The sequence below is a fragment of the Desulfocurvus thunnarius genome, from assembly GCF_055390965.1.
This window is the reverse complement of the sequence record NZ_AP042411.1, coordinates 2281591-2339261: the sequence shown is the minus strand read 5'-3', so window position 1 is coordinate 2339261 and position 57671 is coordinate 2281591. Positions and strand designations below refer to the sequence as shown.

The 57671-nt window shown below is 67.1% G+C and carries 48 protein-coding genes (2 of these 48 only partly in view); 25 read left to right on the top strand and 23 right to left on the bottom strand.

Annotated features, from left to right (window positions below; genetic code table 11):
• Positions 1-409, top strand: the end of a protein-coding gene (locus ACZ5KV_RS10195; RefSeq protein ID WP_464239194.1) for a GGDEF domain-containing protein. The gene continues 758 nt to the left of window position 1, outside the view; 409 of the gene's 1167 nt are visible here — the last part of the coding sequence; its start codon lies beyond the left edge, outside the window; the stop codon is at positions 407-409.
• A gap of 97 nt (positions 410-506) precedes the next feature.
• Here the strand turns inward: ACZ5KV_RS10195 and lepB are convergent, their stop codons facing one another.
• Both lepB and lepA read right to left on the bottom strand, forming a co-directional pair.
• Positions 507-1154, bottom strand: coding sequence for a signal peptidase I (lepB, locus tag ACZ5KV_RS10190; protein WP_464239193.1), 648 nt, complete (start codon positions 1152-1154; stop codon positions 507-509).
• Between the two features lie 85 nt (positions 1155-1239).
• Positions 1240-3045, bottom strand: a complete 1806-nt coding sequence (lepA, locus tag ACZ5KV_RS10185) for a translation elongation factor 4 (RefSeq protein ID WP_464239192.1) — start codon at positions 3043-3045, stop codon at positions 1240-1242.
• Positions 3046-3269: 224 nt separating this feature from the next.
• On the opposite strand from lepA, the gene ACZ5KV_RS10180 reads away from it, so the two are divergent.
• The 4 genes from ACZ5KV_RS10180 (at position 3270) to ACZ5KV_RS10165 (ending at position 9710) form a co-directional block, all read left to right on the top strand.
• Complete coding sequence (locus ACZ5KV_RS10180; protein WP_464239191.1) at positions 3270-4136, top strand: LytR/AlgR family response regulator transcription factor; 867 nt, start codon at positions 3270-3272, stop codon at positions 4134-4136.
• An 84-nt stretch (positions 4137-4220) separates the two neighbouring features.
• Positions 4221-6155: an acetate--CoA ligase gene (gene acs, locus ACZ5KV_RS10175; RefSeq protein WP_464239190.1), complete on the top strand. Its 1935-nt coding sequence runs from the start codon at positions 4221-4223 to the stop codon at positions 6153-6155.
• 106 nt (positions 6156-6261) lie between these two features.
• Positions 6262-7416, top strand: a complete 1155-nt coding sequence (locus ACZ5KV_RS10170; RefSeq protein ID WP_464239189.1) for an ABC transporter substrate-binding protein — start codon at positions 6262-6264, stop codon at positions 7414-7416.
• Positions 7413-9710, top strand: a complete 2298-nt coding sequence (locus ACZ5KV_RS10165; RefSeq protein WP_464239188.1) for a sensor histidine kinase — start codon at positions 7413-7415, stop codon at positions 9708-9710. Before ACZ5KV_RS10170 ends, ACZ5KV_RS10165 begins: the two co-directional genes overlap by 4 nt.
• Positions 9711-9742: 32 nt before the next feature.
• Here ACZ5KV_RS10165 and proC read toward each other — a convergent pair whose 3' ends face one another.
• From proC to ACZ5KV_RS10115, 10 genes are all read right to left on the bottom strand, one after another.
• Positions 9743-10534, bottom strand: coding sequence for a pyrroline-5-carboxylate reductase (proC, locus tag ACZ5KV_RS10160; protein WP_464239187.1), 792 nt, complete (start codon positions 10532-10534; stop codon positions 9743-9745).
• Between the two features lie 14 nt (positions 10535-10548).
• A complete protein-coding gene (gene lpxB / locus ACZ5KV_RS10155) occupies positions 10549-11655 on the bottom strand; it encodes a lipid-A-disaccharide synthase (protein ID WP_464239186.1) in 1107 nt (368 codons plus the stop codon).
• Positions 11656-11798: 143 nt separating this feature from the next.
• On the bottom strand, positions 11799-13139 hold the full coding sequence (locus ACZ5KV_RS10150; protein WP_464239185.1) for an MFS transporter: 1341 nt from the start codon (positions 13137-13139) through the stop codon (positions 11799-11801).
• Positions 13140-13202: 63 nt separating this feature from the next.
• Positions 13203-13580, bottom strand: a complete 378-nt coding sequence (locus ACZ5KV_RS10145) for a RidA family protein (RefSeq protein WP_464239184.1) — start codon at positions 13578-13580, stop codon at positions 13203-13205.
• Positions 13581-13675: 95 nt separating this feature from the next.
• A complete protein-coding gene (locus ACZ5KV_RS10140; protein ID WP_464239183.1) occupies positions 13676-15001 on the bottom strand; it encodes an NAD(P)/FAD-dependent oxidoreductase in 1326 nt (441 codons plus the stop codon).
• Positions 15002-15040: 39 nt separating this feature from the next.
• Positions 15041-17188: an acetate--CoA ligase family protein gene (locus tag ACZ5KV_RS10135; RefSeq protein WP_464239182.1), complete on the bottom strand. Its 2148-nt coding sequence runs from the start codon at positions 17186-17188 to the stop codon at positions 15041-15043.
• A 59-nt stretch (positions 17189-17247) separates the two neighbouring features.
• Positions 17248-17463: a 4Fe-4S binding protein gene (locus ACZ5KV_RS10130; RefSeq protein ID WP_464239181.1), complete on the bottom strand. Its 216-nt coding sequence runs from the start codon at positions 17461-17463 to the stop codon at positions 17248-17250.
• Positions 17456-17962, bottom strand: a complete 507-nt coding sequence (locus tag ACZ5KV_RS10125) for a 2-oxoacid:acceptor oxidoreductase family protein (protein WP_464239180.1) — start codon at positions 17960-17962, stop codon at positions 17456-17458. The genes ACZ5KV_RS10130 and ACZ5KV_RS10125 overlap by 8 nt, the downstream gene beginning before the upstream one ends.
• Before the next feature lie 40 nt (positions 17963-18002).
• On the bottom strand, positions 18003-18764 hold the full coding sequence (locus ACZ5KV_RS10120; RefSeq protein WP_464239179.1) for a thiamine pyrophosphate-dependent enzyme: 762 nt from the start codon (positions 18762-18764) through the stop codon (positions 18003-18005).
• Positions 18765-18767: 3 nt separating this feature from the next.
• On the bottom strand, positions 18768-19838 hold the full coding sequence (locus ACZ5KV_RS10115; RefSeq protein ID WP_464239178.1) for a pyruvate ferredoxin oxidoreductase: 1071 nt from the start codon (positions 19836-19838) through the stop codon (positions 18768-18770).
• A 494-nt stretch (positions 19839-20332) separates the two neighbouring features.
• Between ACZ5KV_RS10115 and ACZ5KV_RS10110 the strand changes: the two genes are divergently transcribed.
• Positions 20333-21898 carry a BCCT family transporter gene (locus ACZ5KV_RS10110; protein WP_464239177.1) on the top strand — a complete coding sequence of 522 codons (1566 nt, stop codon included), beginning with the start codon at positions 20333-20335 and terminating at the stop codon, positions 21896-21898.
• A gap of 87 nt (positions 21899-21985) precedes the next feature.
• On the top strand, positions 21986-22807 hold the full coding sequence (locus tag ACZ5KV_RS10105) for an IclR family transcriptional regulator (protein ID WP_464239176.1): 822 nt from the start codon (positions 21986-21988) through the stop codon (positions 22805-22807).
• 362 nt (positions 22808-23169) lie between these two features.
• Here ACZ5KV_RS10105 and ACZ5KV_RS10100 read toward each other — a convergent pair whose 3' ends face one another.
• Entirely contained in the window at positions 23170-24867 is a 1698-nt protein-coding gene (locus tag ACZ5KV_RS10100) for a glutamine--tRNA ligase/YqeY domain fusion protein (RefSeq protein WP_464239175.1), read from the bottom strand.
• 416 nt (positions 24868-25283) lie between these two features.
• On the opposite strand from ACZ5KV_RS10100, the gene ACZ5KV_RS10095 reads away from it, so the two are divergent.
• Entirely contained in the window at positions 25284-27893 is a 2610-nt protein-coding gene (locus ACZ5KV_RS10095) for a sensor domain-containing protein (RefSeq protein ID WP_464239174.1), read from the top strand.
• 184 nt (positions 27894-28077) lie between these two features.
• Positions 28078-29133, top strand: a complete 1056-nt coding sequence (gene mqnE, locus ACZ5KV_RS10090; RefSeq protein ID WP_464239173.1) for an aminofutalosine synthase MqnE — start codon at positions 28078-28080, stop codon at positions 29131-29133.
• 85 nt (positions 29134-29218) lie between these two features.
• Here the strand turns inward: mqnE and ACZ5KV_RS10085 are convergent, their stop codons facing one another.
• Complete coding sequence (locus ACZ5KV_RS10085; protein ID WP_464239172.1) at positions 29219-29902, bottom strand: hypothetical protein; 684 nt, start codon at positions 29900-29902, stop codon at positions 29219-29221.
• A gap of 146 nt (positions 29903-30048) precedes the next feature.
• Positions 30049-31248 (bottom strand): PhoH family protein, encoded by a 1200-nt coding sequence (locus tag ACZ5KV_RS10080; protein WP_464239171.1) that lies wholly within the window; start codon positions 31246-31248, stop codon positions 30049-30051.
• A gap of 493 nt (positions 31249-31741) precedes the next feature.
• On the opposite strand from ACZ5KV_RS10080, the gene ACZ5KV_RS10075 reads away from it, so the two are divergent.
• The 3 genes from ACZ5KV_RS10075 to pstA all read left to right on the top strand — a co-directional run bounded on the left by ACZ5KV_RS10075 (position 31742) and on the right by pstA (position 34574).
• A complete protein-coding gene (locus ACZ5KV_RS10075; RefSeq protein ID WP_464239170.1) occupies positions 31742-32554 on the top strand; it encodes a phosphate ABC transporter substrate-binding protein in 813 nt (270 codons plus the stop codon).
• Between the two features lie 167 nt (positions 32555-32721).
• The gene (pstC, locus tag ACZ5KV_RS10070; protein WP_464241832.1) at positions 32722-33609 is read left to right on the top strand and encodes a phosphate ABC transporter permease subunit PstC; all 888 of its coding nucleotides are present in this window, start codon (positions 32722-32724) and stop codon (positions 33607-33609) included.
• A 17-nt stretch (positions 33610-33626) separates the two neighbouring features.
• Positions 33627-34574, top strand: coding sequence for a phosphate ABC transporter permease PstA (gene pstA / locus ACZ5KV_RS10065; protein ID WP_464239169.1), 948 nt, complete (start codon positions 33627-33629; stop codon positions 34572-34574).
• A gap of 182 nt (positions 34575-34756) precedes the next feature.
• On the opposite strand, the gene ACZ5KV_RS10060 is transcribed toward pstA, so the two are convergent.
• From ACZ5KV_RS10060 to ACZ5KV_RS10050, 3 genes are all read right to left on the bottom strand, one after another.
• Positions 34757-35893, bottom strand: coding sequence for an NADH:flavin oxidoreductase (locus ACZ5KV_RS10060; protein ID WP_464239168.1), 1137 nt, complete (start codon positions 35891-35893; stop codon positions 34757-34759).
• Between the two features lie 190 nt (positions 35894-36083).
• Entirely contained in the window at positions 36084-36398 is a 315-nt protein-coding gene (locus tag ACZ5KV_RS10055; RefSeq protein ID WP_464239167.1) for a putative quinol monooxygenase, read from the bottom strand.
• Position 36399: 1 nt separating this feature from the next.
• Positions 36400-36918, bottom strand: coding sequence for a nitroreductase family protein (locus ACZ5KV_RS10050; RefSeq protein ID WP_464239166.1), 519 nt, complete (start codon positions 36916-36918; stop codon positions 36400-36402).
• Positions 36919-37157: 239 nt separating this feature from the next.
• On the opposite strand from ACZ5KV_RS10050, the gene ACZ5KV_RS10045 reads away from it, so the two are divergent.
• The 8 genes from ACZ5KV_RS10045 to ACZ5KV_RS10010 all read left to right on the top strand — a co-directional run bounded on the left by ACZ5KV_RS10045 (position 37158) and on the right by ACZ5KV_RS10010 (position 45886).
• Positions 37158-37970 carry a response regulator gene (locus tag ACZ5KV_RS10045; protein ID WP_464239165.1) on the top strand — a complete coding sequence of 271 codons (813 nt, stop codon included), beginning with the start codon at positions 37158-37160 and terminating at the stop codon, positions 37968-37970.
• A 329-nt stretch (positions 37971-38299) separates the two neighbouring features.
• Entirely contained in the window at positions 38300-39376 is a 1077-nt protein-coding gene (locus ACZ5KV_RS10040) for a threonine aldolase family protein (protein ID WP_464239164.1), read from the top strand.
• Positions 39377-39412: 36 nt separating this feature from the next.
• Positions 39413-40141 carry an amino acid ABC transporter ATP-binding protein gene (locus ACZ5KV_RS10035; RefSeq protein ID WP_464239163.1) on the top strand — a complete coding sequence of 243 codons (729 nt, stop codon included), beginning with the start codon at positions 39413-39415 and terminating at the stop codon, positions 40139-40141.
• A 57-nt stretch (positions 40142-40198) separates the two neighbouring features.
• Positions 40199-41026, top strand: coding sequence for a transporter substrate-binding domain-containing protein (locus ACZ5KV_RS10030; RefSeq protein ID WP_464239162.1), 828 nt, complete (start codon positions 40199-40201; stop codon positions 41024-41026).
• A 101-nt stretch (positions 41027-41127) separates the two neighbouring features.
• Complete coding sequence (locus tag ACZ5KV_RS10025) at positions 41128-42999, top strand: amino acid ABC transporter permease (protein WP_464239161.1); 1872 nt, start codon at positions 41128-41130, stop codon at positions 42997-42999.
• A 47-nt stretch (positions 43000-43046) separates the two neighbouring features.
• Positions 43047-43532 (top strand): asparaginase domain-containing protein, encoded by a 486-nt coding sequence (locus ACZ5KV_RS10020; protein WP_464239160.1) that lies wholly within the window; start codon positions 43047-43049, stop codon positions 43530-43532.
• 417 nt (positions 43533-43949) lie between these two features.
• Entirely contained in the window at positions 43950-45185 is a 1236-nt protein-coding gene (locus ACZ5KV_RS10015) for an inorganic phosphate transporter (RefSeq protein WP_464239159.1), read from the top strand.
• Positions 45186-45217: 32 nt separating this feature from the next.
• Entirely contained in the window at positions 45218-45886 is a 669-nt protein-coding gene (locus ACZ5KV_RS10010) for a DUF47 domain-containing protein (RefSeq protein ID WP_464239158.1), read from the top strand.
• Between the two features lie 150 nt (positions 45887-46036).
• On the opposite strand, the gene phoU is transcribed toward ACZ5KV_RS10010, so the two are convergent.
• From phoU to ACZ5KV_RS09985, 5 genes are all read right to left on the bottom strand, one after another.
• Positions 46037-46708 carry a phosphate signaling complex protein PhoU gene (phoU, locus tag ACZ5KV_RS10005; RefSeq protein ID WP_464239157.1) on the bottom strand — a complete coding sequence of 224 codons (672 nt, stop codon included), beginning with the start codon at positions 46706-46708 and terminating at the stop codon, positions 46037-46039.
• Positions 46709-46724: 16 nt separating this feature from the next.
• Entirely contained in the window at positions 46725-47486 is a 762-nt protein-coding gene (gene pstB / locus ACZ5KV_RS10000) for a phosphate ABC transporter ATP-binding protein PstB (protein ID WP_464239156.1), read from the bottom strand.
• Positions 47487-47534: 48 nt separating this feature from the next.
• A complete protein-coding gene (locus tag ACZ5KV_RS09995) occupies positions 47535-49370 on the bottom strand; it encodes a HAMP domain-containing sensor histidine kinase (RefSeq protein ID WP_464239155.1) in 1836 nt (611 codons plus the stop codon).
• 9 nt (positions 49371-49379) lie between these two features.
• Positions 49380-50063 (bottom strand): response regulator, encoded by a 684-nt coding sequence (locus ACZ5KV_RS09990; RefSeq protein ID WP_464239154.1) that lies wholly within the window; start codon positions 50061-50063, stop codon positions 49380-49382.
• Positions 50064-50292: 229 nt separating this feature from the next.
• Positions 50293-51897 carry a DNA repair protein RecN gene (locus ACZ5KV_RS09985; protein ID WP_464239153.1) on the bottom strand — a complete coding sequence of 535 codons (1605 nt, stop codon included), beginning with the start codon at positions 51895-51897 and terminating at the stop codon, positions 50293-50295.
• A gap of 172 nt (positions 51898-52069) precedes the next feature.
• On the opposite strand from ACZ5KV_RS09985, the gene htpG reads away from it, so the two are divergent.
• The 5 genes from htpG to ACZ5KV_RS09960 all read left to right on the top strand — a co-directional run.
• A complete protein-coding gene (htpG, locus tag ACZ5KV_RS09980; protein WP_464239152.1) occupies positions 52070-53974 on the top strand; it encodes a molecular chaperone HtpG in 1905 nt (634 codons plus the stop codon).
• A 340-nt stretch (positions 53975-54314) separates the two neighbouring features.
• Positions 54315-54965, top strand: coding sequence for a peroxiredoxin (locus ACZ5KV_RS09975; protein WP_464239151.1), 651 nt, complete (start codon positions 54315-54317; stop codon positions 54963-54965).
• Between the two features lie 250 nt (positions 54966-55215).
• Positions 55216-55917: a hypothetical protein gene (locus ACZ5KV_RS09970; RefSeq protein WP_464239150.1), complete on the top strand. Its 702-nt coding sequence runs from the start codon at positions 55216-55218 to the stop codon at positions 55915-55917.
• Between the two features lie 226 nt (positions 55918-56143).
• Positions 56144-57142: an ABC transporter permease gene (locus ACZ5KV_RS09965; protein ID WP_464239149.1), complete on the top strand. Its 999-nt coding sequence runs from the start codon at positions 56144-56146 to the stop codon at positions 57140-57142.
• 101 nt (positions 57143-57243) lie between these two features.
• Positions 57244-57671, top strand: the 5' portion of a protein-coding gene (locus tag ACZ5KV_RS09960) for an ABC transporter permease (protein WP_464241831.1). 367 nt of this gene lie beyond the right edge of the window; only the first 428 of its 795 coding nucleotides appear in the window; it begins with the start codon at positions 57244-57246; its stop codon lies beyond the right edge, outside the window.

The window sequence follows — 57671 nt, the reverse complement described above, 5'->3', positions numbered from 1 at the left end:
CTGGCTGTCCATCATCCTGTTCGACGTGGACGACTTCAAGGCCATCAACGACACCCACGGCCACAAGGCCGGGGACACCGTGCTCCAGGCCCTGGCCCGGGCCGTCGGCCAGGGCGTGCGCGGCCACGATGTCGTGGCCCGCTACGGCGGCGAGGAATTCCTGATCCTTTTGCCCGACACCTGCATCCTGCGGGCCATGGAACTGGCCGAACGCCTGCGCCGGGCCCTGCACGGCCTGAACGTGGCCGAGGACGGCCGGGCCATCCCCGTGACGGCCAGCTTCGGGGCCGCCAGCCTGGACGCGACCACCCGGAACTGGGACAGCCTGGTGGTCAACGCCGACCGGGCCCTGTACGCGGCCAAGCAGGCGGGCAAGGATCGGGTGGCCCGCGCCGGGCAGCCGGCCTGAGGCCACACCGCTCCGGCCCGCCGGGGCCATAACGCCGGACGGCCCGCCTCCCCTGGGGAGGCGGGCCGTCTGCGTTGGCCGCACGGGCGCCGCGCCGCTATTCCACGGCCCGGCCGATGCGCTCCAGGCGCACGGGCGGGAAGCTGCCCCAGTCGGTGACGTAGACCCCCGCGTGACGCGTGTCGGGTTTGGTCTTCCAGGACCAATAGATGCGCCAGGCCTTGCCGACCATGGCCTCCCGGTCCACGAAACCCCAGAAGCGCGAGTCCTGGGAGTTGTTGCGGTTGTCGCCGAGCATGAAGTACTTGCCCTCGGGCACGGTGACGGGCCCGAAGTCGCGGGCCATGTAGCCCCCCGAGCCGGGCAGGCCGGAGAGGTAGGGCTCGTCCACGGGCTGGCCGTTGCGGATCACGTGGTTGTCGCGCACCTCGATGGTGTCGCCGGGCAGCCCGATGCAGCGCTTGATGAAGTCCTTGCTGGGGTCCTTGGGGTACTCGAAGACGATCACGTCGCCGAATTCCGGGTCGGACAGGGGCAGCAGGGTCCAGTCGGTGAAGGGCACCCTGATGCCGTAGATGAACTTGTTCACCAGCAGGTGGTCGCCGATCTGAAGCGTCTGCAGCATGGACCCCGAAGGGATCTTGAAGGCCTGGACCACGAAGGAACGGATGAACAGGGCCAGGATCAGGGCAAAAAACAGGGCCTCGGCCCACTCACGCAGCACTTTCGTCCATTTGGGTTCCATCGATGCGTTTCTCCATGCCGGGCGGGCGCGGGCCCGCCCGGGAGCCCCCCCCGGCGGCCGCGACCGCCGGGCGGCGCCCGGGTTGCTAGTCTTCCCCGGCCCGCAGGGCCGCCAGGAAGGCCTCCTGGGGGATTTCCACGTTGCCCATGCGCTTCATGCGCTTCTTGCCTTCCTTCTGCTTTTCCAGAAGCTTGCGCTTTCTGGTGATGTCGCCGCCGTAGCACTTGGCGGTGACGTTCTTGCGCAGGGGCGGGTTGCGCTCGCGGGCGATGATGCGTTGGCCGATGGCGGCCTGCACGATGACCTCGAACAGTTGGCGCGGAATGGCGTGCTTGAGCTTGAGGGCCACGGCGCGACCGTAGCGCGTGGCCCGCTCGCGGTGTACGATGACCGACAGCGCGTCCACGGGGTCGCCGTTGATCATCATGTCCAGCTTCACCAGATCCGCCTCGCGGAAGTCCGTCACCTCGTAATCCAGGGACGCATAGCCCTTGGTGATGGACTTGAGCTTGTCGAAAAAGTCGAAGACCACCTCGGCGAAGGGCAGTTCGTAGGTGATCATGACCCGCGTGGCCGTCAGGTAGCGCATGTCCTTCTGGATGCCGCGCTTTTCCTCGCAGAGCTTGAGCACGCCGCCCACGTACTCGTTGGGCACGTGGACCTCCATGCGCGCGTAGGGCTCGGCCAGGGTGGCGATCTTCTGCGGGTCGGGCAGCTTGCTCGGGTTGTCGATGAGCAGCTCCTCGCCCGAGGTGGTGGTCACCTTGTAGGCCACCGAGGGCGCGGTGGTGATCAGCCGGGCCTCGAACTCGCGCTCCAGACGCTCCTGGATGATCTCCATGTGCAGCAGGCCCAGGAACCCGGCGCGGAAGCCGAAGCCCAGAGCCTGGGACGTTTCGGCCTCGTACCAGAAGGCCGCGTCGTTGAGCTGGAGCTTTTCCAGCGCGGCCTTGAGGGTTTCGTATTCGGCGGGCTCCACGGGATACAGCCCGCAGAAGACCATGGGCTTCACGCTCTTGAAGCCCGGGAAGCGCTCGGCGCAGGGGCGTCTGGCATCGGTGATCGTGTCGCCCACGGGCGCGTCGGACAGCTCCTTCATGCTGGCGCACAAAAAGCCGACCTCGCCGGGCCCCAGGCGGCGGACCTCCTTGGCGTCGGGCGAAAACACGCCGACGTTGGTGACCTCGAAGCGACGGCCCGTGGAAAAAATCTGGATCTTCTGGCCCACGGACACCTCGCCGTCGAGCACGCGGAAAAGCACCGTGACGCCGCGGTAGGTGTCGTACCACGAGTCGAAGATCAGCGCCTTGAGCGGCGCCTCGGGGTCGCCCTCGGGTGCGGGCAGGCGCGCGACGATGGCTTCGAGCACCTGATCCACGCCCATGCCCGTCTTGGCCGAAACGGCCAGGGCGTCCTTGCAGTCCAGGCCCACGATCTCCTCGATCTGGGCCTTGACGCCTTCGGGGTCCGCGCTGGGCAGGTCGATCTTGTTCAGGACCGGGACGATCTCCAGGTTGTGGTCCAGCGCCAGGTACACGTTGGCCAGGGTCTGGGCCTCCACGCCCTGGGTGGCGTCCACCACCAGCAGCGCCCCCTCGCAGGCCGCCAGGGACCGCGAGACCTCGTAGGAAAAGTCCACGTGCCCGGGGGTGTCGATGAGGTTCAGGATGTACTCGGTCCCGTCGGCGGCGCGGTAGGGGATGCGCACGGTCTGGGCCTTGATGGTGATGCCGCGCTCGCGCTCGAGCTCCATGCGGTCCAGGTACTGCTCGCGCCGCTCCCGCTCGGACACCAGGCCCGTCAGTTCCAGGATGCGGTCGGCCAGGGTGGACTTGCCGTGGTCGATATGCGCGATGATGCTGAAATTGCGTATGGTGGTCAGTTTGGTCATGCTTGATTTGCACCCGCAGGGGGATTCTTCGCCTCCGGGGGCCGGGCCGGGACGTGGGCACCTTGTAAGGCATTTGCAGCCGGAAGTCTAATGCTTCGCGGCGCCGCCCGCCGGACGGGAGGCGCCGCTCACCGAGGGCGGCCTTGCGCGGGGCGGCGTTTCACGGTAGTTCCATGGCAGGCTCCGCCAAGGGGCCGGGAACCCTTCAAAATCGCGGGCCGCCCATGCGCTACCTGAACACGCTGCTCCTGCACCCCGACCCCGCCGTGCGCGCCACCCTGCGCGAGCATCTGGCCGGGGTGGAGTTCGTGCGCGTGCTCGGCGAGGCCGTCACGGCCTTCGAGGCCCTGGAGCTGCTGGAACACGTGCCCTACGGCGTGTTCTTCCTGGGGCTGGACCTGCCCGGCGACGCCTCGGGCTTCGAGCTGGCCCAGATGCTTTCGGGGCGCAAGCACAAGCCCGCCCTGGTGTTCCTGGCCTCGGATGAATCCAAGGCCTTCGCGGCCTTCGAGCTGGGCGCCACGGACTACCTGCTCTGGCCGCCCTCGGCCGAGCGCTTCGCGCGCACGGTGACGCGGCTGGCCCAGTTCCGCGCCCATTTCAAGGAAATTCCGCCGCCCGCGCCCTGGGGCGGCGACGACGACCCCGACGAGGACGAACAGACCGTGCAACTGCCCCTGGGCGAGGAAGAGGAGGACCGCTTCATGAAGGCCCTCTCCCAGGCCTGGGAATACGGCACCACCCCACGCCCGGTGGAAATCGAGAAACTGCCCATCACCCTGGACGGGCGCACGGTGCTCATCCCCTACACCCAGATCATCTTCGTCGAGGCCTACGAGGACTATTCCTACGTGCACACCGCCGGGCAGAAGTTCCTGACCTCCTACCGGCTGAAGATTCTGGAAGACCGCCTGCGCCAGTACCGGTTCTTCCGTGTGCATCGCAAATACCTGGTGAACCTGGAGATGGTCACCGAGATCGCCTCGTTGCCCGGCAGCAACTTCATGCTGCGCACCCAGGGCAAGACGCGCATCGAACTGCCCATCAGCAGGCGACGCATCACCGAACTGAAACGGATTCTCGGATTGTAGCGGGCGTGCCACGCCCGCCGCGCCCCCCGGGGCGCACCGACGGCCCGCCGCCCCGCGCGCAGGCCAACAAGCAAGGAGCCGAGCATGGACCAGACAGGAGCCCTGGACGCCCTTTTGCAGGAGGAGCGGGTTTTCCGCCCCCTGCCCCAACTGGTGATCGAGGCCAACATCAATCCCCACCAGCTCGAACAGGCCCAGCGCCGCGCCGAGCAGGACCCCCTGGCCTACTGGGAGGACGCCGCCCACGAACTGGACTGGTTCAAGAAGTGGGACCGCGTGCTGGACGACTCCAACCCGCCGTTCTACCGCTGGTTCCCGGGCGCGCGCTGCAACATCGTCTACAACGCTCTGGACCGGCACATCGAGACGGCCAACAAGAACAAGCTGGCCCTCATCTGGGAGGGCGAGCCCGGCGACCAGCGCAAGTACACCTACTACGAACTCTACCGCGAGGTGAACCGCTTCGCCAACGCCCTGCGCACCCTGGGCGTGGCCAAGGGCGACCGCGTGGTGCTCTACATGCCCCTTTTGCCCGAAACGGCCATCGCCATGCTCGCCGTGGCCAAGCTCGGCGCCGTGCACAGCATGGTCTACGGCGGCTTTTCGGCCAAGGTGCTGCGCGAGCGCGTGGCCGACGCCCAGGCCAAGGTGGTCATCACCGCCGACGGCTTCTACCGCAACGGGCGGATCATCAACCTGAAGACCCTGGTGGACGAGGCCCTGGCCGGGGCCGGGGCCGAATGCGTGGAGACCTGCGTGGTCGTCCACCGCGTGAACGTGGACACCGAAATGCACGAGCCGCGCGACCTGTGGTACGACGACCTGGTGCGCCAGGAGCGGCCCGTGTGCGCCACGCAGGTCATGGAAGCCACGGACCCGCTGTTCCTGCTCTACTCCTCGGGCACCACGGGCAAGCCCAAGGGCATCGTCCACGCCCACGGCGGCTACATGGTCGGCCTGGCGCGGACCCTGGACTGGGTCTTCGACCTCAAGCCCACGGACATTTTCTGGTGTACCGCCGACACGGGCTGGATCACCGGGCACAGCTACGTGATCTACGGCCCGCTGGTGGCGGGCACGACCACGGTGATGTACGAGGGCCATCCCCTCTACCCCCAGGCCGACCGCCTGTGGGACGTGGTCGCCCGCTACGGCGTGACCATCCTGTACACCTCGCCGACCCTGGTGCGCATGCTCATGCGCTTCGGCGTGCAGTATCCGCGCAAGAAGGACCTCTCCACCCTGCGCCTTCTGGGCAGCGTGGGCGAGCCCATGAACCCCGAGGCCTGGGTCTGGCTCTACAAATACATCGGCCGCTCGGAGTGCCCGATCATGGACACCTGGTGGCAGACCGAAACGGGCATGTTCATGATCAGCCCGCTGCCCATCTCGCTGCTCAAGCCCGGCTCGGTGAACAAACCCCTGCCGGGCATCGAGGCCGACGTGGTCGACGGCCAGGGCAACCCCGTGCCCCCGGGCAAGGGCGGCTTCCTGGTGCTCAAGCGGCCCTGGCCGGCCATGATGACGACAATCTACAAAGACCCGGAGCGCTACAAAAAATCCTATTGGGAAAAGATTCCCGGCGTGTACTACGCGGGCGACGTGGCCCGGCGCGACGAGGACGGCTACTACTGGATCATGGGCCGCGCCGACGACGTGATGAACATCGCCGGGCACCGCATCGGCACCGCCGAGGTGGAAAGCGCCCTGGTGGCCCACCGCTGCGTGGCCGAAGCCGCCGTCATCGGCATCCCCGACAAGATCAAGGGCGAGGTGGCCAAGGCCTTCCTGGTGCTGCACGACGGCTGGCAAAAGGATTTCGAGACCACCGAGGAACTCATCGCCGCCCTGCGGGCCCACCTGCGCCGCGAGTTGGGGCCCGTGGCCGTGGTCAAGTCCTTCGAGCAGCGCGAAACCCTGCCGCGCACCAGAAGCGGCAAGATCATGCGCCGCCTGCTGCGTGCCGAGGAACTGGGGCAGGACCCCGGCGACACCTCCACCCTGGAGGATCTGGATTAGACACAAACCGGGGTGGCGGTTCGGCGTTTGCCTTCGTCGCCTCTTGTGGTACTCTGGAACAGACTCCCCTGATTCCAGGGGCGCCAACCGGAACCCGGAGGCCGCCATGCGCCATGGGCCACATGGGCCAGCCACCCGCAACGCCGCCAGGGCGCTGATCGCGGCAATGCTGTGCCTGGCGGCGGCGGCCTGCGGCGAGCCCGAGCCCCTGCGCGTGGGCTTCCTCGGCCCCCTGGAGGGCCGCTTCTCCGACCTGGGCGTCCAGGGCCGCAACGGGCTGACCATGGCCGTGGAGGAGATCAACGCCGGGGGCGGCGCCCTGCGCCGCCCGCTGCTGCTTCTGGCCCGCGACGGCGGCCAAACCCCCGAGGCCGCCCGGGCGGCCGTCCTCGACCTGGCGGGCGCGGGCGTGACGGCCATCGTCGGCCCGCTGACCAGCGCCCAGGCCATGGCCGCCCTGCCAGCCGCCGAACGAACCGGGGTCGCCCTGCTCTCGCCCACGGTGTCCTCGCCCCTGCTCTCGGGCAGGAAGGACGCCTTTTTCCGCGTCATCCCCGCCTCCAGCACCTGGGCCCGCGGCATGGCCCGCCACAGCCTGGAGCACGACGGCCTGCGCCGCGTGGCGCTGCTGACCGACCTGGACAACGCACCCTACGCCGTACCCTACACGGAAGCCTTCGCCGAGCGCTTCACCGCCGGAGGAGGCACCGTTGCCGCCGACATCAGGGTCCGCTCCTCCGAAGCCGGGCAATGGGAGGACGTGGCCCGGCGCCTGGGCGAACTGGGCGTGCCCGCCGTGCACGCCACCCTCTCGGCCCGCGACCTGGCCGCCCTGGTCCGCCAGTTGCGCCACCAGGATCACGCGCTTCGCGTCTACGGCACCATGTGGGCCTGCACGGCCGAACTGCTCCAGGCCGCGGGCAAGGCCGCCGAGGGCATCCAGTTCGCCGTCTGCCACAGCGCGGACAACCCCCGGGCCGAATTCCGCGATTTCGCCCGGCGCTACCGCTCCCGCTTCGGCTGGGAGCCCAACTTCGCGGCCGCCCTGGGCTACGAATGCGGGCTGGTGCTGGCCGAGGCCCTGCGCCGCGCCCGGGGCGACCCGGCCCGGCTGCCCGGCATCCTGGCGGGGCTGGACGGCGTGCCCGGCGTGATCGCGCCCCTGCGGCTCGACCCCTTCGGAGACGTGCAGCGCCCCTCGTTCATCGTGACCGTCTCCGCCCACGAATTCCGGACCATCGCCACCGTCACGGAACCATGAACGCGCCGCCCCTGACCGCCATCATCCGCCGCAAGCTGCTGGCCCTGGTCCTGGCCCCGAGCCTGGTCTTCACCCTGGTGCTCGGCTCGGTCATCGCCTACCGCCAGTATGCGGGGCTGACCGAGCACAACGCCATGCTCGCCCAGTCCCTGGCGCGCTACGTGGAAGCCTACATGACCGACGCGCGCCACGCCCTGCGCCACGCCGCCCTGGAAGGGCCCGCGGCCTCGGAACGCATCCTGACCACCGCCCTGGCCAACCTCTACGCCGCGTTCCCCCACTTCGAGCGCCTGCTCTGGATCGACGCCAACGGCGACATCGTCGCCGCCTACCCCTCGGGCATGGTGGGCATGGACTTCCCCTTCCTGCCCGCCCCGGCGCAGGACGGGCAGGAAGTCTCCCTCCCGGCCTACGCCCCGGGCGCAGGCGGCCTGAGCCTCTACGTCACCCACACCGCCTTGCGCGGCTGGCGGATCGTGGCCGAAATGGACCTGCAAACCCTGCGCGAGCATCTGGACGAATTCGCCCCGCCCGGGGCGACCACGCAACTGCTGCTCGCCGACGGCCACGGCAACCTCATCGTGCACCCCGACGAGACCCTGGTCCGCCAACAGGCCAACGTGGGCGGCTGGCCGCTGTTCGCCGACCTGGGCAGCCGGGAACGGCTGACCGCCACCTTCCGCCAGGATGGCGTGACCTACGCGGGGGCCGTGGTGGTCCTGCCCGAAATGGGCTGGCGCCTGGTCCTGTACACTCCGCTCCACGAGATTCTCGTGCCCGTGTGGCGCACGGTGGCCGCCCTGATCCTCTTCCTGCTGGCCTTTTTTTCCATCATCGCCGCCAGCTTCCGCTACGAGCTGCACCGCCGCGTGGTCGCGCCTCTGGCCGATTTCGCCGCGACCCTGCAACAGGCCGCGCGCGGCGACTACCGCAACGCCGCCGTCTCCGGGGCCGACAGCTTCGCCGAACTGGGCGTCATGGAGCATGAATTCACGGCCATGGCCGCCACCATCGCCGGGCGCGAACGCGACCTGCGCCACAGCCGCGCGCATCTCAAAAGCATCATCGACTCCCTGAACAGCGCCGTGCTGGCCGTGGACGCCCAGGCCCGCATCAGCCTGATGAACGAGGGCGCGGCGCGCATGTGCGGCCTGGACGACCCCGAGCAAGCCCGGGGCCGCGACGTGTACGAGCTGTTCCCCATCCTGCGCGGGGCGCGCAGGAACCTGAGCGCCGCCCTGGCCATGGGCCGCGCCAGCACCCTGGAGCGCCAGCCCTGCGTGGGTCCGGCCAACGGCGCGAACGGCGCGGGGGTGAAGCGCAGCGCCTTCCTCGACCTCTCCTTCGCACCGTTGACCGGCGACGAGGCCTCCCCCGGCGCCGTCGTCCGCATCGCCGACGTGACCACCCGCGCCCAGCTCGAAGAAATCATGATCCAGACCGAAAAAATGATGAGCGTGGGCGGGCTGGCGGCGGGCATGGCCCACGAAATCAACAATCCCCTGGGCGGCATCCTGCAAAGCGCGCAGAACATCCGCCGCCGCACCGGGCCGGAGCTGCCCGCCAACCACCGCACCGCCACCGCCCTGGGCACGGACATGGACACCATCCAGGCCTACCTGGAACGACGCGGCGTGCTGCGCATGCTCGACGGCATCAGCGACTCGGGCCAGCGCGCGGCGGCCATCGTCGCCAACATGCTCAACTTCAGCCGCCGCAGCACCTCCAACCACGCCCCCACGGACCTGCACGCGCTCATAGAACGCACCCTGGCCCTGGCCGCCAGCGACTACGACCTCAAAAAGCGCTATGATTTCCGCAAGGTGAACGTCGAGCGCACCTTCGACCCCGGCCTGCCCCCGGTGCCCTGCACGCCCACGGAAATCGAACAGGTGCTGCTCAACCTGTTCAAGAACGCGGCCCAGGCCATGAGCGCCATGGACCCGCCGCCGGACACGCCGACCCTGACCGTGACCACCCGCAAAGGCCCCGGCTATGCCGAAATCCGCGTCCGCGACAACGGCCCGGGCATCGGCCCGGAAAACCGCAAGCGCATCTTCGAGCCCTTCTTCACCACCAAGGCTCCCGGCGAGGGCACCGGCCTCGGTCTGTCCGTGTCCTACTTCATCGTCACCAGCAACCACAAGGGCACCATCATCCTGGACTCCGAGCCCGGCCACGGCGCCGAATTCATCATCCGCCTGCCGCTGGACGACGCGGCGGCGCAAACGCCCGGCCCTGGTTCCGACCCCGACCGGGGCCAGGGCAGGAACGAGGGCGGCCAGGGCATCTGAAACCGAAGCGAACCGGCGCGGCGAAGACGCCCTCAGCCAAGCTCGGCGCTGCGGTCGCAGGCCCTGCGCAGGGCGTCCATGATGTTCCCCCGCACGGCGGTGCGGTCGAAGTGGGCCAGGGCCGCGGTGGTCGTCCCCGCCGGGGCGGTGGACATCTCCCGCAGCAGGCCGATGTGCTCCGGGGACCGCTGCGCCATGAGGCTGGCGCCGCTGAAGAGCCCCTTGACCATGACGGCCGCCTCCCGGCGGTCCAGGCCCAGTTCCACGCCGCCCTCGATCATGGCTTCGATGCAATAGAACACGAGCGCCGGGCCGGACCCGATGACCGCCGTGAACGCATCGAAAAGCTCCTCGCGCAGGACGTGCACACTGCCCAGGCTGCCGAACATGGCAAGAATGCACTCCTTCTGCAGCCCGGTGAGCGTCGCATCGTCGAAACACAGCGCGGTGACGCCCTGCCGGATCAGAACCGGCGAATTGGGCATTGCCCGGACGACCGGGCAGATGCCGCCGGTGCTCCGGCGCAACGACTCCCGGGTCAACCCGGCGGCCAGGGAAACGAGGCACTTGTCCCCGGTCAGCGCGGGAACCAGTTCCGGCCAGACCGCATGCGCCTGCTGCGGCTTGACGGCCAGGACGATGCAGTCCGCGCTGCCCGCCAGCTCCCGTATGTCGGCGCAGGGGACGAGCCCGGTTTCCCGCGCCAGTTCCTGCAAGGCGGTCCTGGTCCGGTTCAGGCCGTACAGGGTCAGGCCGTCCTGTCCGGACAGCGCCCGAATGATCGCCCCGCCCAAATTGCCCGTTCCGATAAAACCGATGTTCATGCAGACCTCCATTGTCAGTGCGTCAGGATGGTGCTTGCCGCCGCGCGCATGCCGCCTGCCGGGCCGGCGATGCGCCGCACCTCGCGCAACCTGTCGCGCAGCTCCTGCAACAGGCCCGGGGTGTGCAGCCAGGCGGCGACATGGCGGTACAGGTTCTCCGCGGTGGCTTGCTCCTGCAGATATTCGGGGAAAATTTCCTGTTGCGACAGGATGTTCGTCAGGCTGATGAACCGCGAAAGCGCCAACCGGCGCAACAGGAACGCGGCGGGCCGGTCCAACTTGTAGCAGACGATGGTCGGGGTTCCGATGAGGGCGGTCTCAAGGGTGGCCGTGCCCGAGGCCGCCAGAACCAGGCCGGAGGTGCGGATCATGCGGAAACGCCCTTCCGGCTCCACGATGCGGACCGCCGGGCCGCCCGCCCAGCATGCCCGCAGGAACCCGCCGTCGATACCCGGCGCCCGGGCGATGGCGAAAGTCATGTCCGGGTGTTCCCGATGGATCATGGCGGCGACATGGGAAAAGACGGGCAGAAGAAACGCAATCTCCTTGCGCCTGCTTCCCGGCATGAAGCCGATCCGGTCGTGCCGTGGACGCTGCGCATCCAGGGCCTCCAGGGGAATGATGTCGTGAAGGGGGTGCCCGGCATATTCGGCCCGGCAGCCCCTATCGCGGAAATATTCCGGCTCGAAGGGCAGGCCGCAGATGACCGTGCGGACATGCTCGCGCAAGATGTCGAGGCCCTTCTGCCGCCAGGCCCAGAGTTGCGGGGCCATGAAATAGTAGACGGGGATGCCCATGCCGTGCGCCGCCTTGGCCAGGGGCAGGTTGAAGTCGGGGCAGTCGACCATGACGATCACGTCCGGTGGGTCGCACTCCCAGCGGGCAATGATTTCACGCTGCAGGCGGAAGATTTTCGGCAGGCCGAGCAGCACGTCGCAAAACCCGGAGAAGCAGATCCGGTCCATGGAAAAGTGCACCGTGGCCCCGGCCCGGGCCAGCATGGGCCCGCCCAGGCCGCCGATCTCGAGCGCCGGGCACTGGCGGAGCAGCTCCCCGGCCAGCGCGCCCGCGCACATGTCGCCGGAGGCCTCGCTACAGTTTATCCAGATCTTGCGGATCATTTCCAAAGGCTCCACTGCCCCGGGCGGGGCTGCGCCGCTCCCGGGGCAGCCCCGCGAGACGGTGCCCCCCGGCGAAAGCCGGGGGGCACCAATGGGGAGGCCGCCATGCGAGGGGTGCGCACGGTCGACCGACCTCTTCCAGTTCAATGCCCCGGGGAAAGGGCGACGCTGTGACCGCCGAACTTGGGAGAGGTTTCGGGGGCGAAGATCTGGCACACCAGGCCGCCGATCACCAGGGTCGCGATGCAGCAGGCCAACGTGACCGAGACGCCGTACTGTTCGGTGACGACGGGGAGCATCCATGTGCCCATGCCCGCGCCGATACGGCTGGCGGCGATGGTCAGGCCGACGCCGGAACCGCGCAGTTCGGTGGGGAAAAGCTCGGGCGGATACAACCACTCGGCGACGATGGAGATGGCCAGGACGGTGGAAAACGCGCCCAGCAGAACGAAAGCCGCACTGGCGGGCATGCCCCGCCAGAGGGTCATGAGGGTAAGAATCGCGGCGGCGCCATAAAAGGTCCAGATCAGGAACCCCCGGCGCGACACCTTGGGCGCGACGAGGATGCCGATGAACACGCCGATCATGGTAAACGCGTTGTACATCATGCCCGAGGCGTGCGGGTTCTCGATGTTGAGCCCCTTGACCACCACCGGCAGGAAGATGCTGATGGCGAAGAAGGGCAGCACCTGGCAAAGGAAGAAAACGCACGAAGTCAACGTGTTGCGCCACAACTTCGGGCTGAACAGCATGAAGAACGACGCGGAAGCGCTCTTGCCGGTTTCGGCCGGGAGGGCATAGTTCGCCCCGAGGTACCGGTGCACCAGCTCCAGGGCCGCGCTCCGGCCCCGCTTGGCCATCATCCACTGCGGGGACTCGGGGGAGCCCAGGCGGACGACGAGGGTGATCAGGGCCAGCAGCGCGGAAGAGCAGATGATCCAGCGCCAGCCGTTCTCGCCCATGTCGCCCATGGTGGCAATGAGCAGACCGGCGAAATAGGAGATGATGTAGCCGAAGGTCCAGGCGGCCATCAGCCAGCTCATCATCTTGGTCCGGATGCGTTCAGGCGTCCACTCGCTGAGCAGGGCCACGCCGACGGTATAATCCGCACCGACGCACATGCCGAGCAGGAACCGGACGGCCACCAGATGCGCGGGGTCCGAGAGGAAGAACTGCCCCACGGACAGAACCAGGCTGAACAGGGCGACGAACGTGTATGCCGTCTTGCGCCCGATACCGTCGATGACGATTCCGGCAAACAGGCTGCCGAGCAAAATGCCGAAGAGCGCGCCAGCCCCGATGAGCCCCATCCAGAAGCCGTCCAGCCCCAGGGGCCCTGCGGCGTAGGACAGGGCTATGCCGACAATGCCGAGAATGTACCCGTCGCAGACCTGCCCCATGAAGGTGCCGACTGCGATTTTCTTGTGTACGGACGAATAGGGAGCGTCTCCAAAACTGATTCCGATCTGTCCATTGGATTCCATGGCCTACCTCCACCTGCGCGAAGAAGTTGAGTGAAAAATCCCGCCTTCCACACCGCGTTCCATCTATTCCTTGTAGGCGGTCGCATCCATTTCCAGCAGACAGCCGTGAACGATTTCGCCCGCCCCCAGGCACAGCCGCGCGGGGCGGTGGTTGCCCATGAATTCGGCGTACACTTCGTTGAACCCCGCGAAATCATCCATGCTGGCCAAAAACACCGTGGTTTTCGCTATGTCGGTGATCTCGAGCCCGGCCGCGTCGAGAACCAGCTTCAGGTTGTACAGGGTCTGGAAGGTCTGCTCCTGGATGGTGGCCCCCACGACCTTGCCGGTGATCGGGTGAAAGGGAACCTGGCCGCAGATGTAGTAGGTGTTGCCCGCCTTCACGCAATGGCTGTAAGGGCCTACGACTTCAGCGGTTTCCGAAGAATTGATGCACTCCATGTCGGTCTCCGTTGCCCAAGGGGCCCTGGGAGGGCGCATGCACATGCGCACGCGCCCCCTTGTTCAGGAACCGGGTTGGGGTTGAGGGTAGGAGGTTAGATTTCCTTTTTGGCGTTGAGCTCTTCGTAGAAGAGGCGCGCCTCGGCGCCGACGGTCAGGAACGGCTCCGGAGGAAGCCGCTTGGGGGTGGAGATTTTGCGCAGGAATTCCAGGTTATCGCTGGGGATGCCGCTGACCCACTCCGCGATGTAGTAGCCGAGCAGGCTGGTCTTGGCGACACCGGCGCCCTCGCCGCAGGCGGACGCGAAGATGGAGGGATGGTGCTGCAACATCAGCGGGCGGTAGTTCATGGTCATGTTGATCATGCCGCCGTAGACGAACTCGAAGTTGACGTGCCGGAGTTCGGGGAAACGGTTTTCATACGCCCGGCGCAGCTTGGGGATGGCCCGCTGGATGCGCTGGTGCGAGGTGGTCAGGTGCGTGGCGAAAGAGAAGCCGTTGCGCACGAAGATGCGGCGGTCCCTGGTGAAGCGCACGGTGGTGCCCGCGGGGTGGCCGGCGGTGCAGCCCCAAGGCTTGACCCCCTGCAGGTGCTGCATCTCGTCCTCGGTGAACTGGCGGGTGAACGCGCCGTAGGACAGCACGGGGCAGAACACCTTCGAGCCGATGCCGAACTGCGGAATGAAAGGCCCGGCGGTGACGATGACGGCCTTGGCCCGCACCTTCCTGCCGTTGCGCAGCAGGACGCTGGGCGGGTTGCCCTCGTCGACGCGCATGACCGGGCACTCCTCGAAGACCTCCACCTTTTCGGGCATCACGGAGAACAGCCCGCGCAGAACGTCGGCGGGGTTGATGAGCACGGTGCCGGAGGTGTAGAGGGCTTTTTTGTAATAGCGGGTGCCGATGCGGCGGTGGAGTTCATCGCCCTCCACGACCTCGTACGAGCAGTTCATGCGCTTCAGCTCGTCGATTTCGTGGTCGATCAGCTTGAAGCTTTTGGTTTCGGCGCAGCAGAGGTATTTGCCGCAGTGGTCCCAGTCCACATCCTCGATGCCCCTGGCCTTGATGGTGTCCTCCATCCACTTGATGATGAAGGTGTTGAGTTCGAAGTACTTCTTGTTCTCCTCGAAGCTCGAGGCGCCCTGGTCGCCGAAATCGTGGGGCACGTCGATGATGAAACCGGCGTTCTTGCCGCTGTCGTTGTCGCCGATCCTGATGGCCTCGAAGACCGCGATCCTGGCCTCGGGATGCAGTTCCGCCAGATGGCGGGCCGCGGCCTGGCCGCCGTATCCCGCGCCGACGACGACGTAGTCGTAGGCATCCCTGATTTCGGACCCGGGCAGGAACGTGTGGTGCTTGTACGCAGACATTTCCAGCCAGCTCTGGCCGGTGGTCGTGGGGAAAAGCTTCACTTCACGCATGGCACAACTCTCTTGTTGATAATTCGGAGCATGTGATCATCACCCGTGCAGGATGATGCGGGCATCGGCGATGGCCAGTCCCTTTTCCCAGGCGAAAACCGGGTTGAGATCGACCTCGGCGACCTCGCGCAGTTCGTCCACCAGATACGAAACGATGCACGCGGCCTCCGCCAGGGCCTCAAGGTCGCAGGGCTTGCTGCCCCGGGCACCCTGAAGCATGCCCAGGCCCTTGATTTCGCGGATCATGCTGCGGCAGGACGGCATGTTCACCGGCGCGACCCTGAAGGCCACGTCCTTGAGGATTTCCACGAAGATGCCGCCCAGGCCGAACATGACCGTGGGCCCGAAGGTATTGTCGTGGCTTGAGCCGATGATGCATTCGACGCCGCCGGGGAGCATGGCGGTCAGCATGACGCCGAAAATCACGGCATCGGACTTGTAGCGCAGCCCGTTTTTCACGAGCTGCCCGTAGGCTTCGCGGGCCTTGGCCTCGGAATCGATGTTCAGCGCCACGCCGCCCGCGTCGGTCTTGTGCAGGATGTCGGGGGACACGATCTTCATGACCACCCTGCCGCCGATCTTCCTGTAGCAGGCGGCCGCCTCATCCGCGCTGGTCGCCAGGTAATCCTCGGAAATATCGAGACCGTAGCAGCGCAGGATGCCGCGCGCTTCGGTTTCCACGAGGTTCGTGCGCCCCGCCGCCCGCACGGCGGCGATGATGGCCCGGGCCTTTTCCTTGCGGTCGGCGGGCATGTCGGGGCACTCCCCGGCCGCCTCCTCCCGCAGGGCTTCCTTGAGCCCCGCGTAGCGGGCGAGGACGCCCATGGTCCTGACCGCCGCGTCCACGCCGCCGAAGACCGGCACGCCGTGCCCGCTGATGTATTCGAGGCACTCGGGGCGCTGCGGCGCGTAGATGGAATGCATGACCACCGGCTTGTCGGAAGCGGCGATCCGCTCGGTCATGCTCCTGGCCACGTCCATCTCCAGGGCCCGGAATTCCTCGGAGAGATCGGCGTATCCGCCGTACAGGCCCACGATGACGATGCCGTCCACGTCGGGGTCCTGCAAAAGAACCTTCAGGCAACGATCGAACACCCACATGTCCGCTTCGGGCGTCCCGGCGAGGTCCACCGGGTTCTTGATGGGGCAGTGGGGCAGGAGGATTTCGCGCAGCCTGGCCTGGGTGGCGTCGGACAGCACGGGCGCCTCGAGGCCGAACTGTTCGGCGAAGTCCGTGGCCATGACGCCGTGCCCGCCGCCGTCGGTGAGAATGGCGATCCGCCTGCCCTTGGCGGGTTTGCACTTGGAGAAGGCCTCGGCGGCGTCCAGCAGTTGGCCGGGGCTGTCCACGCGGATGATCCCGGCCTGGCGCAGGGCCGCGTCGAAAACCTTCTCGCTGCCGGCCAGGGAGCCGGTGTGGGACGCCGCCGCGCGGGCGCCCGCGGCGCTGCGGCCGATCTTGATGGCGGCGATGGGCACCTTGGCGACCGTCCGCTGTGCGGCCGCGATGAACTTGCGGCCGTCTTCCTCGCTTTCGACGCGCAGGCCTTCCATATAAAGGAGCAGAACCTTGGTCGCGTCGTCGGTTTCGATATACTCGACGAAGTCGTGGAACCGCACGTCCATCTGGTTGCCGATGGTCGCCCAGCAACTGTAGCCGAGGTTCCGGGCCTTGGCGTTGAAGTTGATGTCGATGCCGAAGTTGCCGCTTTGCAGAACCAGGCTCATGGGCCCGGGGGCCAGGTCGATGATGCTGGCGTTCATGCTTTTGGCCGCGCTGTACGTGCCCATGCAGTTGGGGCCCTGCACCCGCATGTTGCCCCGGCGGGCGATCTCCAGCATCTGGCGCTCGAGTTCCTTGCCTTCCGGCCCGACCTCGCCGAAGCCCGTGGACACGACGATGGCGCACTTGACGCCCTTTTCCACGCACTGCTCCATGACAGGCAGGATGAACTTGGGCGCGATGGCGATGATGGCCAGGTCGACCTCGCCGGGCACGGCAAGGATGTCGGGGTAGGTGGGCAGCCCGAAGATTTCGCCGCCCGAACGGGAAACGAAGTAGATGTCCCCTTGGAACTTGTTCTCGACAAGGCTCTTGGCCGTCCAGTAGCCGTACTTCGTCGAGTTGGAAGAAGCCCCGATCAGGGCGACGCTGTTGGGTTTGAACAGGGGAACCAGATCACTCATGGGAAAGACTCCTTGCCGCTCCATCCCCGCCCCGGGCCGGGGCGGGGATGCCGGATCGCTTAATTGTCCGCGATGACGCCGATGGCCACGTCGGGGCAGACGATGCCGCAGATGTCGCACAGGACGCATTTCTCGGGGTATGCCTGGACGACATAGTTGTAGCCCTGGGCGTTGATGGCCGTACCGATGGCGAGGACGCCCTTGGGGCAGTTGTCCACGCACACTCCGCACGCCTTGCAGCGGCGGGTGTCGATGACATGGTGCTTGTCAGCCATTGTCGCCCTCCTTTTTCATCGCGGCGAATCCGGTGCGCAGCGCATTGACGTTCAGCTCCACCAGTTGGGGCTTTTTCGCCCCGAGGCTTTCCTTGACGACCTCCTCGACGACCTCCAGCCGCAACAGGCCCGTGCCCGCGAGAACGGCGCCGAGCATCACCATGTTCGCGCATCGCACGGTGCCGAGTTCCACCGCGATATCGGAAACGGGCAGCAGGACCTGCCTGAACCCTTCGGCGTCCCTGGGGGTTTCGATCATGGAACTGTTGGTGAACAGCATGCCCCCCGGCACGACACCGCAGAGGCAGTTGTCGTAGGTCGACGGGCTGAGGGCCACGGCGATGTCCGCATCGTTTTCCACGATGGGGCTGCCGATGGGCTCGTCGGAAACGATCACGTACGCCGTGGAGTCGCCCCCCCGCTGCTCGATGCCGTAGGTCTGGGTCATGACGACCTTCAGGCCCTCCTTGATCGCACCGAGGCAGATCATCTTCGCCATGAGCGCGGAGCCCTGGCCTCCCGAACCGGAAATCGTACATTTATGCAGCATTGGTCTGCTCCGTCTCGTCCTTGAAGACCTGGGGTTTGAAGTAGTCCGTCATCTCGTTGGCGCACCGCGCATAGGCGTCCTTCACCCGCATCTTGAGGCCGGTCGGGCAGGGGACGATCACCTCCACAAAGGAGTACCCCAGGCCTTTGACCTGACACTCGAAGGCCTTCCTGATGCTCTTCTTGGCCTTGCGGATGGCCTTGGGGGTGGCCACCGACTCCCGGGCCAGGAACTTCACGCCCGCCATGGACTGCATCATTTCCGGCACCAGCAGGGGGTAGCCCTGCAGGGCGACGTCCCGGCCCTTGGCGGTGGTGGCCGTGACCTGCCCGACCAGGGTGGTGGGGGACATCTGGCCGCCGGTCATGCCGAACACGGTGTTGTTGACCATGATGGTGGTTATGGGCATCCCCTTGTTGGCCGCGTGCATGAGGTCGCCCAGGCCGATGGCGCAGGTGTCGCCGTCACCGGCGTAGGTGAAGACGATGTTGTCCGGCATCGCCAGCTTGTAGCCCAGGGCGAAGGAGGGGGAGCGGCCGTGGGTGGCCTCGATGGCGTCGATGTCCATGTAGTGGTGCGAAAACCCGCCGCAGCCGATGCCCACGATGGCGATGGTCCGCTCCATGATGCCCAGTTCCTCTATGGCCTCGGCCACCAGGCGGGTCACGACGCCGTGCCCGCATCCGGGGCAGTAGCTGGTCAGCTTGTCCAGGTTTAAGGTCTTTCCGTATTTCGCGCTCAGGTTTTCCATCGCTTATTCCCCCAGAATCCTTTCGGCCTCGGCAATCATGTCGGCCAGGGTGTACATGGGCAGGTCGCCGCCGGTCTTGCCGAGGAAATGGACGGGAACGCGTCCATTGACGGCCAGCCTGACATCCTCGACCATCTGTCCGTGGTTCATCTCGACCACCAGGATATTTTTCACGGACGCGGGCAGCGCATCGAAGGCGCGGTCGGGGAACGGCCACAGGGTGATCGGCCGGATGAAACCGACCTTCCTGCCGGCGGCACGCATCCGGAAAACCAGGTCCCGGCACATCCGGCCGTGGATGCCGAAGGCGGCGACGACCAGTTCGGCGTCCTCGACCTGATCCTGCTCCCACATCTGTTCCTTGTCCTTGATGACCTCGTACTTGGCGCGCAACCTCTCGTTCATCACGTAGCCGTCCTGGTGCGAATAGCTGCCGGTGATGAGGGCGCGCTTTGCATGGTCCTTGGTGCCCGTGAAGGCCCAACCGGAAGTGTCGAACTCGGCAGAGTAGTCGTGGTAGGCCGGGAGGGTCGTGGACTCGGTGGTCTGGGCGCTCACGCCGTCGATCACGAACAACACCGGGATCCGGTACCTGTACGCCAGACGGATGCCGTGGGGCACGAGGTCCGCGATCTCCTGCCCGGAGGACGGCGCCAGGACGATGGTGTGGTAGTCGCCGTGCGCACCGCCCCGGGTAACGACGAAGTAGTCGCTCTGGGCACCGAGGATATCGCCGTCGCCCGGGCCGACCCGCATGGAGTCGACCACGATGCAGGGCAGATCGGCCGCGCACATGAAACCGATGGCCTCGTGCATGAGCGTCAGGCCCGGCCCCGAGCTGGAGGTGGCCACCAGCTTTCCGGTGCAGGCCGCGCCCGCCAGGGCGCTGGAAACGGCCAGCTCGCTTTCCATCTGCATCATCTTCCCCCCGTACTGGGGCAGGATGACGGCCATCCTTTTCATGATGTCAGTCGCCGGAGTGATCGGGTAGGCGAAGTGATATTTCACTCCGCACCGGGCCAGACCCTCGGCAAAAGTCTCCGTGTTTTTCAGAAACAACGTTTCCTGGATCATATGCACCTCAAACAAGTAGTACGGTTCGCCTTACTGCTCACAACTCCAACGTTCCACATTTCGGTACGACGTACCATATTCACCGGAAAAAAATTTGCCGGCCGGGGCTGGCGAATTTATATACCGTAATCTGGTACCATGTTCCATGACGCGACACTAGCCGAGCCCGACAACTCCGTCAACCCCCTTCCCCTATTTTTGCGCAGCAACCTGGTGAAAGCTGTTAAATTTACAAAAATATCAATTTTTATAGCTGGATAATGCGGCATAAATTTTTACGGCAAAAAAGCCTTCCCCCCAATTGACAACAAAACCCTCTCCTTCTAGGCTTACCACAAATCGGTACGGCATACTACAAAGAGAAACGGGACGCGCCGACCTGCGGAAACGTCGGCTTGACCGCAACCCTGGCCGTATGGCCACAACGCCTCGGCGTCGCGCCACCCGCGCCAGGGTGCCCAGGGACAACCGCCTGAAAACAACGGAGGGACACCATGGCCGGGACTCATTCGATAGACGAACGAAGCAAGCTGAACCCATATACCTTCTGGCCGGGATTCATCCTGCTGACGACCGGAATCGTCCTGGGGCTGACCTACCACGAAGGACTCGCCGCCATCCTGGACAAGGTCATGGGCTGGATTCACTTCAACTTCGGATGGCTGGAAGTCTCCCTCGGCATCATCATCGTCATGTTCACCGTGGGCGTGGCCTTTTCCCCTATCGGGGACATCCGCCTGGGAGGCAGGGATGCCAAGCCGGAATTCTCATTCTGGCAATGGTTTGCCCTTTCCCTATGCGGGTGCATCGGCATCGGCATCCTGTTCTGGGCCATGGGCGAACCCATCTACCACATGATGCAGCCGCCCCTGAGCCTGCACATCGAACCCGGATCGAAGGACGCGGGAATCTTCGCCATAGCGCAGACGACACTGCACTGGACCGTCGCCCAATACTGTTTCTACACCGTCTGCGCCGTGGCCATCGCCCTGGGGGGCTACAACCGCAACTACCCGCTCTCGGTCGCCGCCGGGATGTACGCCCTTTTCCCGGAGAAGCTGCGCCCCGTGGTTATTCCCGCCGTCCATGCGATCTGCCTGTTCTCCCTGTGCTGCGCCGTCGCCACCAGCATGGGGGCCGGTCTCATGCAGATCGGCAGCGGAACGGGGAAGATATTCGGCTACACCCCCGGGCCCGTCACCTGGGCCGTCGCCGCCGCGATCATCATCCCCATCTACGTCCTGTCCTCCTCCTCCGGCCTGAAAAAGGGCATGTGCCTTCTGTCCACGGGAACCACGAAGGCCTTCTTTTTCTTCATGGGGCTCATCCTTTTCGCGGGCCCGACCCTGTTCATCCTCGGCATCGGGGTCGAATCGTTCGGGTACTTCGCCAACAACTTCTTCCGCAACAGCACCCTGCTCAACACCATGCAGGCCAATGATCTGTGGCCGTCGCAATGGCTCGTTCCCTACATGGAAATCTTCTTCATCTTCGCTCCCCTGCTCGGCCATTTCCTGGCCCGCATGGGCAAGGGGCGAACCGTCCGTCAGTTCATCCTGGTCAACGTCATCCCCCCGACCGTCTTCTGCCACTTCTGGATAGCGACCTTCGGCGGAACGGCCGTCTACTTCCAGTGGAGCGGCGCGGTGGACGTCTGGGCCGGGATACACGACTTCGGGATGGAGTCCATGGTCTATCTGCTCCTTGAGCAATTCCCCTTCAGCCAGATGCTGATGGGGCTGTTCGTGGTCACCATCGTCTTCTCCTTCGCCACGATGACGGATTCCCTGGTTGCCACCCTGGCGATCATCTCCACCAAAGGCGTCCGGGTCGGCGAAGAGCCGCCCCGGCGGCTCAAGGTCCTCTGGGGCGTCGTGATCGGGCTCATCGCCTATGTCTTGTGTATCTGCGGCGGGATCGAACCGGTTCGCGGGCTGATATCCCTGGCGGGATTCCCCATGATGCTCTTCACCTTCGCCATGTGCGTGGCGCTCGTAAAGGATGGCATATATTTATTGGGCAAACCGGACTGGCTAGACAATGAAGCCCAAAATGGCTAACATTACACTGCCCTTCACCTCCGGATGAAGGGCAGTGCCATTTTCTGCCGGGCGTTCTGCAACCGAAAAACAGATAGTCGGGAAATCATGACTCAAAATGACAACTATTATATGATGCGCTCCCTGGAGAAAGCCCTCTTCATCATCGAGACCATGGCGACAAAAAGCGATTGGTCGCTGAAGGCGCTCAGCGCAACATGCTCCATACCCAAAGGCACCTTGCAGCGCATCCTGCGGACCCTGGAAGAACTCGGGTACGTACGGCAGCTCGAGCGGGGCGGCGCCTACGCGCTGACGCTCAAGTTCCACACTCTGGGCCGACAGATCGCATCGCAGAACAATCTGGTGTCCCTGCTGCAACCGATCCTGTCTTCCCTGCGCGACAAGGTCAACGAAACCGTCAACCTGAGCATTCTCTCCGGCGTGGAGATGGTCGTGATCCACAAGATCACATCAAAGCACGCCTTGCAGATGGACTCCATTGTCGGGACTTCCTTCCCTGCCTATATCTCCGCATCGGGAAAGGCTTTTCTGGCGTTCCTGCCGGAAGAGGACCTGCGCGGCTTCATAAAAGACCTGCGCCGGAACGACGCGGAAATGAACTCGGAAAAGATAAACATTCTGTACAAGGAACTCGAAGCCGTCCGCAAACGGGGCCTGGGCATGGACTTCGAGGAACTCTTCAAAGGGATACGCTGCATTGCCTCCCCCGTGTTCGACAGTGCGGGGGCAATCGCGGCGACCATCAGTTGCTCCGTGCCGACCGTGCGTCTGGACATGGCCCTGTCGCAGAAACTCGTCCGCGAGATTCCCCTGGCGGCGGCGGAAGCGTCCAGACTCCTCGAAGCGCCCGCCCATGCGTTCGACCTGGACGCGGACACCCTCGTGGACATGCTGACCGTGGCCTGAGCCCGGCCCTGGTCGTCACGTTTTTTCGACGCCCGCCCCAGGCTTCCGCCACCACTGCACCCGCCGGTGCGGATTTCGTGTTGCGGCCTTGGGGGATGAACGCGACATGCCTTCCGGGCGCAGCCCACGGCGCCCGCCGCGGCCAGACCGTTTCCGGAGCAACGGGCCGTCGCTCTCCGCCGCCCGTCAAACCATCCGGAACGCCCCTGCTTTGCCCCACCAAAACCTCCGGCGCGGGCCGGGCGGCTTCCTGCCGCCCGGCCCGCGCCGGTATGGGGGGCCAGGGGCCGTCGGCCCCTGGCGGGAGTGCAGGGGGACAACGCCCCCCGCCGGGGTCCGGGGCGCCGCCCCGACGGTGATTCTCAGCCCTTCTGGGCGATCTTGGCCCAGGTGTCGCGCAGGGTGGCGGTGCGGTTGAAGACCGGCTTGCCGGGCGTGGAGTCCGGATCGGCGCAGAAGTAGCCCATGCGCTCGAACTGGCAGCGCATGCCGGGCCGGGCGGCGGCCAGCCCGGGTTCGAGCAGGGCCTGGACGACGGTCAGGGACGCGGGATTGATGTTGTCCTTGAAGTCGCCGCCCTCGGGCACGTCCATGGGATTGTCGGTGGAAAACAGGCGGTCGTAGAGCCGGACCTCGGCGGGCACGGCGTGGGCGGCGCTGACCCAGTGCAGGGTGCCCTTGACCTTGCGCCCGTCCTGGGACCAGCCGCCCTTGGTCTGCGGGTCGTAGGTACAGCGCAGTTCAGTGATTTCCCCGGCGGCGTTTTTCACCACGCCGGTGCAGGTCACGTAGTAAGCGTAGCGCAGGCGGACCTCGGCGCCGGGGGCCAGGCGGAAGAACTTCTTGGGCGGGTCTTCCATGAAATCCTCGCGCTCGATCCACAGTTCGCGTGAGAAGGGCACCTTGCGCGAGCCCATGGCCGGGTCTTCGGGGTGGTAGGCCATGTCGAACTCTTCCACCTGCCCTTCGGGGTAGTTCTCGATGACCACCCTGAGGGGATTGAGCACGCCCATGACACGCGGGGCGCGGGCATTCAGATCCTCGCGCAGGCAGTGTTCGAGCAGGGCGAAGTCCACGGTGCTGTCGGCCTTGGCCACGCCGATGCGCTCGCAGAAGTCGCGGATGGCCTCGGGAGTGTAGCCCCGGCGGCGGAAGCCGCTGATGGTCGGCATGCGCGGGTCGTCCCAGCCGTTCACGTGGCCCTCGCGCACGAGCTGGATCAGGCGGCGTTTGGAAAGCACCGTGCCGGTGATGTTCAGCCGGGCGAATTCGTACTGCCGCGGGCGGGGGTCGAAGCCCAGGGTGTCGAGCACCCAGTCGTACAGGGCGCGGTTGTTCTCGAACTCCAGGGTGCAGATGGAGTGGGTGATGCCCTCGATGGCGTCGGACAGGCAGTGGGTGAAGTCGTACATCGGGTAGATGCACCAGGCGTCGCCGGTGCGGTGGTGGTGCGCGTGGCGGATGCGGTAGATGGTCGGGTCGCGCAGCACGACGTTGGGATGGGCCATGTCGATCTTGGCGCGCACGACGTAGCGGCCGTCCTCGAACTCCCCGGCGCGCATGCGCGCGAAAAGGTCCAGGCTTTCGGCGGCCGGGCGGTCGCGCCAGGGGCTGGGCGTGCCGGGGCTGGTCAGAGTGCCGCGGGTTTCGCGAATTTGCTCGGCGCTCTGCTCGTCCACGTAAGCCTTGCCCATTTCGATGAGCCGCACGGCGAAGCCGTAGAGCCGCTCGAAGTAGTCCGAGGCGAAAAAGTTGTTCGTCCACTGGAAGCCCATCCACTGCACGTCCTCGCGGATGGACTCCACGTACTCGACCTCTTCCTTGGTCGGGTTGGTGTCGTCGAAGCGCAGGTTGCAGATGCCGCCGTATTCCCGGGCCAGCCCGAAGTTGAGGCAGATGGACTTGGCATGGCCGATGTGCAGGTAGCCGTTGGGCTCGGGGGGGAAGCGGGTGGCCACGTGGTCCCAGGTGCCGTCGGCCAGATGCTGGTCGATGATCTGGCGGATGAAGTGGCGGGGGGCTGCGGCCTCCGGGGCGGTGGCGGTGGTCTTTTCGGCCATGGGGTACCTCTGGAGTGTGTGGTCGGGCATGGGCGCCCTGTGGCGCCGACGGGGACTATGCCACGAAACCCCGCGCGGCGCCAGAGGTCGGCGCGGGGGTGCCCCCGACAGGGGAACCGCACCCGGCGATCAAGCCATTGCGCAAAAAGGAAAGACGTGCAATTGCCCCCTCGGGAAGTCTGTTTTGTTAAGGACAAAACAACTATGGATTATTCCTTGCGAATGCGGTAGGGCCAAAGGCAGTGGCGTGTACGCCGCACCACCAGGGCTTGCTGACGCTCTGGCACGGGCTTGTACAGATGCCGTCCCGCCCGGCGGGGAAAAGCGGATTTTCCACGCGCTGGCGTTTCGCATTCGCTCATGGCCCGGAGTGCGCTTTCACTTCCGGTCGGAACCTCCAGCCTCTGGATGGACCGATGGCACGCAAGAGGCAGACAGAAGATCACACTTCCGACTCCGGACGGCGCGGCCCCGCCGCCTGCGTCGATCTGCTGGCGTCCGCCTTCGAGGGCAGCCCGGCCCTGGCGCTGCTTGTGGACGCCGGGGGCACCGTGCGCTACGCCAACCCGGCCCTGCGCGCCCTGGCCCCGGCGGGCCTGGAGGCGTTCGATTTCTCAGGCGCCATTCCGGGCGGCCTCGCCGCGCTGCTGGCCGAGGTCATCGGCGCGGGGCGGTCCTGGTCCGGCGAGGTGCCCGTGCGCCACGGCGCGCACCCGCGCTGGCTGCGGGCCTCGTTTTCGCCCCTGGCCGGGGCCGGGGCGGCCCTGGGCCTGTTCGAGGACGCCACGGCCATCCGCCGCGCCGAGCAGGCCCACCGCCGCAGCGAAACCCTGCTCACCGTGCTCTACCGCATTTCCAACACCGTGCACGTCACCCGCGACCTGCCGGACCTCTACGCCGCCATCCACGCCATCCTGCGCGACGTGATCGATGCCTCCAATTTCTTCATCGCCCTGGTGGACGAGGAGCGCGACCGCCTCGTCTTCCCCTATTTCGAAGACGCCGTGGACCGTACGGCCTACGACATCGAAAACATCTCCGACTCCGCGACCAGGAGCCTGTCCCTGGTGGTCATCCGCTCGGGCAGGCCGCTGCTCGTGCGCAAGGACGAATTGGGGGCCCTTTTCCCCGCGCGAGGCGTCGGCCTCTCGGGTGTCGTGGGCACGGCGGCGGAAATCTGGCTCGGGGTGCCCCTGGTCGTGGAGGGCAAGATCATCGGCGCCATGGCCGTGCAGGACTACGCCGACCCCGAGCACTACGGCCCGCACGAAGTGCACCTGATGACGGCCATCTCCGAGCAGGTGGCCATGGCCATCGAGCGCAAGCGCATGGAGCAGGCCCTGCGGCGGTCCGAAAAACGCTACCGCACCGTCTCCGACTCGGCCTTCAACATGGAGACCTGGCGCGGGCCCGACGGCACGCTGCTCTACGTTTCGCCCTCGTGCCGACGCATCACCGGCTATCCGCCCGAAGCCTTCATGACCACCCCCGACCTGATGGAGCAGATCATCCACCGCGACGACCTGCCCCTGTGGCGCGACTTCGTGGCCGAGCCGTGCAACAGCGCCGGGGAAAGCCTGGATTTCCGCATCTTCCGCGAAGACGGGCGCATGCACTGGCTCTCGGTGGTCAGCCACGCCGTCACCGACGACGACGGCTCCTGCCTGGGCCTGCGGTGCAGCATGCGCGACATCACCGACCAGAAGACCATGGAAAAGCAGCTCCGCTACGAGAGCCTGCACGATCCGCTCACCGGGCTGGCCAACCGCTCCCTGTGCACGGACCGCATCCGCCAGACCATGGAACGCTCCAAACGCCGCGACAGGCACTTCTTCGCCCTGGCCTTCCTGGATATCGACCGCTTCCGCGTGGTCAACGACAGCCTGGGGCACCAGACGGGCGACGCCCTGCTGCGCGAAGTCAGCTACCGCCTGCTGCGCTGCGTGCGCAGCCTGGACACCGTGTCGCGCTATGCGGGCGACGAGTACGTCATCGTTTTCGACGAACTGGTCTCCCCACGCGAGGCCATCGGGGTGGCCAAACGCATCCGCCAGGTGCTGGCCGAGCCCTTCCATCTGGGCGACCATGAAATCCGCATCACCGTCAGCATGGGCATCGTGCTTTCCCCCCCGCCGGAGTTGACCCCCGAGGCCGTGCTGCAAAACGCCAACATCGCCATGCACCACGCCATCCGCGCCGGGGGCAACCGGATGAAGGTCTTCAACCCGCGCATGTTCCAGCTCGCCGTGGAGGCCATGACCCTGGAGCGCGACCTGCGCCGGGGCATCGAACGCGACGAATTCTTCCTGCAATACCAGCCCATCGTCAGCCTGCGTGACGACCGGCTCATCGGCTTCGAGGCATTGGTGCGCTGGAACCACCCCCTGCGCGGGGCGCTGCCCCCGGGCCTGTTCATCCCCGTGGCCGAGGAATCCGGGCACATCATCGACCTCGGGCTGATCATCCTGCGCAAGGCCTGCGTGACCATGGCCAACTGGCTGGCCCGCTACCCCGGGCAGGACCACCTGCACATGTCCGTGAACCTTTCGCCCCGCCAGTTCTCCCAGCCCAGCCTCGTGGAGCAGATCACCTGCATCCTGGAGGAGTCGCACCTCGCCCCACGCCACCTGAAGCTCGAAATCACCGAGTCCACCATCATGGACAACGCCGAGGGCGCCCTGTCCATGCTGCGCCGCCTGAAGACCCTGGGCATCAAGCTGTCCATCGACGACTTCGGCACCGGCTATTCCTCCCTGTCCTACCTCCAGAAATTCCCTGTGGACACCCTCAAGGTCGACCGCTCCTTCATCTGCGACATGGCCCGCAACGCGGAAAACACGGCCATCGTCCGCGCCGTCGTCGTGCTGGCCAAAAGCATGGGCCTGGACGTGGTGGCCGAGGGCGTGGAGGAGCTGGAGCAGATGACCCTGCTGCGCGGGCTGGACTGCGACAACGTGCAGGGCTTCTACTTCTCACGCCCGCTGGACTCCGACTCCGCAGGCGCCCTGGTCGCCCGCTCGGCCTGAGCCGCCGGGGCGCCGCCCCGTCCTCGGAAAAATCGGCAGGGGGAACGCCCCTGCGCCTCCTGCCGCCCTCCGCTTCGCCGTCCGCCTCCGCCCGCACCCCGCCCTTTACTCGCCCCCCGCCCGTCCGTATGGTGTCCCCGCGCGCGGCGCGGCCGGGCGGCAATTCTTTTCCCGAGGATAGACCATGCAGCGGATCATCGACGCGGTGCGCGCGGGGGCGCGCCTGAGCGCGGAGCAGGCCCTGGAGCTGGCCCGCGGGTGCGACGTGCACACCCTGGGCGAACTGGGCGGCGCGGCGCGGGCCGCGCGCCACGGGCGCAAGGCATTCTACATCTACAACCAGCACCTGAACTACACCAACGTCTGCGCCAACGCCTGCCGGTTCTGCGCCTTTTCCAAGCGCGCCGGAGACGCGGGCGCCTACGCGCACACCCCGGAGCAGGCGGCGGCCCTGGTGGCCGCGCGGGCGGACGAACCCATCCGCGAGGTGCACATCGTGGGCGGGCTGAACCCCGACCTGCCCTACGAGTACTACCTGGAACTGGTTTCGCAGGTGAAGGCGGCCCGGCCCGGGCTGCGGGTCAAGGCCTTCACGGCGGTGGAGGTGGCCTATCTGGCCGAGCGCTACGGGCGCACGCGGGCCCGGGTGCTGGAGGATCTGCGCACGGCGGGGCTGGACGCCCTGCCCGGCGGCGGGGCGGAGGTCTTCTCCCCGGCCCTGCGCCAGCGGCTGTGCCCCGAAAAACTGCCCGGCAAGGACTGGCTGGAAATCCACGAACTGGCGCACGGCATGGGCCTGCGCACCAACTGCACCCTGCTTTTCGGCCACGTGGAAACCTGGGCCGACCGCGTGGAGCATCTGGCGGCCCTGCGCGACGTGCAGGACCGCACGGGCGGGTTCCTGTGCTTCATCCCGCTGCAATACCAGCCGGGCAACAACGAGCTGGGCGCCCCGGGCACCGACGGGCTGGACTACCTGAAGATGATCGCCCTGGCGCGGCTGTTCCTGGACAACGTGCCGCACCTCAAGGCGTACTGGGCCTTCTCGGGCATCAAGCCCGCGCAGCTCGCCCTGGCCGCAGGGGCCGACGACTTCGACGGCACCCTCATCGAGGAAAAGGTCGGCCACGCGGCGGGCGCCACCAGCCCCAAGGGCCTGACCGTGGCCCGGCTGCGCGAGGCCATCGAACAGGCGGGTTTCACTCCCGTGGAGCGCGACACGTTCTTCCGGGAAGTGTAGGCCCGACCCGCGGGGCGGGCGCAAAACGCGAGGCCGGGCCGGGGGATGCACCCCCGGCCCGGCCTTGCGCGTTGCGGCGCGGGGCTCAGGCCTTGCGGTCCTCGTCGCGGCGGTCGCGGGCTTTGCCACGGGCGGCCGTGGACTGGGCGGCCGGGGCGGCGGATTGCGCTTCGGCCCGGCCCGGAGTGTCGCCGGGGGCGGTGGCGTCCTCGGCGCGGCGGCGGGTGAGCCTGGAGCGGTCTTCGCCGTCGCCGGAGTCGAACTCCATGTGCCGGGTGATCCTGGCCTTGCCCTGGGCGTCGGTCTTGACCGTGAAGTTGTGCACGGTGCCGGGGTCGTCGGGATCCTGAACGGTGACGGCCCAGGTCTGGTTGGCCAGGAGAGGCGTTCCCTGGCGGGTCTTCGGGTCATCCTGGCGTTGCAGGTAATCCCAGAAAGTTTCGTCCGGCGCGCCGGACTGATCCTTCTCCTCGGGGGCGCCGCAGGTCTCAATGTAGTCGCGGATGGCCTGGAGCCGGGCCTCGCGCTCCAAGGCCGCTCCAGCGGCCGCGTCCCCGGGACCAGCCCCTGCGGCGGCGATAGCGTCGTCTTCGGGGCCGACTTCACAGGAGGTCACGCCCTCGGGCAGGGTCGGAAGAGCGGCCAGGGCGGGGTCCACAAGCGCCGCCGGATCGGGAAAGGGCGCGGCCCCGGGCCGGATGCGCGCCGCGAGAGCCGCCGGGGCCTGGAACAGGCCCGGGCCGGAACCGCCGGAAATATCGATGTCCATGCCTGCCTCCTGCACAATTTTCCCACCCCCGGGGCAAGCAAATACGATGCCGCGCAAATGGCGGCGAAAGGAAAATGCGGCGGGCCGCACCGGATTTTCCGGTGCGGCCCGCATGGCGTGGGGGCGGGGCCCCCCGGGGCCCGGCGCTAGAGCTTGGAGCGCAGCACCAGGTCGGTGATGGGCCCGCGCGAACGGTCGCCCTTGAGCACGATGTGCGCGTAGTTGTCGAAGCCCTTGAACTTGCGCACGATCCAGTTCAGGCCGTTGTTGGATTCGCTGAGATAGGGGTTGTCCACCTGGCTGGTGTCGCCCAGACACAGGCACTTCACGCCCTCGCCCATGCGCGTGAGCAGCGCGCGGACCTCGGCCCGCGACAGGTTCTGGCATTCGTCCACGATGACGATGGCGTTTTCGATGTTCATGCCCCGGATGAAGGCCAGGGGCAGAATCTCGAAGCGCTTGGTGTTGTAGCGCGGCACGTGGGCCTCGGGGTCGGCGAAGAGCTTGTTGGCCGGGCGCTGGGCGTGCAGCTTGAGCACGAGGTCCATGATGTAGCGCACGTAGGGCTCCATCTTCTCCTCGATTGCCCCGGGCAGGTACCCCAGCTTGGCGCCCAGTTCGATGGTCGGCTTGAGCATGTAGATCTTCTCGAAGCGGCGTTTCTCCAGGGTCAGGTACAGGGCGGCGGCCAGGGCCAGGTAGGTCTTGCCGAATCCGGCCTCGCTCTGCACGGACACCAGGTCGATGGCGTCGTCCATGATCAGTTCCAGAGCCAGATTCTGGTACACCGAGCGGGGTCGGATGTTCCACGGGGTGTGCTGCCAGGTGATGGTCCGCTCGCCGCCTGGGGAATACAGCACGGGCTTGCCCTCCACCCAGCGGAAGCTGTTGGGCAACGGCTTGTCGCCGTTGTCGCAAAAGCCGGTGTAGAGTTGGGACTCGGACTCGAAGGGCTTGGAATCCTTGAATTCCTCGCTGGCGATGTCCAGCATCCCGGCCTGCAGTTGCAGGATGCGGTCGTTGGTCACCAGGATGGGGTCGGTGATCTCGGGGCTGTCCTTGATCTCGCGCAGGATGAAGTTGTCCACCACCTCCTCGGTGAAGCGCGAGACGCTGGCGTCGTTGCGGATGAAGCGGATGTGATCGCGGTTTTCCAGCAGCACGTCGATGACCTTGGCCACGATATGCCGCAGGCGGGCGTTCGTCTTGAGCGAGTTCAGCTCGATGAGAACGTGGTAGGGAATGTAGATGTTGTTTTCGTTGCCGTTGCGAAGGCTCAGGATGCTGTAGGGGTTCTCGATCAGGACGTTGGTATCGACAATGTAATTCTTCGGGGCTTGGTGCATTGTCGGAAGGCCATCCTTTTCTGGCTGAGGTTCCGCAGTGTCGCCACCTCCGACGGCTCCAGCCTGGAGCATCCCGGGGGGAGCTTCGGCCCGGGTTTCCCTTGCAGGCTAGTGCAATCGCCAGCGGGTGTAAACTCTTTCTAGAGATGTTTTAGAAACGTCACCAAGCGGTCACGCGACGGCGGCCTCCCGGCGCAGGCGGCGCCTGTCTCCGCTCCCCCGATGGTCCGCTCCCGGGGCCCAGCCCTCCGGCCGGAGCCGCCCCCGGGCGCCACGCGCCCTCTGCCCCGACGGCACGAAGCGCAACGGCCCCGACGCTATTCGCAAAAATATCTCTTTATATTCAGGTGCATTGCGCGCTCACATTCCTGTCACACATTCTCTGTCCCCCCGTAACCCCGCCGTAACATCGCCCGCCTAAACCTCTCGCATCGGTTGCCGGGGGCAGCCGACCTGACTTTGCCCATACAACCCAATTTGCTTGGAGGATCACATGCGCATCAAGAACCTGCTCCTCGCGGCCTTCATGGTCGTGGCTTTCTCGGCCAGCGCCTGGGCCGCCCAGATCGGCGTGTCCGGCTCCACCACCGTGCTGCCCATCATGCAGAAAGCCGTGGAGGCCTACATGAAGGCCCACCCCGAGACCACCCTGTCCGTTTCCGGCGGCGGCTCGGGCAACGGCATCAAGGCCATCATCGACGGCACCACCGACCTGTGCATGGCCTCCCGCTTCATGAAGGACAAGGAAGTCGCCCTGGCCATGGAAAAGGGCGTCTACCCCGTGCCTTTCGCCATCGCCATCGACGCCCTGGTGCCCGTCGTGCACCCCGAGAACCCGGTGGGCGACCTGACCATCGAGCAGCTCCGCGACATCTACACCGGCAAGATCGCCAACTGGAAGGACCTGGGCGGCGACGACAAGCAGATCGTGGTCATCTCGCGTGACACCTCCTCGGGCACCTACGAGACCTGGGAAGAGAAAATCATGAACAAGGAGCGCGTCTTCGCCGGCGCCCTGCTCCAGGCCTCCAACGGCGCCGTGGCCCAGGCCGTGTCCAAGAACAAGTACGCCATCGGCTACGTCGGCTACGGCTACCTGGATTCCTCCCTCAAGGCCCTGAAGGTCAACGGCATCGAGGGCAACCCCGAGACCGCCTCCTCCGGCAAGTACCCGGTGGCCCGCTTCCTCTACGTGTTCACCAAGGGCTGGCCCGAAGGCGAACTGGCTTCCTTCGTGATGTACCTGCTGCACCCCAAGTACGGCCAGGTGCACGCCAAGGACGCCGGCTACGTGCCGCTGTACTAGGCGGGACGCCCACGCCGCCGGGGGGGGAGAACCCCCGGCGGCGCAGCCCCCCGCCAGCTTCGGCTGGCGGGGGGAAACACGTCCCGCGCCCCTCGTTTTTCCCTCTGTTCCCGGAGCCGTGTCGGAGCGGCGCCGGGCGGCAGCACCCAGCGGAGAACCAGCCCATGATGGATCGCAAGCTCAAGGAAAAATGCATCCGGTCGGCCTTCCTGTTCACGGCCTCCACCTCCATCCTCGTCCTGGCGCTGATCATGATCTTCCTGTTCATGGAAGGCCTGCCCATCTTCCAGGACTACCCGCCGCTCAAATTCCTTTTCGGCCATGAGTGGTACCCCACGGCCGACCCGCCGGACTTCGGCATCTTCCCGCTGCTGGTGGGCTCGATTCTGGTCACGGCGGCCTCCTCGGCCCTGGCCATCCCCTTGGGCGTGATGACGGCCATCTACCTGGCCGAAATCGCCCGGCCCCGGGTGCGCGGCTACGTCAAGCCCGTGGTGGAGCTGCTGGCGGCGCTGCCCTCGGTGGTCATCGGCTTCTTCGGTATGGTGCTCTTCGCGCCCTTCCTGCAGGACATGTTCGACATCCCCACCGGGCTGAACCTCTTCAACGCGGCGGTGATGCTGGCCTTCATGTCCGTGCCGACCATCTGCTCCATCTCCGAGGACGCCATCTTCAGCGTGCCCAAGGAGCTGAAGGAAGCCTCCCTGGCCCTGGGCGCCACGCACTGGGAGACCATCCGCAAGGTCATCCTGCCCGCGAGCCTGTCGGGCATCAGCACCGCCGTGATCCTGGGCATGTCGCGCGCCATCGGCGAGACCATGGTCGTGCTCATGGTGGCGGGCGGCGCGGCCATGGTGCCCAGTTCGCTGTTCTCCCCGGTGCGGCCCATGCCCGCGAGCATCGCGGCGGAAATGGCCGAGGCGCCCTTCCGCGGCGACCACTACTACGCCCTGTTCGCCACGGGCATCGTGCTCTTCCTGTTCACCATGGCCTTCAACATCGTCGCCGACACCATCGCCAACAAGCACAAGCAGGTCGGCGCCGCCACCCTCTAGCGGCGGAGGCAGCGTCCATGTCCACCACCGGAGAGACCACCATGAGCACCACCATCGCTCCCGCTCCTGCGCCCGCCGCCGCAAAGGCCCTGACGCGCGCCGAGCGCCGCGGAGGCCTGGGCCGCCGCGGCCTGGTCGAAAAAACCTGGTTCAACCTGTTCCGGGGCGCGGCCGTGGTCAACGGCCTGGCCCTGGTCGTCATCTGCGCCTTCCTGGCCTACAACGGCCTGCCCGCCATCACCTGGGAATTCCTGACCGAGGTGCCGCGCAATTCCATGACCGAAGGCGGCATCTGGCCCTGCATCGTGGGCACGGCCATCCTGGCCTTCGGGTCCATGGCCGTGGCCTTCCCCCTGGGCGTGGCCTCGGCCATCTACCTGAACGAATACGCCACCAACCCCGGGCTGGTGCGCATCATCCGCCTGGGCATCAACAACCTGGCGGGCGTGCCTTCGGTGGTCTTCGGCCTGTTCGGCCTGGCCTTCTTCGTCACGTTCATGGGCCTCGGCGTGTCCATCCTGGCGGGCATCCTGACCCTGGGCGTCCTGGTGCTGCCGGTGATCATCGGCACCGCCGAGGAGGCCCTGCGCAGCGTACCCGACACCTACCGCGAAGCCTCCCTGGGCCTGGGCGCCACCAAGTGGCAGACCATCTCGCGCGTGGTGCTGCCCGCGGCCCTGCCGGGCATGCTCACGGGCTCCATTCTCGGCCTGTCGCGCGCGGCGGGCGAAACGGCGGCCATCATGTTCACCGCCGCCGTGTTCTTCACGCCGACCATGCCGACCTCCATCTTCAGCAACGTCATGGCCCTGCCGTACCACATCTACGTCCTGGCCACCGCCGGAACGGAGATCGAGGTCACCCGGCCCCTGCAATACGGCACGGCCCTGGTGCTCATCGCCCTGGTCCTGGGCATGAATCTCGTGGCCATCTGGCTGCGCGCGCGGCTGCAAAAGAAGCTGTAGCGCGCTCCGCACTCCGACAGCGGGCCGCCCTTCTCCCGGGCGGCCCGCCCCGGAGGCGGATCACCCCCCGGCCGCGGGCCCGAAACGCAGGCGCCGCCGCCCCCCGGCAGGGGGACGGCGGCGCTGCCGTTGCGCCGGGCGCCGCGCGGGGCCCGGCAGGCGGGGTTCCATCAGGCTCCCGGTCAGGCCCCGGCGGCCCTGGCCCCCTTGCGCTGCACCTGGCGCAGTTTGCAGAACAGGCCCTCCCCGGCCCGGGCGGCCTTGGAGCACATGTTCTCGGACTTGCACAGCGACGGCTCCCCGTCGCCCTCGCGCCAGCGCTTCACCAGCCCCGGCTCGCAGATCAGCGGACGGCTCAGGCCGACGCAGTCGCAGATGCCGCCGTCCAGAAACTCGCGGACCTTGGACAGGGAACGGATGCCGCCGGTCAGGATCAGCGGCAGGTCCAGGCGCTCCTTGAACCATTTGGCGGGCAGGCGGTAATAGCCCTCGCGGTCCTGGCGGATGATGCCCATGCGCACCGGAGCGTATTTGCCCGAGTCCGGCGTGCCGCCCGAAAGCTCCACGGCGTCCAGCCCGGCCCGGGCCAGGGCCGCGCACACGGCCAGCATGTCCTGGTCGTGGAAGGCCGTCTTGTTGGCCACGAGGTAGTCGTTGGAGTTGATCTTCACCAGCACGGGGAAGTCCGGCCCCACGGCGGCGCGCACGGCGGCGTAGACCTCCAGGAGCAGCCGCGAGCGGTTCTCCAGGGGCCCGCCGTAGCCGTCCTCGCGGCGGTTGAACTGCGCGGACAGGAACTGCGAGAGCAGAAAGCCGTGGGCGGCATGGATCTGCACGGCGTCGAACCCGGCCTCGCGCGCCCGGCGCGCGGCGGCGCCGAAGGCGTCGGCCAGGGCGCCCAGTTCGTCCCCCTCCAGGGCGCGGCAGTTCCGGTCATGCCCGGAGGCGTCGAAACGCGAGGGGCCCACGGGCTCCAGGCCCGTCAGTTCGCGCCGCGCGCGCAGCCCGGCGTGGGCCAGTTGGCAGCAGGCCATGCCGCCGCCCTCGTGGATGGCCGCCGCCAGGGTGGCCAGCCCGGGAACCAGCGCGTCGTCATGGATGCCGAGCTGCCAGGGCCCGGCCTGGCCCTCGGGGCGCACGTAGGCGTGGCCGGGAATGACCAGGCCCACCCCGCCCCGGGCCAGGGTCCGCAACAGGGCGGCCAGCCGGGGCGTGGCCGCGCCGTCCTCTCCGGCCATGCCCTCCCAGGTGGCCGAGCGCACGAAACGATTGGGAAGCTGCAACCCGCCGATGGCGACGGGATCGAACGGTCCAGGCATGACTGTCCTCTGGGTTGGGGTTGTCCTACTCACCCGGCGCACCCGGCGCACCCGACGCACCCGGCACGCCGGGCCCGGGGCGCGCCCGGTTCCGCCCGGGTGCGCCCGGGTGCCCGCGCGAGTCCGCGCACGTTCGGGCGTATTTCCGTGCGTCCGGCCCGGTTCCGCCCGGGCGGACGTGCGACGCCCGCTAGCGGTCCGCCACGTCCACGTCGGCGAAGGTATGCACCACCGAGCCTTCCAGCAAAGGCCCGGCCGCCGCGCGGAAAGCCGCAATATGCGGGCTTTGCTGATGCGTGGCAAGGGCCTGGGCCGAGGCCCAGGCTTCGAGCATCAAAAACGCGCAGGGGTCGTCCCCGGCGACGAGCAGGTCGTAGCGCAGGCAGCCGGGTTCGGCCCGGGTGGCCGCGATGAGCGGACGCATGGCCTCGCGCAGGGCGTCCTGACTGCCTGGGCGCGCGGTGATGCGCGCGGTGACGGTGACCACTCCCGTGTCGGCGCCCATGCTAGCGGCCCTCCCAGCGGTTGCGGTGCACGCGGGTCGCGTCGAAACGGTCCTTGCGGGCCTGGGGCTGGGCGGTGTGACCCACGGGAACGAGCGCCAGGGGCACCACGCTCCCCGGCAGGCCGAACAGGGCGCGGAAGGCCGCCTCGCGCTCGGCGATGGGGTGGATGCCCGTCCAGACCGCGCCCAGGCCCAGGCCGCGCGCGGCCAGCAGCAGGTTCTGCACGGCGGCGGCGCAGTCCTGGACCCAGAAGCCCGGGTATTTCTCGCGCCCGGTGTCGCCGCAGACCAGGATGGCCAGGGGCGCCTGGCGGCACATGGCCGCGTAGGGGTGAATGCCGGGCACGGCGTCCAGCAGGGCGCGGTCGGTGACGACCACGAACTCCCAGGGCTGGGCGTTGCCCGCGCTGGGCGCGGCCATGGCCGCCTCCAGCAGGGCCTGAACATGATCCCCGGAAACGGGCCCGGGCTCGAAGGAGCGCACGCTGCGCCGGGTATGGATGGCCTCGAAGATATCCATTGGCGTCCTCCTGATGCTGTACTGTGGCTCGGGGCGGCACCGCCGGTGGCGGAAGCCGCCGCCCCGCCAGCATGCCCCGGGCGGCGCCCGGGCGCAACCCCCCGCCCCGCCCCGGGCGGAATCTCTTTCCAGGGGCCGTCTTTTCTGGCATGGTTCGATTTTGGACGGGCGCGACCGTCCAGCCCGCAAGCCGGCCCCCCGGCCCGGGCGAAGCGCCCAATTCCCCCGCCGGAGCGCCCATGAGCGAAACCCAGACCCAGGCCCAGAAAATCCTCGTCATCGAGGACAGCCACGTCCAGGCCAAGATCATCTGCCGCCACCTGGAGGCCATGACCACCTTCAGCACCGTGAGCGCCGACTCCCTGGAGGAGGCCACCCGCGTGCTGAACACCATGCGCGACGAAATCTTCGCCGCCGTGGTCGACCTGAACCTGCCCGACGCGCCCTACGGCGAGGCCGTGGATCTGGTGCAGTCCCACGGGCTGGCGGCCATCGTGCTCACGGCGACCTTCAAGGACGACGTGCGCGACGCGCTTTTGGCGCGCAACGTGGCCGATTACGTGCTCAAGGAAAGCATCGTGGTTCTGGACGACGTGGAAAGCAAGATCGAACGCCTGTTCAAGAACCAGTTCATCAAGGCCCTGGTGGTAGACGACTCGCACACCGCCCGCAACACGGTTCGCAACCTGCTGGAAATCCAGAACTACCACGTCCTCGAAGCCGAAAACGGCAAGCAGGCCCTGGAAGTGCTGGACGCCAACCCGGACATCAAGCTCATCGTCACCGACTACGAGATGCCCGTCATGGACGGCTACGAACTGACCAGCGAGGTCCGCCGCCGCTACAAGAAGCAGCAGCTCGCCATCGTGGGCATCTCCGGGGCGGGCGAGTCGGCCATGACGGCCAAGTTCCTCAAGCACGGGGCCAACGACTTCCTGCACAAGCCCTTCGCCGCCGAGGAGTTCTCCTGGCGCGTGAACCAGACCGTGGAGCTGGTGGAGATCGTCTGCGAACTGACGCAGTGCAACGAGGAGCGCGCAGCAGGACGCTGACAGACCGCCCCAAACGACGGCCTGACGCGCCCGCGGAAAACCCGGGCCGCTTCTGCGCGCGGGGTACGCCGCGCGGCCTATTCTTCCTGCGGCCTTGCAGCCCGCCAGTGCCGAACAGCCCGTGGATTTTGATTTTCTCGACAGCCCGTCAGGCCCGGGCGGCGCCCGCCGCCGACACTGGGCACGGCCCGGCCCGCCGCTTTCGCCCCGCCCGGCGGCCCCTCCCGGCCCGCGACAACCGATTACCGCTTTACCTGCCCGCCGTTTCGGATTACAAGCCCGGCTTTGCGGCGCCGGGCCAACGACATCCGCCGCCGCCGAGACCTCCCATGACGCACGCAAGTTTCGCCAGCGACAACAATTCCGGGGTCCACCCCAGGGTCATGCAGGCCCTGGCCGAGGCCAACGCAGGCCATTTTCCGGCCTACGGCAACGACCCGCACACCAGCCGCGCCCGGGAGCTCTTTGCCGAACACTTCGGCTCCCAGGCCCGGGTCTTCTTCGTCTACAACGGCACCGGCGCCAACGCCGCGGCCCTGGCGGCCCTGGTCCAGCCCTGGCAGGCCGTCATCTGCTGCGCCAGTGCGCACATCAACGTGGACGAATGCGGCGCGCCCGAGCGCGTCACCGGCGCCAAGCTCTACCTGGAGCCCGGCCGGGACGGGCGCATCGGCCCCGAGGCCGTAGACCGCCACCTGCACTGCCTGGGCTTCGAGCACCACTCCCAGCCCGGGGCCGTGTCCCTGACCCAGGCCACGGAGCTGGGCACCGTCTACAGCCCGGACGAGGTGCGCGCCATCGCCCGGCGGGCCCACGCCCACGGCCTGGCCGTGCACATGGACGGCGCCCGGCTGGCCAACGCCGCCGCCGCCCTGGGCTGCTCCCCGCGCGAGGCCAGCTTCGACGCGGGCGTGGACGTGCTCTCCTTCGGCGGCACGAAAAACGGGCTCATGTTCGGCGAGGCCGTGGTCTTCGCCGACCCCGAACGCGCCCGGGCCTTTCCCTACATCCGCAAGCAGGCCACGCAACTGCACAGCAAGATGCGCTTCATCGCCGCGCAGTACACCGCCCTGCTCGAAGACGGCCTGTGGCTGGCCAACGCGCAAAACGCCAACGCCATGGCCCGGCGGCTGGCCGAGGGCGCGGCGGCCCTGCCCGGGGTGCGCCTCTCGCGCCCGGTGCAGACCAACGCCGTGTTCGCCACCCTGCCGCGCCCGGCCGCCGAGGCCCTGCTGCGCAGGCAATTTTTCTATATCTGGGACGAACCCACCTGCGAGGCGCGCTGGGTGACCTCCTTCGACACCACCCCGGCCGATGTGGACGCCTTCCTGGCCGACCTGGCCCAGGCCCTGGCAAGCGCCCCGGGCGACGCCGCCTTGCCCGGCGCGTGCGTCTCTGCTACGTAGGGCACACCCTCAGAAAACCAGCTCCCGGAGAGAACCTTGATCCAGTTCCGCCACGTCAACAAATGGTACGGCGACATGCATGTGCTCCAGGACATCACCCTGGACATCGCCGAAGGCGAGGTGGTGGTCGTCTGCGGGCCCAGCGGCTCGGGCAAGAGCACCCTCATCCGCTGCATCAACCGCCTGGAGCCCATCCAGAAGGGCGAAATCGTCGTGGACGGGCACAGCCTGGGCGACCCCAAGACCAACCTGACCATGCTGCGCGCCGAAATCGGCTTCGTGTTCCAGCAGTTCAACCTCTATCCGCACATGAGCGTGCTGGACAACATCACCCTGGCGCCGATCCTCGTGCGCGGCATGGAGCGCCGCGAGGCCGAGGAACTGGGCATGAGCCTGCTGGACAAGGTCAACATCCCCGACCAGGCCCACAAGTATCCCTGCCAGCTTTCGGGCGGCCAGCAGCAGCGCGTGGCCATCGCGCGCGGGCTGGCCATGCGCCCGCGCATCATGCTTTTCGACGAGCCCACCAGCGCCCTGGACCCGGAGATGATCAACGAGGTGCTGGACGTGATGAAGACCCTGGCCCGCGAGGGCATGACCATGGTCTGCGTGACCCACGAGATGGGCTTCGCCCGCGAGGTGGCCGACCGCATCGTGTTCATGGACGGCGGATGTCTCATCGAGGAGAACACGCCCCACGAGTTCTTCACCAACGCCCAAAGCGAACGCACAAAGGACTTCCTGAGCAAGATCCTCACCCACTAGGGGTGGGACTTGGATAGCGTACCGTCACACCAACGTCTGCACAGCGAGGAGAAGACCATGAAACTGTCGAAGATCGTCGCCCTGTCCTGCCTGGCCGCCCTGCTGACGGCCACGGCCGCCCTGGCCGGTCCCGTGTGGGACAACATCGAGAAGACCAAGGTCCTGCGCGTGGGCCTGATGACCGACTCCATCCCCGGCGCCTTCTACAACGACAAGAAGGAATGGGTCGGCATGGACGTGGACGTGGCCGAGGAGCTGGCCAAGCGCCTGGGTTGCACCCTGGAGCGCGTCGCCGTGAACAACAAGACCCGCATCGCCTTCGTGCAGCAGGGCCGCATCGACGTGTCCATCGCCAACATGACCCACAAGCGTGAACGCGACAAGTCCATCGACTTCTCCATCACCTACTTCTTCGACGGCCAGAAGCTGCTCGCCAAGAAGGGCCAGTTCGCCAAGTGGGAGGACTTCGTCGGCAAGAAGATCGCCACCATGCAGGGCACGACCTCCGAGATCAACATCAAGAACCTGCTCAAGAAGCTGGGCGACGCCGACGCCGACAAGAACGTGATCTCCTTCCAGAAGGAGTCCGAGTGCTATCAGGCCCTGAAGATGGGCCGCGTCGCCGCCTGGACCACCGACTCCACCATCCTGCTCGGCTACGCCGCCCAGGACGCCGGCCAGTTCGAGCTGGTGGGCGACTTCTTCTCCAACGAGCCCTACGGCATGGGCCTGCCCGAGGACGAGTCCAAGCTGCGCGACGCCGTGAACTTCGCCATCCAGGACATGTGGACCGACGGCACCTACATGCAGATCTACAACAAGTGGTACGGCCCCGACACCCCGTACGCCTTCCCGATGACCGAAGAAATCGAGATGTGGCCGTAAGGGGCACGTCCTGACGATGTATCACCGCATGAGCCCGGGCCCGCCCCGGGCTCATGCATGTTTCCCCCACCGCCGCGCGCGACAGGACCACCGACGGGAACATGACACGACTGCTGCTTGAAAAACGCTGGGTGCAGGCAGGCCTGCTCCTGCTGCTCCTGGTCGGCGCCGTTTTCTACTGGGGCTGGATCTTCGACTTCGGCTACACCTTCGACTGGAGCGTGCTGTTCACCGTCAACCAGACCTACGGCGAACACTACGGCCTGCTCCTGCTCATGGGCGTGTGCTGGACGGTGGTCATCTCCCTGGTCAGCGCCGTGGCGGCCCTGGGGCTGGGCATATGCCTCGGCCTGGGGCGCGTGTCGCAGTTCAGGCCCGTGTACTGGCTGTCCACGGCCTACGTCGAATTTTTCCGCAACACCCCGCTGCTGGTCCAGCTCCTGTTCTGGTATTTCGCCTTCCCCATGGCCCTGCCCGAGGGCGCCCGCGAGGTGGTCTTCGGCTTCCAGGTCACCTTCATGACCTTCCTGCCCTCGTGGCTGGAATGGATTCTGCCGCCCTGGCTGGCCGACATGAATTTCGGCTTCGAGTTCATGACCGCCGTGGTCGGCCTGTCGGCCTACACCGGCGCGTTCATGGCCGAGGTCATCCGCGCCGGGTTGCAGTCCATCCCCAAGGGCCTGCTCGAAGCCGCCTATTCCAGCGGCCTGACCTACCCGCAGGTGCTGCGCAGGATCATCCTGCCCGTGGCCTTCCGGGCCATCATCCCGCCCCTGGGCAGCGAGTTCCTGAACAACATGAAGAACTCCTCCCTGGCCATGTTCGTGGGCGTGGCCGAGCTGGCCTGGAGCTCGCAGCAGGTGGAGTCCATGACCTTCCGGGGCTTCGAGGCCGCCACGGCCGCCTCGGCCCTGTACCTGACCCTCTCGCTGATGATCTCCGCCGTGCTCAACGCGGTGAACGTCAAGCTGCGCGTGGGCCAGACGCTGCGCAGCCCCGGCGAGCGCCTGCTGTGCCGCGTGGTGGACCCGCTGTGCGCGGGCTGCGCCCTGGCCCTGCGCCCGGTGCGCCATCTGGCGGGCCGCGCCGGGGCCCGGCGCCGCGCCGCCCGGGGCATGACGTACTCCCCGGCCCGCGCCGCCCTGAACAGCGCCGCCGCCCGCGCCTGGGCCGCCCTGGTGCTGGCGGCCAAGGCCGCCTTCCTGGCCGCCCTGGCCTTCGTGCTCTACAGCGCGCTGCGCGGCCTGTGGAACTTCAACTGGGCCGTCATCGCCGAAAACTTCCGCACCATGCTCATCTGGCGCCTGCCCACCGACGACCCCAGCGAGATCATGGGCGGCACCGGCGGCCTGGCCATGGCCATCCTCATGGCCGTCATCGCCATCACCGCCAGCTTCCCCCTGGGCCTGCTGGCGGGCCTGGGCCGCACCTCGGGCAACCTGCTGCTGCGCGTGCCGAGCACGCTGTACATCGAGGTCATCCGCGGCAACCCGCTGATCATGGTCATCTTCTGGGTCTATTTCTTCATTCCCGTGCTCACCGGGGCCTTCCTGCACGTCTTCTGGAGCGCGACCATCGCGCTGACCGTGTTCACCGGGGCCTACCTGGCCGAAATCGTGCGCGCTGGCGTGCAGAACATTCCGCCCGGGCAGTTCGAGGCGGCCTTCTCCACCGGCCTGTCCTACTACCGGGTCATGCGCCACGTGATCCTGCCCCAGGCCCTCAAGCAGATGATCCCGCCCATCGTCGGCCAGTTCATCGCCATCTTCAAGGACACCTCCCTGGCCTACGTGCTCGGCGTCATGGAGCTGACCAACGTGACCATGGTCCTGAACAACCGGCTGATGATCTACCCCATCGAGATGTACACCACGGCGGCGTTCCTCTACTTCGTGTGCTGCTACGCCATGAGCGCCTACGCCCGCCGCCTGGAGCGGCGCCTGTCGCCCGAGCGCCAGAGCCTGCACATGTAACGCCCGCCGCCCCGGCCCGCGCGGGGCGGCCCCACCCGGAGCCCACCATGATCCGCATCCTGGTCACCGGCGGTACGCTGGACAAGGAATACAACCAGTTGAACGGCGAGCTGGTCTTCACCAAGACCCACCTGAGCGACATCCTCGTCCAGGCCAAATGCCGGGCCGAGGTGGCCATCGAGACCGTCATGCTCAAGGACAGCCTGTTCATGGGCGACGAGGACCGCGCGCTGATCCTTTCGCGCGTGCTGGCCGCGCCCGAGGACAAGGTGGTCGTCACCCACGGCACGGACACCATGCCCGAGACCGCCCGGGTCATCGGCGCGGCGGCAACGGGGCGCACGGTGGTCCTGCTGGGCGCCATGGTGCCGTATTCCTTCGTCAACTCCGACGCGCTGTTCAACCTCGGCTGTGCCTTCACCGCCGTGCAGCTCCTGCCCCCGGGGGCCTACATCACCATGAACGGCAAGGTCTTCGCCTGGGACAACGTGCGCAAGAACCGCGAGCGCGGCGAGTTCGAGACCCTGCGCTGAGGCCGGGCCCGCGCCGTCCCGGCACCGGCTTCCGTGCCCGCTTCCGGCCGCTCTCCCCGCGCGCGGCGCGGGGCGGCCCCGCCCCGGTCCCCTTCCGGGCGCGCGAACCCCGCCCGCGCGCCGCGCCGGGGCTGCCGCCCCGTTTGCGCTGCTGTCCGGGGCTTTTCCTTTGCGCCGCCCGCGCGCGCCTCATGCCGCACCGCCCCGCGATTGTCACATTTTTCCCGTGCCCGGGAAGCACCGCCAGCGGCGAAAATCCCCGGGTGCTATCCTTTTCCACCGGAGTAGGCTATGACTCCCCGGGCTTTTGTCACACTTCCGTAACACAACTGTAATACAGCCCCCCTGGCGCCACCCGGGGGTCCGGGCACGGCGGACCTCCGGTCACCCTGGATTACGGAAGCCCAAGGAAGGTGCATGGACCTCTACGACCTGTTCTTCCTGCTGTCGCTGGCGGCGGGGTTCCTCATGGCCTTCAACCTGGGGGCCAACGACGTGGCCAACTCCATGGCCTCGGCCGTGGGCGCCCGGGCCATCACCGTACGCCAGGCCGTGTTCATCGCCGGCATCCTGAATTTCGTGGGCGCCGTATTCCTGGGCTCCCACGTCACGGCCACGGTGAGCAAGGGCATCATCAACCCGGCCGGAATCTCCGACCCGCAGCTCATCCTGATCGGCATGTTCTCGGCACTGCTGGCCGCCGCGTTGTGGGTGCTCATCGCCACCCTCACGGGCCTGCCCGTGTCCAGCACGCATTCCATCGTCGGGGCCATTCTGGGCTTCGGCATCGTGGCCGGGGGGCCCTCGGTGGTCCAGTGGTCCCAACTGGGCGGGGTGGTGCTGTCGTGGTTCATCTCGCCGTTCTTCGCCGCCGTGGTCGGCTTTCTCATCTTCTCCCAGATCCGCCGCCGGGTCTTCATGGCCGAGAACTTCATCCACAGCGCGCGCATCTGGGGCCCGCGCTGGATGGCCCTGACCATGGTCCTTGTGGGTTTCTCGTTCCTGTACAAGACGCCCGTGGGCGAGCGGATGGCCCTGGCGTGGTACCAGTCGCTGGTGCTGGTGCTGGCGCTGGCCGGGGTGGTCTGGCTGCTTTCGGCGCGCATGGCCGCCCGGCTGGCCGCGAGCGTGGCCGAAAGCGCCGAGGGCGTGGAGGCCATCTTCCGCAAGATGCAGATTTTCACCTCGTGCTACGTGGCTCTCTCCCAGGGCGCCAACGACGTGGCCAACGCCGTGGGGCCCATCGCGGCCATCTACGTGCTGGTGAAGCAGGGCACCCTGCTGGCCAAGGCCGACGTGCCGCTGTGGCTCTTGTCCCTGGGCGGGCTGGGCATCGCGCTGGGCATCTGTTTCCTGGGCCACAAGGTCATGGCCACCGTGGGCGAAAAGATCACGACCCTGACCAACACCCGGGGCTTCGCCGTGGATTTCGCGGCGGCCACCACGGTGCTCGTGGCCTCCAAACTCGGGCTGCCGGTTTCCACGACCCACGCAGCCGTGGGCGCGGTGACCGGGGTCGGGCTGGCAAGGGGTTTCCGGGCAGTAGACTTCGGAGTGCTTGGCAGGATAGTGGTCTACTGGCTGCTGACGGTTCCCATCGCGGCGCTGACATCCATCATCATCTTTCAGGCTCTGCGCTGGACGTTCCTGTAGGAACGCGGGGCGGAGCGCCAGGAGGACTTCATATGCGCATCCCCTTCTTCGGCATGCTGGCCGACAAGTCGCCCCTGGACGGGCTGCTGGAACATTACGAAAAGGTCAACGGCTGCGTGGCCATCATCAAGGAATCCATGGAGTGCTACGTGGCGGGCGGGGCCTGCCGCGAGTTCCTGGAACTGGCCCAGCAGATCGACGAGATCGAGGATCAGGCCGACCTCATCAAGCGGCGCATCCACAACCACATGCCGCGCGGGCTGTTCATGCCCGTGGATAAGATCCTGTTCCTGAACTACACCAAGGCCCAGGACAAGGTGCTCGACGAGGCCCAGGAGGCCGTGCAGTGGCTGGCCATGCGCCGGGTGGACATCCCGGCGGACTTCCAGTCCGACATCATCGAACTCATTGAGGAGGTGGACGGCATCACCGACATGCTCGGCCCGGCCCTGTCCGCCACCCTGGGGCTCATCTACACCAAGAACCTGGACCGCCGGGGCACCAAGGACAAATTCTGGGCCATCCGCCGCAAGCGCAGCACCATCTTCAAGATGAAAAACCGCCTCGTGCGCCGCATCTACAGCTCCGAGATGGATTTCAAGGACATCTACCAGCTCATCCACTTCGTGGAAAAGCTGCACGGCATGGCCCACAACACCGAAAACTGCGCCGACATCCTGCGCTCCATGATCGCCCGCTAGGGGCACGCCGCCGTCCGCCGACGCCAGTGGAGCGGGGGACGGCAAAAAGCTGCCGACACAGGCTCGGCCGCGAAGCACAAAAAACAACCGGGCCGGATTCCCCTTGCGGGAATCCGGCCCGGAATTCTTCCTGCCCGGGGCAGCCGTCGGCTAGAACCGCTGGCAGTTGTGCTTCACGCTCACGCCCTTGACGATGAAGATGACCGTTTCGCCCAGGTTGGTCGACAGGTCGCCGATGCGCTCCAGGCTGCGGGCGGCCAGGATGGTGTTCACTGCGCGGCGCACGCCGGTGACCTCGGTGACCATGTCGTCCATGGTCTTCTTGAGGATGCGCACGTTGAGGTCGTCGGCCTTGTAGTCCATGCGGCACACGTCGGTGGCCTTTTCCACATTCTCCTCCTGAAGCGCCTCCACGGCCACGCGCAGCATGTCCTTGGCGGTGGACACCAGCTCTTCGAGCATGGGGTTGTGCGGCGTGGGGGTCAGCTTGGAGAGGTAGATGGTCTTCTCGGCGATGTTCACGGCCTCGTCGCCCGCGCGCTCCAGGTCGATGACCGCGCGGCGGCAGCCGGTGATGAAACGCAGGTCGCGGGCCATGGGCTGGTCGCGCACCAGCAGTTGCAGCGAGAACTCGTCGATTTCGTTCTCCAACTGGTTGATCCGCGCGTCGCCTTCGATGACGCGCTCGGCCAGCTCGGCGTTGCGGTCCAGAAGCGCCCGGGTGGCGCTGTCCACCGCGCGCTCCACGTAGGCCGCCATCTGCAGGATCATGATCTTGAGTTCGTCGACCTGCTGATGGAAGTGGGTTTCCTTCCTTATCATACGGGCTCCTTGGGACCTAGCCGAAGCGGCCGGTGATGTAGTCTTCCGTCTGCTTGTGCTTGGGACGGGTAAACAGGGTTTCCGTGGCGTCGGCCTCGATGAGGCTGCCCATGTAGAAGAACGCCGTCACGTCGGAAACGCGCGCCGCCTGCTGCATGTTGTGCGTCACGATGATGATGGTCAGGTTCGCCTTCAGGTCGTGGATCAGCTCTTCGATCTTCTGGGTGGCGATGGGGTCCAGGGCGCTGGCGGGCTCGTCCATGAGCAGCACCTCGGGCCGCACGGCAAGGGCCCGGGCGATGCACAGGCGCTGCTGCTGCCCGCCCGACAGGCCCAGGGCCGACTCGTGCAGCCGGTCCTTGACCTCGTCCCACAGGGCGGCCTGATGCAGGCTCTGCTCCACGCGCTCGGCGATCTCGCTCTTGCCCCGCCAGCCGTTGACCCGCAGCCCGTAGGCCACGTTCTCGAAGATGGTCTTGGGGAAGGGGTTGGGCTTCTGGAAGACCATGCCCACCTGGCGCCGCAGGTCCACCACGTCCAGCTTGGGGTCGTAGATGTCCTTGCCGTCCAGGGCGACCATGCCCTCCACCCGCGTTCCGGCGATGAGGTCGTTCATGCGGTTCAGGCAGCGCAGGAATGTGCTCTTGCCGCAGCCCGAGGGGCCGATGAGCGCCGTGACGCGGTTCTCCTCGAAGGAGAGATCGATACCCTTCAAGGCCTTGAAGTCGCCGTAGAAGAAGTCGAGCTTCTCCGCGATCATCTTGACGTTTTCTGCCATGTGTTTGCTTCCTGTCTTGGTGCGGAGCCGGGCTCCGGTCTTGGATGGCTACGCGGGGCCGTTCCCGTCCGTGGTGTCGGCGGGCATGGTGAAGTGGAAGACCGAGCCTGTGTCGGCATCCTGGCGGCCCGCCACCCAGATGCGTCCGCCCAGGCGCTCGACGATATGCTTGCAGATGGCCAGCCCCAGGCCGCTGGAGCCGCCGCAGTTCTTGCCGCGATGCTTTTCCACCCGATAGAAGCGCTCGAAGATGCGCGAGGCCTCCTCCTTGGGGATGCCGGGGCCGAAGTCGCTGACGCCGAAGACCACCTCGCCCGCCCCCTGGGAACCCGGGGGGGTCAGGGTCCAGTCCACGCTGACCACCGAATCCTCCGGGCCGTACTTGATGGCGTTCTCCACCAGGTTGCGGAAGACCTGCACCAGCCGGTCGTAGTCCGCCCGCACGAACACCCCGCCCTCGGGCAGGGCGCTGACCAGACGGATGGCCTTGGCCTGGGCCAGGGGCTCGCAGGTGCGCAGGGCCTCGGCCAGGGCCTCGGCGGCGCTCACGCGCTCGGGGCTGAACTGCTGGCGGCCGCTTTCCAGGCGCGACAGGTGCAGCAGGTCCTCGACCATCTTGGCCATGTGGTCGGCGTTCTTGAGGATGATCTCCAGGAATTTCTGGGCCGTCTTGCCGTCGGCCTTGGGGTTGGTCAACAGGGTTTCGGAGTAGCCCTTGACGGTCGTCAGCGGCGTGCGCAACTCGTGGGACACGTTGGCCACGAAGTCGCGGCGCACGCGCTCCAGGCGCTTGAGCTCGGAGATGTCGTGGAAGACGATGATCGCCCCCAGGCCGCGCTCCCCGGGGTTCAGCGGCACGATGGTCACGTCGTAGATGCGGTCCTTCTCGGGCTCGATCTGAATGGTCTGCGGGCCGTGGGCCTCCAGGTCCCCGGCCACGGCCCGGTCGCAGGCGGCCTGAAGCTCGGGGGAGAGCACGATCTCGAGCGGCCTGCGGCCCACGAACAGCGTGGCGTCGGGGAAGATGCGCACCAGGGCCCGGTTGACCTTGAGAATGCGCCCGCCGCCGTCCAGGACCATGAGCCCCTCGCGCATGCCGTCGAGGATGGCCTCCTGGACCAGGGCCAGCTCGGTGATGGTCGAAACCTGGGAGTTGATGTTCCCGGCCATGGTGTTCACGGCGCGGGCCAGGGGCTCGAACTCGCTGCCGGGGAAAAACCGCATGCGTTTGTTGTAATCGCCCTGGCCGATGGCCTCGGCCACGTCGATCATCTCCTGGATGGAGCGGCCCATGGAGCGGGCCAGGATGAGGGAAAGCACGAAGGCCATGCCCAGGGCCAGGCCGAAGACCACCAGGAAATTCTGCTGCAGGCGCTCCAGGCGCGAGCGGATGCCCGCGTAGGGCACGGCCAGGCGCAGGAAGCCGTCGGGCACGCCCGCCACGCCCTGCACGCGCTTGGCCGCGTAGAGCATGTCCTTGTCCAGCGTCGCGCTGAAGCGTTGGCTCAGGCCGTAGTCGCCCTGTTCGGCGTCCAGCACTTCGGGGCGCATGGCGTGGTTGTCCATGCCCGGCACCTGGGAATAGGCCATGTGCGAATCGGCGGCCACGCGCCCGCCCGCGGTGATGTACGTGACCCGGGCTTCCAGGCGCGCGCCGAGGTCCTCCAGCCAGGTGTGCAGGGCCTGTTCGCCGTTGAACCCGCCGTGCTGCTGCATGAGCAGCGCGGCCAAGCGCAGTTCGCGGATGGCCCCGGCCTGGGCGTCGTCGAGAATCTCGCCGCGAAAGAGCTGGCGCGCGTAATACGCGGGCAGCAGCAACGCCAGCATGATGACGACGGCAAAAGACAGGAGCAGGCGCGTCCTGAAGCGCGTGGTTCTGTGCATGGGGCCTCTTTATTCCTTGAAGCGGTAGCCCACGCCGCGCACGGTCTCGATGAGCGCGGCGTGGTCGCCGAGCTTCTGGCGCAGGCGGCGCACGTGGGTGTCCACCGTGCGGGCGTAACCCTCGAACTCGTAGCCCCAGACCGAGGTCAGGAGCTGGTCGCGGGTGCGCACGCGCGGGCTGGTGCGGATCAGTTCCGACAGCAGCTTGAATTCCGTGGCCGTCAGGCCCACTTCCTGGCCCTCGATGAAGACCTTGTGGGCTTCCAGGTCGATGGACAGGCCCTCGCGCTCCATGGTGGCGCGCTCGGCGGGCTGGCCCGTGCTGCGCCGCAGCACGGCCCGCGCGCGCAGCAGCAGCTCGCGGAAGCTGAACGGCTTGACCACGTAGTCGTCGGCGCCGAGCTCCAGGCCGACGATGCGGTCCACTTCCTCGCCGCGCGCCGTGAGCATGATGACCGGGATCTGGGCCGTTTCGGCGTCGCGCTTGAGGGCCTTGCACACGTCGAAGCCGTCCATGCCCGGGAGCATCAAGTCCAGCAGCACGATGTCCGGCCGCAGGCGCCGGGCCATGGCCAAGCCCTCGCGCCCGTCGCCCGTGACATGCACGTCGAACCCGGCGGACTCGAAGTTGAACTGCAGGAGGTTCAGGATGTCCTCCTCGTCCTCGACGATCAAAACCGATTCCTTGGTCATGTCAGGGTCTCCATAAGCTGTCGCCCGCTCCGTGGCCTGGGCCGTTACACCCCCCGGCGGTGACGAACGTATTGTCGGGCTGTGACAAATGTGTGACATTTCTCACGTGCAAAGGCAATCCCCCGGACTTTTTGGAGAAAGAAAGTTCATCCAATCGTAAAGAAAGCCGCCCGGGCGCGAAAGGCAACCGGGCGGCGACATTGGGCAAAACACCCGCTGGCCGGGAGGCTCAGCCCGCCAGCAACTCGCGGGCCAGGGCCTGGCCCTGGGCGCCGCCGCCCGCCATGCGCGCCAATTCGTCGAACACGTCCCGGCCCGCAAGGGGCACGCAGCGCACGGACGTGGCGCCGTCGGCGACCTCTTTGCGGACCATGAAATGCCGCTCGGCCAGGGCCGCAAGCTGCGGCCAGTGCGTGATGAGAATGACCTGCTGGCGCGCGGCCAGGGCCGCCACGCGCTGGCCGACGCTGGTCAGCGTCAGCCCGCCGATGCCCGCGTCCACCTCGTCGAAAAGCAGCGTGGGCATGGCCTCGCGGGTCAGCAGCCCGACCAGGGCCAGCAGAAAGCGCGACAGCTCGCCGCCCGAGGCGATGCGGTCCAACGGCTGGGGCGCCTGCCCGGGGTTGGGCGTCCAGAGCATGCGCGCCCGGTCCTCCGTCAGCCCCGGGTGGACCTCCACGGGCGCGAACTCGAAGGCCACGCCCACCTCCTGGGCGAAACCCAGCCCGCGCAACTCCGCCGCCAGGGCTCCGGCCAGCGCCTGCCCGGCCTCGCGCCGCGCCGCGCCCAGGGCCGAAAGCACCCCGCCCAGGGCCCGGGCCAGTTCGGCCTCGTGGCGGTCCAGGCCCTTCATGTCCAGGGCGCAGGAATCCAGGAAAGACAAATTCTCGGCAATCTCGGCCCGGAAGTCGATGATCTCCTCCAGGCTGCGGCCCAGCTTGCGCCGCAGGCGCGACAGCTCGAACAGCCGCGCCTCCACGGCCTCGGCGTCGAAGCCGCCGCCCGCCTCGCGCTCCTCGCGGCGCAGCCGCCCGTCCAGTTCCAGCAGCCGCTGGCGGAACCCCTCCAGGGCCTCGGCCTCCTCGGCGTACCCGGGGTCGATGCCCGCCAGGGCCTCGACCTCGCGCAGCAGCGCCCCGGCACGCTCCAGCAGCCCGCCCTCGCCGTGCATGGCGTCCAGGGCCCCGTCGATGCACCGGCGCACGTGCTCCTCGTTCCGGAAGGCCTTCTTGCGCTCCAGAAGCTCGGCCTCCTCGCCGGGCTGCGGGTCGACCTTTTCGATCTCCCGGCCCTGATATTCCAAAAATTCGCGCCGCTCTTCGAGGGACTGCACCCGTGCCGCCAGGGCCTCGCGCCGCGCCGCGACCTCGCGCAACTCCGCCAGCAGCGCGTCGCGCCGCTGCACAAGGCCCCGGTCGGGCAAAAACGCGTCCAGCATCCGGCCCTGATACGCCGGAGACAGCAGGCGCTGCTGCCCGTGCTGGCTGGTATGCCACACCAGGCGCGCGCGCAGGTCGCGCACGGCCTCCTGCGAGCTGAGGGCGTCGTTGACGAACAGACGGCTGCGCCCGGTGGCCCCGGCCAGCTCGCGGCGGATGACCAGCTCGCCGCCGTCCGGGCCCTCCTCGTGGAACAGGGCCTCGACCACCGCGCGGTCCTTGCCGGGGCGGACCATGTCCGCCTCCAGCCGGTCGCCCAGCAGAAAGCCCAGCGCCCGCATGACGAAACTTTTGCCCGCGCCGGTCTCGCCCGTAAGCACGTTCAGCCCGGCGGCGAATTCCAGCTCCAGGTCCTCGATGAGCGCGAGGTTATGTATGCGCAGAAATTCCAGCATGGTTCACCCGGTCCGCACAGTATCCGAGCCCCCGGCCAAGGGCAAGGGCCGCCCGCGCCCGCACCCGGCGGCCCGGCGGCCCCGGTCCCTGCGCTCCCGGCCCGGGCGCCCCCTTGACTGGGCGCGCCAAGGCCCTATCTCTGCTGCAATATCACTCAGGGAGGAACACGCAATGGCCACGAAAAAGAGCACCCGCCAATTCAAGGCGGAGATCTCCCAACTGCTGGAGATCATCACCAACTCCATTTACACCAACCGCGAAATCTTCCTGCGCGAGCTGGTGTCCAACGCTTCCGACGCCCTGGACAAGCTGCGCTTCCTGCAATCCAGCGGCGCCGCCCTGGCCGACCCCGACGCGCCCCTGGAAATCCGCATCAGCCCCGACAAGGACGCCCGGACCCTGACCATCGCCGACACCGGCATCGGCATGAACCGCGAGGAGCTGGTGGACAACATCGGCACCATCGCCCACTCCGGGTCCGCCGAATTCATGCGCCGCGCCGCCGAGCAGGGCGGCGCCGGGGCCGATTCCATCATCGGCCGCTTCGGCGTGGGCTTCTACTCCGTGTTCATGGTCGCCGACGAGGTGCGCATCACCACCCGCGGCGCCGACCCCGCCGCCGCCCCCGTGCGCTGGGTCAGCTCCGGCACCGGCAACTATACCATAGAGGACCTGGACACCGACGCCCCGCGCGGCACGAGCATCGAAATCCAGCTCAAGGAAGACGCCGCCGACTTCGCCGACCCCGAGCGCCTGCGCCAGATCATCCGCGCCCATTCCAACTTCATCGGCTTCCCCATCCTGCTGGCGGGCGAGCGCGTGAACACCACCCCGGCCCTGTGGCGCGAGCCCAAGTTCCAGATCAAGAAAGAGCAGTACGACGAGTTCTACTCCTTCCTGACCTACGACTCCAAGCCGCCCCTGGAGCATCTGCACGTCGCCGTGGACGCCCCGGTGCAGTTCACCGGGCTGCTGTTCATCCCCGACGCGCCCTCGGGCTCTTTCTTTGAAGACCCCGACAACTACGGCCTGGACCTCTACGTCCGCCGCGTGCTCATCGAGCGCCGCCACAAGGAGCTTATCCCCCAATACCTCGGCTTCCTGCGCGGCCTGGTGGACACCGAAGACCTGCCCCTGAACCTCTCGCGCGAAACCCTTCAGGAAAACCTCCTGGTGGGCAAGATCCGCCAGACGCTGACCAAGCAGGCCCTGGCCATGCTCGCCAAGCTCGCCGAAGACCAGGAGCGCTACGCCACCTTCTGGCGCCACCACGGCAAGGTCTTCAAGCTCGGCTATTCCGACTACCCCAACCGCGAGCAGTACGCGGCCCTGCTGCGCTTCAACGCCTCCACCCACGACGACGCCGACGGCCTGACCTCCCTGGCCGACTACAAGGCCCGCGCCAAGGACGGCCAGACCGCCATCTACTACATCTCCGGCCCCAGCCGCGAGGCCGTGCGCCTCAACCCGCACCTGGAGATCTTCGCCCAGCGCGGCATCGAGGTGCTTTACTGCTTCGAGCCCGCCGACGAGTTCATCCTCGACTCCCTGGGCACCTTCGACGGCATGGCGCTCACCGCCGCCGAAAAGGCCGACCCAGCCGACCTGGAGCGCTTCCCCGCCCAGGACGCCGACGCCGCCAAGGACGGCCCCGAGGCCGAACCCGCCGATCCCGAGGCCTTCGAGGCCATGCTCAAGGCCGCCAGGGAGGCCCTGGGCGAGCGCGTTCAGGACGTGCGCGCCTCGCGCCGCCTCAAGGACAGCCCGGCCTGCCTCGTCAGCCCCGACGGCGCCATGTCCTCCCAGATGGAAAAATACCTGCGCATCATGACCAAGGACACGACCCCGCCCGTCAAGGTCATGGAACTGAACCGCGACCACCCCCTGGTCCGCAACCTGCTGCGCATCCACAGGCACGACGGGGCCGACGCCTTCTTCCGCACCAGCGTGGAGCAGCTTTACGAATCCGCCCTGCTTCTGGACGGCTACCTCGCCGACCCCCACGCCCTGGTGGCCCGCATGAACAAGCTCATGGAGCAGGCCAGCGGCTGGTACGCCGAGATCAAGCGCCTGTAGGCGGCCAGGGCATCGCGCCGCGCGCGGCGGGGGCCGCCCCCGGCCCGCACGCCGCCCCGCCCCGGCCCCGGAACTCCGGGGCGGGCGGCTGGACGGAAGACGAAGACCCCACCGGCAAACCCCAAAACGACCCCGGGCCGGATTCCCTCAGGGAATCCGGCCCGGGTATTTTAAAAAACTTTGAATTGCAGAGAGGTAGGCATAAATCCGCCGAGTGGTCATATTTTTTTAAAAATCCCCTTGACCCCATCGTAAATTGATACTAGGAATCATTCCTAACAGAGACACACAGCAACGAACCATATCCAAACATCACACCCAACCCTCGGAGGATACCATCATGACGACTCCCCTGGCCCTGCCCCTGCTCGGCGACGCGTTCCCGTCCATGGAAGTGAAAACCACCCACGGCATGAAGAAACTGCCCGACGACTACCGCGGCAAGTGGGTCGTGCTCTTCAGCCACCCGGCGGACTACACCCCCGTGTGCACCACCGAATTCGTGGCCTTCCAGAAGCGCTTCGACGAGTTCCGCAAGATCAATTGCGAACTCATCGGCCTGTCCATCGATCAGGTTTTCTCGCACATCAAATGGGTCGATTGGATCAAGGACAACCTGAACGTGGACATCGAGTTCCCCGTGGTTGCCGACGACCGCGGCCACGTGGCCGAGTCCCTGGGCATGCTGCACCCCGGCAAGGGCTCGAACACCGTGCGCGCCGTGTTCGTCATCGACCCCAAGGGCAACCTGCGCCTGATGCTCTACTACCCCCAGGAAGTCGGGCGGAACATGGATGAAATCCTGCGCGCCGTGAAGGCGCTCCAGGTTTCCGACGCCAACGGCGTGGCCATGCCCGCCGGGTGGCCCAACAACGAACTCATCGGCGACCGCGTCATCGTGCCCCCGGCGCAGGACCACGAGACCGCCAAGAAGCGCACCGCCGAATACGACGGCTTCGACTGGTGGTTCTGCCACAAGTCGCTGGACTAGCCTCCGGCACCGGCCGATCGACACCTCCTCCCCAGGCCCCGCCCGCACCCCACGCGGACGGGGCCTTCCCTTTGCCCGCGCCTCCCCCTCCGAAGCCCCCCGCGCGGGATCGCATCGCCCGCGCCCCCGGCACCGGCACCGGCACCGGCACCTTGTTACGTCCCGCTTATCGTTTTATCAATATCCTTTACAAGAATTATTGCATAGCTTAACAGGTTGAGCCACACCATCCACCCCGAAGGAGGGAGGCATGACAGCAAAGCTTTTTCCAACGCTTGTGGTGTCCGTGCTCTCGCTGCTGTGCGCGTCCTGCGCGAGCATCGTCAGCAGCAACGAATCGACGACCTACATCGAGACGTTCCCCGAGGACGCCCGCTGCGAGTTGCACGGGCAGGACTTCTCGCGCGTCATCACGACGCCGGGCAGCGTGCACCTCCCTTCCGAGGCCGCGCCGGTCACGGTATCCTGCAAGAAGGAGGACTACTTCACCACCGCCCAGACCCTGGACACGAGCATGGACGGCTGGATTTTCGGCAACCTCCTCTTCGGCGGGATCATCGGGGGCGTGGTGGACATCGCCCGGGGCGCCGGGCAGAAGTTCCCGCCCAAGTTCTCCATGGTCCTCGACCCCAAGAGCTTCGACACCGCCGCCGAGCGCGACGAATACTACGACAAACGGGTCGAGAGCATAAACGCCAAGTGGGACGACCTCGTCGCCAGGATCGAGGCCCGCTGCAAAAACAAGGACAGCGGGACCATGACCGCCGGGCCGTCCAGCTCCGACTGCGCCAAAAAGGCCGGGGAGGCGCAGGAAAAACGCCACGCCGAGATCGCCGCCGTGGAGGACCGCCGCAACAACGCCGCCGTGGCCTCCACTCAGCCCCTGGCCGCCCCGTCCGTTCAGGCCGTCCAGGCCGCCCCATCCGTCCAGGCCACGCAGGTCGCCCAGTAACGCCGCCCTTCCCGCCCCCCGGAAACATTTCCTGGGGGGCGGGAACCGGAAGAGTCGCGTAAAGGGCCACACCGCAGGGTCCGGGACCCCGCCCGTGGAGCCGCCCGTCCCGCCCCTTCCCGCGCCACCGTCCTGCCCGTCTTCCCCCGCCGCCTGCCTGCTCCCGCCCGGCCGCCCGGGCCCCGGCCCCGTTGCGCTTGGGGCCGAAGTCCCCTACAACGGCTGCATGTCGGAACTCGCCAAGCGCCTTGCGGCCAAGCTGTTGTGGATCGTGGTGGTCTTTTTGGGCATCACGGTCATCAGCTTCGCGGTGATCCACCTGGCCCCGGGCTCGCCCACGGACATGCAGACGACCCTGAACCCCGAGGCCACGGCCGAGGCCCGGGCGCGCCTGGAGGCGTTCTACGGGCTGGACCGCCCGCTGCACGAGCAATACGTGGATTGGCTCTCGCGGCTGGTGCGCCTGGATTTCGGCCGCTCCATGAGCAGCGACCATCGCCCGGTGTGGGACAAGATCGTGGAGCGCCTGCCGCTGACCTTCGGCATGAACGTGGCCTCCCTGGTGCTGACGCTGATAATCGCCGTGCCCATCGGCATCGCCTCGGCCTGGTGGCAGGGCCGGGCCTTCGACCGCGCGGCCACGGTCCTGGTCTTCATCGGCTTCGCCATGCCCGGCTTCTGGCTGGCGCTGCTGCTCATGTACGCCCTGTGCATCCACTGGCCGCTGCTGCCCATCTCGGGGCTCACGTCCTACGGCTTCGAGCAGATGGGCTTCTGGGAGCGCATGGTCGACCTCGCCCGGCACCTGACCCTGCCGCTGTTCGTGTACACCTTCGGCAGCCTGGCGGGCATGTCGCGCTTCATGCGCTCAAGCATGCTGGAGGTCCTGCGCCAGGACTACATCCTCACCGCGCGGGCCAAGGGCCTGCCCCTGAGCACGGTGATCTTCAAGCACGCCCTGCGCAACGCGCTGCTGCCGACGATCACCATCCTCGGCCTGTCCGTGCCGGGGCTCATCGGCGGCAGCGTCATCATCGAATCCATCTTCGCCCTGCCGGGGCTGGGCCAACTGTTCTACCAGGGCGTCATGGCCCGGGATTATCCGCTCATCATGGGCAACCTCGTGCTCGGGGCGCTGCTGACCCTGGCGGGCAACCTGCTGGCCGACGTGGCCTACGGGCTGGCCGACCCGCGCATTCGCGCGGCGCGCGGGGCCGGGCAATGACCGCACGCGCGGCCACGGAGCCCCGCGCGGAGGCGGCGCGCCCGGCGCTGGCGCGCCTGTCCCCCGGGCGGCTGCTACGGCGCTGGCTGGGGCGTTACGGCATGCTGGCCGTGGGCGGGGGCATCGTGCTGGTCATGAGCCTCGCGGCGCTGTGCGCGCCGTGGCTGGCCCCGGCGGACCCAACGGCGCTGAACGTGGACGCCATCCTCCAGGCCCCGGGCGCCCTGCACCCCCTGGGCACGGACGCCCTGGGGCGCGACGTGCTCTCGCGGCTGCTGTGGGGCGGGCGGGTGTCGCTGTGGGTCGGCTTCGTGGCCGTGGGCCTGTCGGTGGCCATCGGGCTGGCCCTGGGGCTGGCGGCGGGCTATTTCGGCGGGCTGGTGGACGAAGCCATCATGCGCGGGGTGGACGTGATGCTCTGCTTCCCGTCCTTCTTCCTCATCCTGGCGGTCATCGCCTTCCTGGAGCCGTCGCTGACCAACATCATGGTCGTCATCGGGCTCACCTCGTGGATGGGCGTGGCCCGGCT

Excerpts from the sequence above, each read along its gene's own strand:
- lepB (WP_464239193.1), bottom strand. The coding sequence starts at position 1,154 with ATGGAACCCAAATGGACGAAAGTGCTGCGTGAGTGGGCCGAGGCCCTG.
- lepA (WP_464239192.1), bottom strand. The coding sequence starts at position 3,045 with ATGACCAAACTGACCACCATACGCAATTTCAGCATCATCGCGCATATC.
- ACZ5KV_RS10180 (WP_464239191.1), top strand. The coding sequence starts at position 3,270 with ATGCGCTACCTGAACACGCTGCTCCTGCACCCCGACCCCGCCGTGCGC.
- acs (WP_464239190.1), top strand. The coding sequence starts at position 4,221 with ATGGACCAGACAGGAGCCCTGGACGCCCTTTTGCAGGAGGAGCGGGTT.
- ACZ5KV_RS10170 (WP_464239189.1), top strand. The coding sequence starts at position 6,262 with ATGCGCCATGGGCCACATGGGCCAGCCACCCGCAACGCCGCCAGGGCG.
- ACZ5KV_RS10165 (WP_464239188.1), top strand. The coding sequence starts at position 7,413 with ATGAACGCGCCGCCCCTGACCGCCATCATCCGCCGCAAGCTGCTGGCC.
- proC (WP_464239187.1), bottom strand. The coding sequence starts at position 10,534 with ATGAACATCGGTTTTATCGGAACGGGCAATTTGGGCGGGGCGATCATT.
- lpxB (WP_464239186.1), bottom strand. The coding sequence starts at position 11,655 with ATGATCCGCAAGATCTGGATAAACTGTAGCGAGGCCTCCGGCGACATG.
- ACZ5KV_RS10150 (WP_464239185.1), bottom strand. The coding sequence starts at position 13,139 with ATGGAATCCAATGGACAGATCGGAATCAGTTTTGGAGACGCTCCCTAT.
- ACZ5KV_RS10145 (WP_464239184.1), bottom strand. The coding sequence starts at position 13,580 with ATGGAGTGCATCAATTCTTCGGAAACCGCTGAAGTCGTAGGCCCTTAC.
- ACZ5KV_RS10140 (WP_464239183.1), bottom strand. The coding sequence starts at position 15,001 with ATGCGTGAAGTGAAGCTTTTCCCCACGACCACCGGCCAGAGCTGGCTG.
- ACZ5KV_RS10135 (WP_464239182.1), bottom strand. The coding sequence starts at position 17,188 with ATGAGTGATCTGGTTCCCCTGTTCAAACCCAACAGCGTCGCCCTGATC.
- ACZ5KV_RS10130 (WP_464239181.1), bottom strand. The coding sequence starts at position 17,463 with ATGGCTGACAAGCACCATGTCATCGACACCCGCCGCTGCAAGGCGTGC.
- ACZ5KV_RS10125 (WP_464239180.1), bottom strand. The coding sequence starts at position 17,962 with ATGGCGAAGATGATCTGCCTCGGTGCGATCAAGGAGGGCCTGAAGGTC.
- ACZ5KV_RS10120 (WP_464239179.1), bottom strand. The coding sequence starts at position 18,764 with ATGGAAAACCTGAGCGCGAAATACGGAAAGACCTTAAACCTGGACAAG.
- ACZ5KV_RS10115 (WP_464239178.1), bottom strand. The coding sequence starts at position 19,838 with ATGATCCAGGAAACGTTGTTTCTGAAAAACACGGAGACTTTTGCCGAG.
- ACZ5KV_RS10110 (WP_464239177.1), top strand. The coding sequence starts at position 20,333 with ATGGCCGGGACTCATTCGATAGACGAACGAAGCAAGCTGAACCCATAT.
- ACZ5KV_RS10105 (WP_464239176.1), top strand. The coding sequence starts at position 21,986 with ATGACTCAAAATGACAACTATTATATGATGCGCTCCCTGGAGAAAGCC.
- ACZ5KV_RS10100 (WP_464239175.1), bottom strand. The coding sequence starts at position 24,867 with ATGGCCGAAAAGACCACCGCCACCGCCCCGGAGGCCGCAGCCCCCCGC.
- ACZ5KV_RS10095 (WP_464239174.1), top strand. The coding sequence starts at position 25,284 with ATGGCACGCAAGAGGCAGACAGAAGATCACACTTCCGACTCCGGACGG.
- mqnE (WP_464239173.1), top strand. The coding sequence starts at position 28,078 with ATGCAGCGGATCATCGACGCGGTGCGCGCGGGGGCGCGCCTGAGCGCG.
- ACZ5KV_RS10085 (WP_464239172.1), bottom strand. The coding sequence starts at position 29,902 with ATGGACATCGATATTTCCGGCGGTTCCGGCCCGGGCCTGTTCCAGGCC.
- ACZ5KV_RS10080 (WP_464239171.1), bottom strand. The coding sequence starts at position 31,248 with ATGCACCAAGCCCCGAAGAATTACATTGTCGATACCAACGTCCTGATC.
- ACZ5KV_RS10075 (WP_464239170.1), top strand. The coding sequence starts at position 31,742 with ATGCGCATCAAGAACCTGCTCCTCGCGGCCTTCATGGTCGTGGCTTTC.
- pstC (WP_464241832.1), top strand. The coding sequence starts at position 32,722 with ATGGATCGCAAGCTCAAGGAAAAATGCATCCGGTCGGCCTTCCTGTTC.
- pstA (WP_464239169.1), top strand. The coding sequence starts at position 33,627 with ATGTCCACCACCGGAGAGACCACCATGAGCACCACCATCGCTCCCGCT.
- ACZ5KV_RS10060 (WP_464239168.1), bottom strand. The coding sequence starts at position 35,893 with ATGCCTGGACCGTTCGATCCCGTCGCCATCGGCGGGTTGCAGCTTCCC.
- ACZ5KV_RS10055 (WP_464239167.1), bottom strand. The coding sequence starts at position 36,398 with ATGGGCGCCGACACGGGAGTGGTCACCGTCACCGCGCGCATCACCGCG.
- ACZ5KV_RS10050 (WP_464239166.1), bottom strand. The coding sequence starts at position 36,918 with ATGGATATCTTCGAGGCCATCCATACCCGGCGCAGCGTGCGCTCCTTC.
- ACZ5KV_RS10045 (WP_464239165.1), top strand. The coding sequence starts at position 37,158 with ATGAGCGAAACCCAGACCCAGGCCCAGAAAATCCTCGTCATCGAGGAC.
- ACZ5KV_RS10040 (WP_464239164.1), top strand. The coding sequence starts at position 38,300 with ATGACGCACGCAAGTTTCGCCAGCGACAACAATTCCGGGGTCCACCCC.
- ACZ5KV_RS10030 (WP_464239162.1), top strand. The coding sequence starts at position 40,199 with ATGAAACTGTCGAAGATCGTCGCCCTGTCCTGCCTGGCCGCCCTGCTG.
- ACZ5KV_RS10025 (WP_464239161.1), top strand. The coding sequence starts at position 41,128 with ATGACACGACTGCTGCTTGAAAAACGCTGGGTGCAGGCAGGCCTGCTC.
- ACZ5KV_RS10020 (WP_464239160.1), top strand. The coding sequence starts at position 43,047 with ATGATCCGCATCCTGGTCACCGGCGGTACGCTGGACAAGGAATACAAC.
- ACZ5KV_RS10015 (WP_464239159.1), top strand. The coding sequence starts at position 43,950 with ATGGACCTCTACGACCTGTTCTTCCTGCTGTCGCTGGCGGCGGGGTTC.
- ACZ5KV_RS10010 (WP_464239158.1), top strand. The coding sequence starts at position 45,218 with ATGCGCATCCCCTTCTTCGGCATGCTGGCCGACAAGTCGCCCCTGGAC.
- phoU (WP_464239157.1), bottom strand. The coding sequence starts at position 46,708 with ATGATAAGGAAGGAAACCCACTTCCATCAGCAGGTCGACGAACTCAAG.
- pstB (WP_464239156.1), bottom strand. The coding sequence starts at position 47,486 with ATGGCAGAAAACGTCAAGATGATCGCGGAGAAGCTCGACTTCTTCTAC.
- ACZ5KV_RS09995 (WP_464239155.1), bottom strand. The coding sequence starts at position 49,370 with ATGCACAGAACCACGCGCTTCAGGACGCGCCTGCTCCTGTCTTTTGCC.
- ACZ5KV_RS09990 (WP_464239154.1), bottom strand. The coding sequence starts at position 50,063 with ATGACCAAGGAATCGGTTTTGATCGTCGAGGACGAGGAGGACATCCTG.
- ACZ5KV_RS09985 (WP_464239153.1), bottom strand. The coding sequence starts at position 51,897 with ATGCTGGAATTTCTGCGCATACATAACCTCGCGCTCATCGAGGACCTG.
- htpG (WP_464239152.1), top strand. The coding sequence starts at position 52,070 with ATGGCCACGAAAAAGAGCACCCGCCAATTCAAGGCGGAGATCTCCCAA.
- ACZ5KV_RS09975 (WP_464239151.1), top strand. The coding sequence starts at position 54,315 with ATGACGACTCCCCTGGCCCTGCCCCTGCTCGGCGACGCGTTCCCGTCC.
- ACZ5KV_RS09970 (WP_464239150.1), top strand. The coding sequence starts at position 55,216 with ATGACAGCAAAGCTTTTTCCAACGCTTGTGGTGTCCGTGCTCTCGCTG.
- ACZ5KV_RS09965 (WP_464239149.1), top strand. The coding sequence starts at position 56,144 with ATGTCGGAACTCGCCAAGCGCCTTGCGGCCAAGCTGTTGTGGATCGTG.